The organism is Desulfurella amilsii (assembly GCF_002119425.1).
GTDB classification, from domain to species: Bacteria; Campylobacterota_A; Desulfurellia; order Desulfurellales; family Desulfurellaceae; genus Desulfurella; species Desulfurella amilsii.
On the sequence record NZ_MDSU01000018.1, the window covers coordinates 173015 to 230685 of the forward strand.

Sequence of the window (57671 nt, forward strand, 5' to 3'; positions counted from 1 at the left end):
ATATTATAGGAATCGGTGGAGGCGTAATCCTTGTTCCATTCTTTATTTTTTACTTGCACCTAAATCCTATTATTGCCAGTGGCTTAAGCCTTTTTACAATAGTAATAAGTACTGCCAGCGGCTCTTATGCTTTTTTAAGGCAAAAAGTTATTGATCGTAATTTGCTCTTATTTCTGTTAATGTTTATTTTGCCCGGAGTAATTATCGGCTCATTTATCAATAGATTTGTGAACACTCAGCAGTTTAAAAATATTTTTCCGCTATGGATTATTGTATTGGGTATAATATCATTAAAATCAACAAAAAAACAATCAGTAAATTTAGGATCTAGCGAACCTTATAGGAAGGCAATCAAAAATACAAAAACTGCTGGTTTTGTATCGCTTGGAGCGGGGTTTATATCAGGCTTTTTTGGTGTAGGCGTAGGAGGTATTATCGGCACCTATTTGTTAGGTACAGAGAAAATGCATCCAAGAGTAGCCTTATCAACGCTAATTACAACAATGACATTTACCTCTCTAATTGGTTTTTTGATACACTTTTTCAACTCTTTGCCGTATTTAAATGCTTGGCTTATATATATACTTCCTCTTGCTGTAGGTGCGGTATTTGGCTCTCAAATGGGCGCTTATGTTGCAAAAATAGTAAAACCAAAAAATCTTAGCTTATATCGAGGCTGGATAATATTATCGTTAGGTTTTGCACTAGTTTTTATAAATATGCTCACTTTAGTGTAACTGTCACAACAAAAAATCTCACAATAGATCTTCAAAATTTATAAAATTGGATTTTATTCTTATAGGTTTACGCACAGAATGCTATAAACCCCTATTATTTCGCTCTTATAACAAAGAGGCTGTTTTTGAAGTCTGGAGAGTTATGTTTAATTCGTTATTATCGATAATATTGTGCGAAGAAGCATTCAAGAACTCAACGCTTACAGGCTTGTTATCTTCTCCATAGCTTATAATAACTCCCCCTTCTTCTTCTACAGCATCTACTGGTGGCACGTCTCTTAAAATAAGTATCAATACATCGGCCTCTGGGTCATACTTAATTTTCATCTTTATCTCTCCAATACTTTTCTATCTTTGTAGTATAATAAATAGTCAATATTTTTAAAGTTTCACCCTCCTTTTTGAAAGGTACCCTAATTAACCCATTGCGTATTTTAGATTGTGCAACTAGTACGTCTAGATCACCACTAACTATTTGAGGAGGGTTTAATAAAATTTCCTCTACTAAGTTTTTATCTATATTTATTTTGTATTGCCATTGGCGCAATCGTTCTTGCGCATGTTTTGTCCATACAATTAACATTAACCCTTATTACACCACACAAAGGTTATATTTGTCAACTCTTTTGTGTAAACTTACCTTAATTACTTCTTTTTCATCAAAAGATTGATTTTGTAATTCAAATAATTTCTTGGCTACATCTCTTGCTATCTCAATTGTTTCTTCTATTGTTCTTCCTTGAGCAATTAATCCTTGAATATCATCTGGATTTGCTAAATACAATCCTTCTGGTAGCCACTCTATTTTAATTTTTATAAATTTTTCCATATTAGCTGCTATATAACATAAGCTGTCCCTTTTTTACCAACTCAAAAATTTCTGATTTTTTATTCCCCATTTACACTGCTTCCTCTATACCAGTCTTATAAACACTCATAGGTGTTTTATAGTATAGGATTGCATGAGGTTTTTTGTAATTGTAAAAGCTAGCATATTCTTCTATTCTATAATGGACCCCTAAATCATTAACAGAATTTTTGGAAAGGGATAAAATTGAAAAAAATTCTGTATTGATTTAAAATGTTAAATGTATATTGTTCGTTTGATTTCAAGCTATCCTTGACATTTTTAAGATATAATGTAATATATATGGTAACAAATGATAAACAGGAGGAAGATATGAAGTTTATTCCTTCAAGAGAATTGAGGTTGAGAACAGCCGATATTCTTAAAATATTAAAAGATGAAGGCGAAATTGTTATTACATTAAATGGCAAACCAGCTTCTATAATGATTCCTACAACCGAAGATGATTTAGAGCAAGTAATGTCTATGATTAAAAAAATGAAAGCTAAAAATGCTGTAAGAAAAATGAGAGAGAAAGCTGTCAAGAATAATATAACAGAAAATGATGTTGATGAAGAAATTAGAAAAATAAGAATGAACCAGTGATACTCGTTATTGATACCAATGTTTTTATATCTGGTTTTATTTCTCAAAATAATTACCCGTGGCGTATTTTGGATTATTTTTTAGATGGTCGTTTTACGTTGGCATTAGACGATAGAATATATCTTGAGTATGCTACTGTTTTGATGAGACCAAAATTTAATTTTGATGATAAAGACGTATCGATATTTTTAAATTTTGTTAAAGAAACAGCTTTATTCGTTACAGCTATAAAGCTAAACATAAATATGCCCGATGTGTCTGATTTAAAATTTGTTGAAGTGGCAAAAAGTTCAGGGGCTGATGCACTCATTATAGGAAATATAAAACATTTTCAAAAAGCACTAAATATAATAAAAGTCCTTACACCCAAAGAGGCATGGAAAGAACTATTTTAAGCTGTCAATATAAAAGTTAACCATATATATAATAAACACAAAACAGAGAGCTGAAAAAGGCTACTACAATTTCTATATATCCATGTAAACTATATTCATATAAACATTCTTGGACACGCTGTAATTAATACATACACGTGCTTTCCAAAAATAAATCAAATAGGGTGGGCCACTAAACTTTGTATATTTGATATAGATGTTTGTTAACATTGAAAGACATTAAAGAAAAAGCAAGAATAGCAAATGGTTTTCTAAAAAGATGAGCGAATGGGGGGGAAAGCTTGGGAGTATAATATTCTTTGTGTAAACCTCCAAGGTTTGTAAAATGAAAAAATATTTGTTGGGGGTTTTTAAAAAATATTGTTAAAAAAAGCAGGTTTACACAAAAAAGTTGACAAACCCAAAATTACTGTTTTTATGTAAGAGCATCTTGGCTTGCTTTTCTTAAAGCCTCCTGTTGTTTTATTTCTTTGCTTTTTTTATAGGTGAAATTGCGATGAACCCTGTTTCTGATTTTGTCTATTAATTCTATTAGTTTTTTTGTATCTTTAATATGTGGGTCCTTGTATTTTTGTAGTATTTTTGTAGTATTTTTATAATATCTTCTTGTGTGTAGGTTTTATTTTGTTTTTTTTGCATTGAAAATTAGTTTGTACAAGTAAATCATAAATCACCCCATAGATTTTTAAAAAAATAATTTCTAAAAATCCTATTTCCTAAAGATTTTTTGCTTATTTTTGTGGTGCGAATTTTTATATAAATAGAGCAAATTTAAGCAAAATAGAAACAAATAAAAACAAAATGAAAGGTCCATGAGAGGTATATTAGGACATATAAAAATGCTTGCCAAGCCTATTTTGATAAGGTTTTGTTTTGCTTTAAGGTAGGGCGTTTCTTAATAGGTTGGTGCGCCTGGAGGGATTCGAACCCCCAACCGACGGATCCGAAGTCCGTTGCTCTGATCCGTTGAGCTACAGGCGCATAATGCTCTAAAACTTTCAAATTCTAACAAACGCATTTGAATTTGTCAAAAAAAACTGTATAATTAAACAAAAGGAGACTGAAGATGGAGCTTTATACAATAAGCCTAAAAAACAAAATTATCAAGGTTATACTTGGCGACATAATACAAGAAGCCACAGATGCTATAGTAAATCCAGCAAACAATTATCTAAAACACGGTGGTGGTGTTGCTTACGCTATTGTATCTAAAGGTGGCTTAATCATTCAGCAAGAAAGTGATAAAATTGGCTACGTAGAAACAGGTCACTCGGCAATTACAACAGGTGGTAAACTAAAGGCAAAGTATGTTATACATACAGTTGGCCCTGTTTGGCAAGATGGAAAAAATAAAGAAGAAAAGTTGTTAAAAAACGCAGTTATTAGTGCTTTAGATCTGGCTCAAAAATATAGGCTAAACTCCATAGCATTGCCTTCTGTATCTACTGGTATCTTTGGGTTTCCAAAAGAACTAGGGGTAAAAATTATTGTAAATTCTGTAATTGAGTTCATAAAGGTGCATGATTTACCCAAAGAAATTCATTTTACAAATATTGACGAATACACAAGCAATTTGTTTGCTTCGTATTTAAAGGTTTTAAATGTCGATTAAAAAAATTGGTGTAGTAAAAAAGTCTAATGTAGAAAACTTAGATATACTAGTTAATGAAACAAAAAGTTTTTTTGCAAAAAAAGGCGCTGAAGTTATTTTTGAGCAAGATGTGGAAAGTCTAGATAACAATATTCCAACCTTACAAGAGCCTCTTGACCTGATAGTGGTTTTGGGTGGCGATGGTACCTTTTTAAGTGCAACACGCGTTGTATTAAAATCACACTACGATATACCAATAGTTGGCGTTAATCTGGGGAAAGTTGGTTTTTTGACTGAGATTTCTATTGAGACGATGTTTTACAATCTAGACAAAATTTTTAATAACGATTTTGCAATAGAAGAAAGAATGATTATAAATGTAAATTTTGAGCCAAATTCAAACAATCAGCAAAACTACAGCGTATTCAACGATGTTGTAATAAATAAAGGCGCGCTTGCAAAAATTATTGGCATTGACACATATATTGAGTACAACTCAAAAAAACAATTCGTGTCAACTTTTTTTGCCGATGGACTAATAGTTGCTACACCATCTGGCTCCACTGCGTATAATTTAGCAGCCGGTGGACCCATTGTTTATCCTGAGCTAGATTCATTTATATTAACACCAATTGCACCGCATACGCTCTCAAATAGGCCCATTGTGTTACCCGATAATGTAACTATACATTTACAGCTGCATGAAGACATAGATAGGGTTTTTTTGACGCTTGATGGTCAAATGGGCTTTAGATTAAACAAAGGTGATAAAATCACACTAAACAAATCTAGTCGAAAGATAAAACTTATCACAGATAAAAATAAAAATTATTTCGATATATTAAGAGTAAAACTGGGGTGGGAAGAGCGAAAAGTCACCGCTTTAAACTATGATAAAAAATATAAAGATTAAAAATTTTTTAACCATAAAAAACTTAGAAATTAATTTTGATAAGCACTTTAACACGATAGTGGGTGAGTCTGGTGCAGGTAAATCGCTTATCTTAAAGGCAATAAGCGAGGTTTTCTCAATTAAAAACGACACGCAAATGGTAGGAAACTTTGGCGACTCCTGTAAAATAAGCATTGATTTTGATTCGAATTTATCAAAGTATAATTTTTCCCAACGCAACTTTACGATAGTAAAAATTTTAAAAAAAAACAAATCTCAGCTTTTTCTAAATGATATACAATTAAGCAATAAAATTGCTCAAAATATAAAAAATGATATTGTAAATATCGTTTCACAGGATTATCGCTTTGAACTATTTGAAAAAGATAGATTTCTTGAGGTTTTAGATTTATTTATCGATCCAAATATAATTGAAAATTACAAAATGGCATTTACTAATTTTAATGAAGCAAAAAAAACAATTAATGAGCTTAAATCTAAAATCAAATCTATCGATAACGCTCACACTGAAATCTTAATTGAACTTATAGATAAAACAGATCCGCAAAAGGATGAATACGACGAGCTGATTAACAAAAGAAAACAAATTAAACAAGATTTGGCGCTAAAAGATTTTATACAGCAATTAAACGCACTTTTTTATGAAGGCAAAAATAATCTTTACGATACCATTATTGCATCATTTAAAAAAATAAACAATATTGAATCCGACGCTTCGCTAAAAATGCAAAATATTAGCAATTCTTTAAACAAAATTTTAGACGAACTAAATACGCTAAAACCATTATTTGAGTACAGTAAAGATGATGAAGTTTCTATAGATAATATTGAAAGAAGGCTCTTTGAACTTGAAAACTTGCAGAGAAAATTTGGAAAAACCATAAATGAAATATTAGATGAAAAACAAAAATTATCTCAATTAATTGGCAAGAAAAACTCAATGCAAGAGCAATTGTTAGAAGAGCAAGACAAACTGCAAACTCTAAAAGATAAATTAGAACAAGCAGCTTTCCAACTAACAAGTCAAAGAAAAAAACAGGCGGATCGCTTAATTGATGGCGTTATGCAAAGTATGTCTGATTTAATGCTTGAATCAGCTGATTTTGATATAGTTTTTGAGAAAGTGGAGTGTAGCGAAAACGGACAAGACAAAATAACTCTGTTTTTTTCTGCCAATAAGGATTTGCCTAAAAAAGAATTGTCAAAGATTGCATCTGGAGGAGAAAAATCTAGATTTATTTTGGCACTTTTTGAGTATATTGGACAATTAAGCCAAAATACAATTATCTTTGACGAGATAGAAGAGGGCACAGGTGGAAAAACACTTACGTCTATTGTCTCTAAACTCAAAAATCTCTCTTTACAAAACCAGCTTATTTGCATTACACATTCTTTAGAAGTACAAAATGCGGCAGATAAAATATTTACGATAGAAAAAACCTTTGAAAACTCCAATACGGTAACCTATTTATGTCAAATGTAGTTTTTGTAACAGGCGGAGGTACGGGCGGTCATTATTTTGCTGCTGAAAGCTTTGTTAATTATTTAAAAAACCATGGATATGAACCTATTTTTATAGGTAGCGAGTTTGGGATAGAAAAAAAATTGGCTCACAACCTGGGTATTGAGTATAAGCTGCTTAAAACAAAGGGTTTTGCAGGTAAAAATTTTTTAGACAAAATAAGAAGTATAGTGTATTTATTTAGTGCTAGTCTAAAATGTTTATTTTATACGTTAAAATATACGCCAACCTTTGTAATAGGTTTTGGGGGTTACACGAGCATACCTGTTTTACTAAGCGCTGTTTTGGCTCGCAAAAAAAGGATTATAGTTGAGCAAAATTCTATTCCAGGCCTTGCAAACAAAATCTTAGCTAAGTTTTGCCATATCGTTTTTGTAAATTTTGACTCAACAAAGCAATTCTTTAGAAAAAATCATGTATACTGGGTAGGAAACCCTATTAGAACAAGAAAATTCCCAAACGAAAGAAACTTTTTAAATGATTTTTTGCGTATTGGTGTAGTTGGTGGCAGCCGTGGCGCAAAAACTATAAACAACGCATTATTTGAGTTTGCCCAAATTATAGATGATGATTTAAAATCAAAAATTGAAATCATTCACCAAACAGGCATTGATGATTACAAAAAAGCGCTTCAAATATACCAAAAATACAATATAAAAGCCAAAATTTATGACTTCATATACGATATGGAAAATTTTTACCGAAATATTGACATTATTGTTTCAAGGGCAGGCTCAAGCACACTATCTGAGATTGCATGCTATGGGTTGCCATCAATATTAGTACCATACCCATACGCCATTTATAACCACCAGTATGCTAACGCACAATATTTTGAAAAACCCAATGCTGCTAAATTAATTTTGGATAAAGATTTTAATGGATATTGTCTAAAAAATTTTGTATACTATATAAAAGTGGATGAGTTGGTAAAGATGTCTAATGCAGCTTTTGGTCTGTGCAAAAAAGAAGTTTGCAATAGAATGCTAAATATTATCGAAAAAGAGTTGGTTAAAGATGGTAAAAGTAATTAGTATAACAAATCAAAAAGGTGGCGTGGGCAAAACTACAACAGCCATAAACTTAGGCACAGCTTTAGCAGTATTTTCAAAGAAAGTTTTAATTATTGATATGGATCCGCAGGCAAATGCAACAAGTGGCCTTGGTGTATTAAAAACAGACTCTATTTATCAAGCCCTCATTGGTAAAAAAACGCTAAAATCCCTCATCCAGTATACATCTGTAAAAAACCTTTATTTAGTGCCTTCTAATATTTCATCAATTGCCATAGAAAGCGAGCTCAAAGACAAAGAAGGCAAAGAATTTATTTTAAAAAAACTAATTGATCCCATTCAGGAGCAGTTTGATTATATACTTATTGATTGTCCACCATCGCTTAGTCTTTTTACTATAAATGCACTTGTAGCGTCTAATTCTGTGCTTATTCCCGTGCAATGCGAGTATTTTGCGCTTGAAGGTTTAGCACAGCTAATAAACACTATAAATCTAGCAAAAAAAACATTTAACTCAAATCTTAAGATTGAAGGAATTCTTTTAACCATGCATGATAAACGCAATAATCTTTCCAGACAGGTTGAAAATGAAATAAAACAGCATTTCTTTAAATACATGTTTAAAACGCTTATACCCAGAAATATAAAACTAGCCGAAGCACCTAGTTTTGGAAAGCCTGTTATAACATACGATATAAAATCAGCTGGCAGCGTAAATTATTTGGCACTTGCCAAAGAGGTTTTAAAGAGTGGCTGAGAAAAAAGCTTTAGGCAAAGGTTTATCTGCAATATTTAACGATTTTTCAGAAGATAGTGAAAATATTGAAAATGTTTTAATAGATGATATAAAGCCTAGCCCATATCAGCCAAGGAACTTTCAAAACGATGAAACTCTACATGAGCTTGCAGACTCAATAAAAGAAAAAGGCGTTATACAGCCTATAATAATTAGAAAAAAAGGCGATTTTTTCGAGCTTATTGCAGGTGAGCGCAGGCTTAGGGCTTCAAAATTAGCTGACCTTCAAACAATACCTGCAATCATTAAAAATTTTTCAGACGAAGAGGCAGCGCAAATTGCACTTATAGAAAATATACAAAGAGAAGATTTAAATCCGCTCGATGAAGCACTAGCATACAAAAAACTTATCGAAAACTTTAGCTACACCCAAGAAGATCTAGCCGAAAAATTGGGTAAAAACCGTGCAACAATAGCAAACACACTAAGGCTTTTAAATCTCCCAAAACAAATCATAGAACTCATCAAGACAAATAAAATTACAGCAGGACACGCAAGGGCGCTTTTATCCCTAGATAACGAATCATTTCAGATTGAGTTAGCAAACCTCATAGTAGAGAAAAAACTCAATGTTCGCGATACTGAAGCAAAAGTTAGAGAAAAAAAAGCTCAACTTGATTTTAGCCAATATGAAAAAACACTCAAAGAGTTTCTAGAAGCTCCAATCAAAATAAAGTTTACTGGCAAAAAAGGCAAAATTGAGATTACTTTTAAGTCAAAAGATGAATTGGAAAATTTATTGGCTAAGTTTTCTAAAACCTAAAAATGGCTATTCTATCAAAACCTGAATAGTCTTGCTTAATGCAAACAAGTTCACTGATTTGCTCTAAAAAAAAGCTCATGTTAGGTGCAATTTCCATCAATAAAAACTTGGCAATATTTTTTGATTGGTTGATAATGTTTTGTATTAGAAAATAATTTTGATCACACAAAAGCGCTATTTTTGGCTCGTTTTTGACCTCTTTTGATAGGCTATTAAACTCGCTTGGCAATATATATGGTGGGTTTGATACAATTATATCAAAATTGCTTTTGAATGCAGACAAAAGATTACCATTAACTAAATAAATGTTTGATTTTAGTAATTTCTTGTTTATGTTTGCCACTTTTAAAGCCTTATATGAAATATCAGAAGCGATTACTGTAGCGTGCGTAAAGTGTTCTATAGAAATTGCAATTGCGCCAGAGCCTGTACCTAAATCTAAAATATTTTTTAGACTATAATTGCGAATATAATAAATAGCTTCTTCTGCTAAGTTTTCTGTATCTGGTCTTGGGATTAAAACATTTTTATTGACATAAAATTCTAAGCCCATAAATTCTTTTTTGTGTGTTATGTAGGCGAGGGGTTCTCCATAAACTCTTCGTCTTGCATATTTGAGCATATTATAAAAAAAAGTCTGATTTATTTCTAAATCTGGGTTTGATAACACAAATAAGTCGTCTTTTTTAAGCGTATAGGCAGCTATTATGGTACTTTCTAACAAAAAATTTCCTACGTTGTGCTTTCTTAGTATGCTGCTAATTGCTTGCATTGCCTTTCTAAGTTTCATATTTTTTCAATAATTAAAAAATTTTCTTTTTTTGTAGCTTTTATGAGTTTTCTTAATACCAGGGTTTTGCCATTTTCAATAGTATTTATTAGACGATTAATATTAATAAAGCTTAATGAATAGTAAGAATTGGTAATTTTTTTAACAGCCAATTTTAAAACACGTGACTTAATTGCATAATCGCTTGAGAGGATCTTAAGGTTGATAATTGCTTTACTTGCAAAACACACTGTGGATTCTACAAAATTTTCATAAGTAAGATTATTTAAAAGCGCTGCATCATCGCTTAGCATCTCAATTTCTTTATATAAAGTAGAGATTATATTTGGGTTGTAGGTTTTAAGTGTTTCAATTAGCTCTAGTCTAACCTTGTTCCTTTTGTATTTAGTATCAAAATTGGTCGTATCTGTCCTGTATTGTAAATTATTTTCATTTAAAAAATTCAATATCTGAGATTTTTCTATTATTAACATAGGTCTAATGTAGAAATCCCTACTTGGCTTTAGCGAAGATAGACCATCTAAAGAAGAACCCCTAATCAAATTAATAAGAAAAGTTTCAACAAGGTCATTTTTGGTATGGGCAACAGCAATTTTATCTAAGTTGAAATTTTCCTTGCATCTTTTGAAAAAATCATACCTCAAAATCCTTGCTTGCTCTTCAAGTCCTTTTTTGTTATCTTGAGAGATTTTTAACACATCTTTGTTCTCTTTATACAATTCTACACTATAATATTTTGCCAAAGATTCAACAAAATGTTCATCTGCATCTGAATCCAGTCTTATCTTGTGATTAAAATGCAAAAGTAGTAAATCTAAATCAAACGCTTTTTTTATATGTTCAAAAAAATAAAACAATAATACCGAGTCACTACCTCCAGAAATAGCTATACCGATCTTTTGATTTTTGTAAAATAGTTTTTTTGCTAAAGCAAAGTCTAAAATTTCATCAAATAGCTTACTCACAAAAAAATTATACACAAATTTTAAATTTTTTGGTATATTTTAAAAAGGAGGGTCAAAAGATGCTTAAAGATAAAAAAATTGGTTTTATAGGTGTTGGCAATATGGGTAGTGCTTTTTTAAGTGGCCTTATAAGTATGGGCATACCAAAGGAAAATATTTTTGCAGCAGACAAACACAAAGGCGATGTTATCAGAGAAGAGTACGATATAGGTATATTTAATAACTTTGAGTTAGCAAGCCGTGCTGAGATTATTATTATAGCGGTAAAACCTGCGGATATCTTTGATTGTTTGTCAGATATTAAAGAAGCAGTTGACGATAAAAAACTCATAATATCCATAGCTGCTGGCATCAAAACGCAAGATATCGCAGGATTTTTGCGACAGGATGCAAAAATTGCAAGGACAATGCCAAACATAGCAGCTTTAGTAAGAGAGTCGATCACAGCGATATATTGTAATGATTATATAACAAAAGAGGAAGAAGAGATAGTTATAGCAATAATGAGTTTAATTGGTAAAACTGTTGTATTGGAAACAGAAGGTTTAATGGATGCAATAACGGGACTTTCAGGTAGCGGGCCAGCATATGCTTTTGAGATAATTGAAGCAATGGCAGATGGTGGTGTTAAAATGGGATTAAAAAGAAAAGATGCGATAAAGCTTTCCGCTCAAGTATTAAAAGGCGCAGCTGAATTAGTGCTAAAACTTAAAACACACCCAGCAGAGTTAAAAGATTTAGTTACCTCACCTGGCGGATCAACAATTTATGGTTTAAATGTTATGGAACGCGCTGGTCTTCGGGGCATTTTTATGGATGCAATATCAGCTGCGACAAAACGCTCAAAAGAATTAGGCGAATCTAAAAACCAATATTAAGCTTTAGTCCCACACCAACTTCGTCTTTTGGGATATTATTTATAATGCTATTTGGGTTTTTTTCGATATCGTTGTGTTTATACTCACCAATAAACTTCAATTGAGCGTTATTCGATAAATTAAAATTCACACTAGAATCTAATTTTAATCTATTTATGTTTGCTGGGGATTGTGATATATTAACTGGTAGAGTCTTTGAAGAAGTATAGCTTATACTTGACTCAAAACCGCCTTCATTTGATTTGCTTTCAAAATTTATTTGTGGGCCAATGAGTGTTTGTGTTATTGGCTGGTTAAAATTAGAATCAACACAACTAGAATTAAGAGAATATTCACCAGAACACAAACTCCATTTATCTATATTTGCACCAATCCCAAAACCTACAAAAGTATTGCTATTTGCCTCTATTTTTCCTAAATTAAGGTTTGTTGGCTTTGATGTATAGCCAAAAAGTGATTCTTCTGGTAATAAATTTAAACTTGAGTAATCGTATACGCTGCCAGCATATGCGCTGCCAACTATGCACAACACACATATTAAAATTAAAAAAAACCTCATACTTTAAATTTATTGCACCTTATCTAAAAAATCAATACAAAGAAGCGGCTAAAGGTTAATTTAGCCGCTTAAATTACTGCTTTAGAAATATTATTTCGTCATTCGAGACATCAACAAGATAAGAATAGTCTTTTGTAATTTCGCTATTTAGAATTTTTTTGGCGATGATATTTTCTATCTTGTTTTGAATAAAGCGTCTAAGTGGTCTTGCACCATAAATCTGATCAAAACCTTCTTGTGATATCTTTTCTAATAAGGAATCTGAAAAATTTATTTTGAAACCTTTTTGGGCAAGCTTGTTTCGTGTTTTTTCAAGCAAGAGTTTTACAATTTCCTTTATCTCATTGATGCTCAAAGGATTAAATATTATAATCTCATCAATCCTGTTTAAAAACTCGATTTTAAAAAATTTTCTCAACTCTGCGTTTATATTTTCTTTAACTTTTTCAAAGTCTTTCTTAAATTCTTGCAGATTTGTGTCTTGCCTTAGATTTATCAAGTATTGACTACCTAAATTAGATGTCATAATAATAATAGTGTTTCTAAAATCAACAGTCACACCTTTTGAATCAGTAAGCCTTCCATCGTCCAATACCTGCAGTAATATATTAAATACATCTGGATGAGCTTTTTCTATCTCATCAAGCAGTATAACAGAATATGGCTTTTTTCTTACCACCTCGGTTAACTGACCGCCTTCTTCGTAGCCTACATAGCCAGGAGGAGCGCCAATAAGCCTAGAAACGGAAAATTTTTCCATATACTCACTCATATCTATTCTAATTAAGGCACGTTCATCATCAAATAAAAATTCAGCTAACGCTTTGGATAATTCTGTTTTTCCCACTCCTGTTGGACCTAAAAACAAAAACGAAGCAATAGGTCTGTTTGGGTCCGATAAGCCTAGTTTTGATCTTCTTACCGCATCACTTACTGCCGCTACGGCTTGATCCTGCCCAACAACGCGTTTTTGTAAATTTTCTTCCATTTTAATGAGTTTTTCTTTTTCGCCTTCAAGCATCTTTTGCATAGGTATACCTGTCCAGCGAGAAATTATATTTGCAATTTCCTCTTCTGTTACTTCTTGTGTCAGAAGGCGTTCATCAAGGCCGTTTAGTTGTTTGTTCTTTTCTTCCAATTCTTTGGCTAACTTAGGTAGCTCACCGTATTTTAGGATACTTGCCTTTTCAAAATCTCCACTTCTTTCTGCTAATTCAATTTGAGATTTTGTCTTATCAATCTTTTCTTGAATAGTTTGTATTTCTTTTATGAGATTTTTCTCGAATTGCCATTTTGCATTTAACGTATTTAGTTGCTCTTTGAGTTTAGCTAATTCGTTTTCTATAACCTCAAGCCTTTTTTTGGATTCTTCGTCTCTTTCTCGCTTTAGAGCTTCTTTTTCTATCTCAAGTTGAGTAATTTTTCTACTTAAATTGTCAATAGGTTCAAATGTGCTTTCTAATTGTATTTTTAAGCTTGCCGCCGCTTCATCTATTAAATCAATCGCCTTGTCTGGAAGAAATCTGTCTGTTATATACCTGCTGGATAGTACTGCTGCTGCTATTATTGCAGAATCTTTGATCTTAACGCCATGGTGTATTTCGTATTTTTCTTTTAATCCTCTTAGAATTGATATAGTTCCTTCAACGCTTGGTTCTGCTACAAAAACTGGCTGAAAACGCCTTTGAAGTGCTGCATCCTTTTCTATATATTTTCTATACTCTTTAAGTGTGGTTGCACCTATGCATCTTAGATCGCCACGCGCTAGCATAGGCTTTAACATGTTTGATGCATCTAGACTGCCTTCGCTTGCGCCAGCACCTATAATTGTATGAAGCTCATCTATAAATAAAATAATATTGCCTTCGGCGCGTTTAATTTCATTTAAGACTGCCTTTAATCTATCCTCAAACTCACCTCGATATTTAGCGCCAGCAACTAACGCGCCCAAATCCAGTGCTATTAGCAATTTATTTTTAAGACTTTCTGGTACATCACCCTTTGTAATCCTTTGAGCCAATCCTTCTATAATGGCAGTTTTTCCCACACCAGGATCACCTATTAAAACAGGGTTATTTTTTGTGCGCCTAGACAAAATCTGAATAGTGCGTCTAATTTCTTCGTCTCTGCCAATAACCGGATCAAGTTTATTAGCCCTTGCAAGTTCTGTTATATCTTTACCGTATTTTTTTAAAGCTTCGTATTTTTCCTCAGGGTTTTGATCCGTAACTCTTACGCTACCTCTTATATCTACTAAACTTTTAAAAATCTTGTCTTTTGTAACGCCAACCACAGATAGAACAACCGCAGCATCGCACCTTTCAGTTAGAGCTAATAGAAAATGCTCTACACTAATATATTCATCTTTTAGATTATTGGCTTCTTCTTCACTTCTTTTGAATACATCGTTTAGCTCTGAAGTAATATATATCTGGTTATCTTGGATATTGCTTACCTTTGGAATTTTTTCAATACCTTTTTCTAGCTCTATATCTAATTGATTAATATTGATACCGATTTTTTTAAAAATTGTAGTGGTTATACCATCTTTATCGTTTATTATGGCTTTTAGTAAATGGAGAGAACTTACAAATTGATTATTGTAAGAGCTTGCTATTGTTTTTGCACTCTGCAACGCTTCTTGTGCTTTTATCGTTAATTTATTTATATCCATAGATTACACCTCTTTAATAAAAGAGGGGCCTTTATAACCCCTCTTTATTTTGCTTTTGTACAGCAATTTCTATTTCTTTTGGTTTTGCTTCTGATTTCTTAGGTAACTCTACTTTTAATATGCCATTTTCGTATTTGGCTTTAATTTGCTCTTTATCAATATTGTCTGGCAAAAAGAAACTTCTAATAAAGCTACCATAATTGCGTTCAATCCTGTAATAATTGTCTTTTGACTCTTTCTTTTCAAATTTTCGCTCGCCAGAAATCGTTAGAGTATTGTCCTCAATTTTAACCTTACAATCTTTTTCATTCATCCCGGGTACTTCTACTTCAATCTGAATGTTGCCATCTGTTTCATAGATATCAACGGCTGGTAACCATTTTGAGTCCTGAAGGTTAAACGATGGTAATACATCTTCAAACATTTTGTTAATCCTTTCTTGCAAAGTTGTTAACTCCTTAAAAGGTTCTAATGGCTTAAACATAACACACCTCCAATTCTTTAGTTTTTCATTTTGAAATATAATCCCTAATAAAAGATTGTCAAGTATAAAAGCCTATACTTGACATTTATTTATTAAATACTATATTAACTGCAAAAGGAGGTAAAAATGAGAGATCCTTACGAGATCTTAGGTGTAAACAAAAATGCAACAGATGAAGAAATAAAAAAAGCTTTTAGAAAATTGGCTAGAAAATACCACCCAGACCTAAATCCAAATAACAAAGAAGCAGAAAAAAAATTTAAAGAAATCAACGAAGCTTACTCTATTCTTTCCGATAAAGAAAAAAAAGCTCAGTACGATCAATTTGGGTTTAGTGGTTTTGATTCAAGTAATCAAGATCAGGGTAACTTCCGCAATTACTACAATTATTCTAATACAGACTTTGATATTGGTGATATTTTTAATAATTTATTTAGAAAAAAATCTAAAAGCTCCAGTGGTTTTGATTTTAGAGGGTCTTCTTTCTTTAATGATTTTGAAAAAGAAGATGGTGATGCCACATATAGTGTAGTATTGGATTTTAACCAGGCGCTAAAAGGAGACATTGTAACTTTAAATATTGATAATGAGCAAATCAAAGTTAAGATTCCAGAAGGCATAGTAGATGGCACAAAGTTAAAAGTAAAAGGCAAGGGCAAAAAAACACGCACAGGGAGAGGCGATTTACATTTGACAGTTAACGTCAAACCAGACCCAAACTTTTACATAAAAGATGGTAGGCTCTACACAGATATTGATATACCGCTTAAAACTGCTCTACTGGGTGGCAGTATCGATGTTAAAACACCTAAAGGCAATATAACCATAAAAATACCAAAGGGGACTCAAACGGGCACAATATTTAAAATCCCAAATAAAGGCTTAAAAAATGATGCATTGTACACCAAAGTAATTGTAAAAATACCACAAAATTTAACAAAAGAGCAAGAAGAAGTCTTAAACAAAGCATTATAGAAAGGAGAAACCCATGAGATTCAGAAAAGATGTCTATAGTATTAGTATGTTTTGCAAAATCGTTGATATTCACCCACAGACCTTAAGGGAATACGAAAAAAGCGGGATCATTAAACCTAAGCGAACAAAAGGCAACATAAGGTTTTTTACCGATGAAGATATAGAAGATGTGAGATTTATAAAAGAAATGACAAAAACTTTGGGCGTTAATCTAGCTGGCGTAGATATCATTATGAGACTCAAAAATCAAATTAGAGACCTAGAAAAACTTATTGAAGAACTATACAAGCAAATTCCAGGACTAAGTGTAAAAGAAAATTCTACCTTACCCGTTGTTAAAGAAGAACCAAAAAAACCTGACATTATTGAAATTAAGATAGAGACTTAGGAAAAAAACATCTTTAGGGCAGCAAATAAAATTGCAGCAAAAAGCAAGTACTTTACCCACACAATCTCGTTTAAAACCATGTAGCGTGCGCCAAAACTTGAGCCAATGGCGCTGCCTATAGCTAAAATAAAACCTATTTTCCAATCTACCTGGTTATGAATGGCAAAAATAATTAAAGAAACAATGGTGTATACAGCAATTATAGCAACTTTTGCAGCATTTGTCTTAACTATATCAAAACCCTCTAAAAACATTAAAGCGCTAATAAAGAAAAAACCAACACCAGCCTGCAAAAAACCACCATAAAAACCAATAAAGAAAAAAGTTAAATATGATAAAATATTGCTTTTCTTTGTTGCAATTTTATTTTTTTTCCAAATATCTTTTTTTAAGACAATAAAAGCACCCATTAATAAGATTAATACAGCGGCAATTTTTTTTAACAAACTTTCATTTATCTGGACAACCACAAGTGTGCCACAGATAGCTCCAAGTGTTGCAGGAATTGATAAAATTAAAGAGCGCTTCAAGATATGAACTTTATTTTTCTTAAAACTATAGGTAGCAGCTAAATTTTGGATTAAAATAGACACCCTGTTTGTGCCGTTTGCTACATCTATACTTAAGCCTAAAAATGTCAAAAGAGGAAGTGTAAGCATAGAACCACCGCCGGCCATAACATTCAAAAAGCCCGTTAATAAACCAACTAAAAAGATTAAAAAAATCTTTAGGATATCCACTGAACTATTATAATTATTTATTTAATAATTGTCAATGTATTAGAGTTTGCTAAATTAGTTGACATTTTAAATCGTCTTTAGTATCTTGAAGGTATTAAGGAGGAAAAGGTGAGAGATTTTGGCAAAATTATTGTTGGTATAAGAGAAAAAAAACCGCTTGTGTATAACATTACAAACCTTGTTGTTATAAATATAAGTGCCAATGCGTTACTATCAATAGGGGCAAGTCCAATAATGTCTTTTGAAAAACAAGAAGCAGCTGATTTAGTTAAAATAAGCTCAGCGCTGCTTATCAACATGGGCACACCTACGCAAGATACAATTGAAACAATGATTATTGCCGCCAAAGCTGCAAACAAAATCGGTATTCCTATTATTTTTGATCCGGTTGGAGTTGGTGCAAGCTCGTTTAGAAATGACATTGCAAATAAAATTCTTTCTGAGGCAAAAGTGGATATCCTTAAGGCAAACGCATCTGAGGTTGCAAATTTATCTGGTTTAAAAGTGCAAACAAAAGGCGTTGAGTCCTGCGAGACTATAGAAAACATTACAGATATTACAAAAAATTTAGCCAAAGAACTTGGCTGTATCGTATGCACTACCGGCAAAACAGATGTAATATCTGATGGAAACGAAGTTTATTTGTGTGAAAACGGTCATGAAGCCCTAACAAAAATTACTGGATCTGGATGCATGCTTGGCTCAATTATGGGTGCAACAGCTGGCGTATGTGGTAAGGATTATCTAATAGCAGCTCTTTGCGCTTGCTTAATAATGGGCATATCTGGAGAAATAGCCGCTTCGAAAACAAATATGCTTGGTAGTTTTCAAGTAGAATTTTTTAATGCGCTATCGATTTTTGAACCTGAAACCTTCAATAGTGCAAGATATAAAAAATTGTGAAACTTGGAATACACTTATCTATCGAACATATAATTGACGAATTGCCTATTTTGTGCACAACATACAAGCTTGATTGCTTCCAATTTTTTACAAAAAGCCCTCGCAGATGGAGCCAAAAATTAATAGATGAAAGCACAGCTATAACTTTTAAAAAAAATATGCAAAATCAAAATATAAATCCGCAAAATGCTTTTATACACTGCTCGTATCTGATAAACCCTGCAAACCCAACATCAAAAACATACAGTGAACTGGAGTATGAACTTGAAAACGCATATAGGTTGGGCATTTACAATTTAGTCTTGCATCCTGGCTCATGTAAAGATTCAGATTGTTTAGAAAAAGCTTCAAATACCATAAAACATATATTAAAACAATATCCAAATATCAATCTTTTGCTTGAAAACACTACACGCATAGGTAGTACCCTTGAAGATTTAAAAATATTAAAAGAAAAAATTGGCGAAAACGTATTTTATTGTATAGATACTTGTCATTTATTTGTAACTGGTTATATTTTAGATGTGGACATAATTGATAAAATATTAAACATTGATAATATCAAATTATGGCATTTAAATGATTCCAAGGCAGCATTTGGTTCAAAACTAGATAGACACGAAAAGTTAGGAAAGGGTCTAATCGGTTTTGAAAACATAAAAAAACTCCTACGCTTGCCAAAAATACAAAACGCTTCTTTTATACTTGAAACCCCAGGCACCAACGCAACACGCTCGAAAGAAATCCAAATATTAAGGAAATATTTATGAAGCCATGGTATTACATTTCTGTGCTGCTTATAGGGCTTAGCATTGTTTTTGTACTTTGGATGATTAGGAAGTTTAAAAAAATAAAAACCCCAGCTATCAAAAAATATACGCTGAAGGATTATTTATTATCAAAAAATGAGCGCATTGTATATGAAACGCTGCTTTTGTATTCAAAAGATTTTAATTTAGAAGTTCTGCCTAAAATGAGATTACCGGAATTTATACATGTCGACAGGAAAAATAGAAATACTTTTTTTATGATACAAAATAAATTCGTAGATTTTTTAATTGTAGACAATATAAGGATTAAACCGAAATTTGCTATAATTTTAGAAAAAAAAGCTTTAAAGGAAACAAACTTAGAGTTTTTTAGCAATATCTTTAAGGAAATAAAGTTAAAATGGGCATTGATAAAAGAAGAAGAGTTTGAAAACACGCTTGAACTTAAAGAAAAGTTAAAAAAAATTTTGGAGGAAGCTTATGCTTGATAAAGAAATACTGGATTTTATAGTGTGTCCAAAATGCAAAGGAGATTTAAAACTTGAAGGAGAGTTTTTAATTTGCCAGAATTGCCAATCAAAATACCCAATCAAAGATGATATACCTATCTTGTTGGAAGAAGAGGCGCAAAAAATAAATCAAAATATAAAAAAAGAGGAGGTCTAAAATGAAGCTCGGTTTTATTGGTCTTGGGATTATGGGAAGCGCAGTGGCAAATAATCTTCTAAAAAGCGGTTTTAGGCTAAATATATATAACCGCAGTAGAAAAAAGGTAAAAGATTTAACTTCAGATGATTATGAATTTCTAGATAACCCAAAATTAGTAGCCCAAAATAGCGATATAATTTTTATGATGCTAAGCAACGATGAGGCGTGCGAAAATGTTGTTAGCTCAAATAATGGTTTACTTGAGGGCTTATCTAGCAATAAGATAGTGGTGAATTTTAGTACTGTTTCTTCTTATTATTCTCAAAAACTATGCAATGAGGTAAACAAAAAAAATGCGTTATTTTTAGAAGCTCCGGTTGTTGGTAGTAAAATTCCTGCTCAAAATGCCGCATTGATAATACTTTGTGCAGGCGATAAAAAAGCTTACGAAGCTGCTAACCCATATTTTGAAAAACTATCAAAACGAGTCTTTTATTTGGATGCTGTGCCGAATGCTTCTTATCTAAAAATTGTGAATAATCAAGTAATGGGCATAACTATGCAGGCTTTAGCAGAAGGTTTACATTTAGCAAAAAAACTCAATTTAGATTTAAATGTTGTTTTGGATTTGCTCAACTCAGGGGCTTTTGCTAACTCAATGTTTGATTTAAAAGGTAAAAATATTTTAAACAACGATTATAATGTTCATTTTCCCTATGAACATATGCAAAAGGATTTGGGTTTTGCCGTAAAATTAGCAGAAGATAAAAAAGCTTTTTGTCCAGCACTTTCCATAGTAAACGAAATATATAAAAAAGGCTTATCTTCTTACTCAAAAGAAGATATGTGCGCAATCTTTGAAGCACTCAATAGTTAAAAATTTTCAAGTTTGATATCTTCAAACAGTTTTTCTATGGCTTTGTTTGCTTCTTGCCACATTTTAGTTGAGGGACAATTTTGAACGAGAGTGCAAACAAAGTCACCTTGTACGCAAGGTGCAAGTTTTATGCCTTCTGTAAAAATACCTATTAAATCTTTGAGTGATACGTCTGTCTTTAGTATTTTATAGCCACCATGAGGGCCTTTTTTACCTTCTACTATACCGTGCCTTTCAAGCTTTGCTGCCAGTTGCTTTAAATAGTTTTCGCTAATTTTAGTTATCTGAGAAACTTTTTTTAGACTTATAGGCTCATTGGTTTTTTTGAGTTCTATTAGAAACCTTAAACTGTACCTAACGTTCGTTGGTAAAAACATAGCTAGATTATATAATGTTTTTTTTTATTTTCAATAAAAATTTGATTTTTTTTAACAAACTTGGTAGAATTTAAAAAATGGAAGATGAAACAATAGAAAATCTTATTAAGCGTAGTTTTGAAATCGAATCTTTTGAACAGTTGGTAGGCCAAGAACATTTATTTTCCAAAGGTAAACCTCTTTATAACTTTTATTACAATAACACATATTTACCCTCCTTGATTTTGTTTGGTCCGCCAGGTTGCGGGAAAACAAGTTACGCAAAACTTATAGCAAAGAGAAAAAACTTGCACTACATCTATTTAAATGCCTCAATTGCTACACTAAAAGACATAAAGTCGGCGCTTGAAACCAAAGAGCGCATTCTTTTGGTAATAGACGAAATCCATAGACTCGACCAAAAGCAACAGGATTATTTGCTTTCTTTTCTTGAAAATAACGTTGTGTTGATTGGTACATCGTTTCATAACCCATACTTTAAGCTCAACAGAGCTTTGCGATCACGACTATTTGTGTATGAGTTTAAAAATTTAAGTGAAAAAGATCTATCGTTATTACTGGATAGAGTTGAAGCTGGTGGTATTGTTACAGAAAAAGATGCACGCTTTATACTTATCAAACAGTCAAACCACGATGCAAGAAAGTTAATGAATATATTACTTGCTCTAAATTTAGACCATATTACAAAAAAAGATATAGAAAACCTTTTCAATATAGATTTGTCATACGATAATCTACAAGAGCATTATGATTTTATTTCCGCATATATTAAAAGTATTAGAGGCTCAGACTCAGACGCAGCTATCTATTACCTTGCGCGCATGCTAGAAAGCGGGGAAGATCCAGAATTTATAGCAAGAAGGCTTTGTATATTGTCAAGTGAAGATATAGGCCTTGCCGATAAGTATGCTATAAATATTGCTGCAAGCACACTTTTTATCGTACAAAATATTGGCATGCCAGAAGCAAGGATCAATTTAGCTTTTTGTACAATTTATTTAGCTTTAGCTAAAAAGTCAAACTCAACATACTTAGCCTTAAGCAAAGCCCAATCAGATATTAAAAATGGTGTATTGCTAAATGTTCCAAAACACTTGAAAACAAATTCTAAGGATTATTTGTACCCCCATAATTACAAAGGTAGCTTTGTTAAACAAGAGTATTTAGAAAAAAAACTAAAATACTTCTACCCAAAAGAAAATGACGAGATAGATCAGTGGATACCATACAAGAATTAGGGGAATTTGCGCTTATTGAGAAGATAAAAACTCTTTTTGAGCAGCCAGCAGATGCTTTAGGTATTGGCGATGATTGTGCTGTTATACCAATTTACAATACAAATTTACTTGTAACTGTTGATACACTGATAGAAAATGTGCATTTTTTTAGTGATCATCCAATGGAAAAGCTAGCGAAAAAAGCTATAAATATAAATATTAGTGATATAGTTGCCTGTGGTGGAGTGTCAAAATGGGCATTTTTGTCTTTATCGCTAAACCCATCAATGAAAATTTCTCAAATAGAAACTTTTATTGAAAGCTTGCAAAAAAGTTGCGCTTCGCGCAATATATATTTACTTGGTGGCAACACCGCAAAGGATGATAAACTATCAATAAATATCACTTTAATAGGACAAGCGGATAAGCCTATTTTAAGATCAACCGCCAAGCCCAATCAGGATGTTTACCTTACAGGAGAAATTGGATGTTCGGCTTGCGGATTTTATGCTATTAAAAATAAATTATCCGCAAGCGATAAATGCCTTGAAAGATTTTTAGCTCCAAAGGCAAGAACAGATTTAATTGATCAAATAAAACCATACGCTACTGCTATGATAGATATAAGTGATGGACTACTTCAAGACGCTGAGCATATTTGCAGCTCAAGTAATGTAGGCATAGATATATTTTTAGAAAATATAAACATATGCGAAAATCAAAATTTAAACGACATTGATAAGATTACCTTCGGAGAAGACTACGAACTATTGTTTTGCGCAGATCAAAAAGACAGATCGTCAATACTTGCAATAAGCGATGTAAAATTAATTGGACGCACAAACAACAGTAAAAAAATCACAATTTACAATAATGGCAGAATAATTATTCCCAAAAAATATGGATTTACACATTTCTGAGTTATTTAAAATTATCCTATTTATCATAGCTTTGGGTTTAAGCGCTTTTTTATCTTCGTCCGAAACTGCTATCTTTTCACTTAAAGCTAAAGATCTTCTCCATATAAGGTATAAAAACCAAAAAGCGTATGAAATTATAACAAATCTGTTAACAAACTCTGAAAGCTTTATCACAATGCTATTAATACTAAACGAATTTACAAATATCTTTGCCTCAATTTTATTTGCAAATATATTTCAAACGTTATTTGGCAATAAATACCTTGCAATTTCAAGTGGCATTGTAGTTTTTTTGCTGCTGCTTTTTGGTGAAATTACGCCAAAAAGCCTGGCTGTTAAAAATAATGTATTAATATCAACAATCTTTGCAAGGCCCCTTTATATTTTGTTTAAACTTTCATTACCGGTAGTGCACATTTTTACTGGTATAATAAATCTATTTAAAAAAATCTTTTTCAAAAACTTACAGCAAGAAAATGTTCTAACTATAACTGAAAAAGAATTTAAAAATATCGTTGCAACTTCAAAAAATATTTTTGACTCCCAAGAACAGCAAATGATAGAAAATGTTTTTAAATTTGAAGAAAAACAAATAAAAGATATAATGGTACCGTTGAGGAAAGTATTGATGTTTGAAGCAAGTACAAAAATTGAGTCTTTTATAAAACACCTTGAAAACATAAAATACAACAGAATACCTATCTACAAGCAAAAACGCAATGATATTGTTGGCATCTTATATATAAAAGATTTAATAAAGCGCAAATGGGAGTACGGTATTGACAACAAAGAAACTGTTGCTTTTATAGCAAGAAAACCTGCGTTTATTAGTCAAAATATAAAGATAGACATGGCATTTAAATATATGATAAAGCGCAAAATTCATCTATTAGTTGTAGTAGACAACCATAAAACAAGTATTGGTGTTGTGAGCCTTCAAGATATAGTAGAAGAAATCGTAGGAGAAATCGAAAATGATACAAATTAAGCTTTTGGCTTCAATTTTGTCTTGTAATTTTTTAAAGCTTGAAGAAGAAATTAAAGATGCAGAATTAGTTGGTTGCGATATGCTCCACTTAGATATTATGGATGGCCACTTTGTGCCAAACATTACAATTGGGCCGGATATTGTAAGACAAATACATAAAGCCACAAAATTAAAGCTTGATGTGCATTTAATGGTAGAAAACCCATCTTTTTGGTCAGAAAAGTTTATAAATGCAGGAGCTTATTCTATAACTGTTCATCAGGAAGCAGACTACCACTTAAATAGGCTAATTAATTCTATCAAGGGAAAAAATACAAGGGCCCTTGTTTCTATTAATCCAGCTACATCTCCAATTTTGTTAGAATATATATTAGAATATATTGATGGTGTGCTTATAATGTCAGTAAACCCAGGATTTGGCGGTCAAGCATTTATAGAAAATTCTCTAAAAAAAATAGAGTATCTATCAAAGTTTAAATATTTGCACAACCTTGAGTTTGTAATCCAAGTTGACGGTGGTGTGAATTTAGACAATATCAAAAGCTTGATTGATGCTGGAGCAGACGAAATAATAGCTGGAAGTGCATTGTTTAAAGTAAATAAAAGCGAATTTGTAAAAAAATTTAAAGAATTGACGAGGGTTACAATATGACAAAACATTACTTAGACGACGAAGAATTAGCTTTGCTTGAAAGCAGACTAAAAAGAAAACCAAGTGAATTTGAAGAAGCTATCATTTTTTCACTATGGAGTGAGCATTGCAGCTATAAATCTTCTAAAATACACCTCAAAAAATTACCTACAAAATCCGAAAGAGTTGTTATTGGGCCAGGTGAAAATGCAGGTGTTATAGATATTGGCGATAATTTCGTAGCTATTTTCAAGATGGAGTCGCACAATCATCCATCGTATATCGATCCATACAACGGCGCTGCTACAGGCGTAGGAGGTATTTTAAGGGATGTTTTTACAATGGGTGCAAGACCTGTATTAAATATGGATGCATTATTCTTTGGCTTGCTAGATCATCCAAAAACCCCTTATTTGTTGGATGGTGTGGTCAGAGGTGTTGGTGATTATGGAAACTGCGTGGGCGTGCCAACAGCTAGCGGCCAAACTCTATTTTTAGATTGCTATAATAATAATATTTTGGTAAATGCATTTACTTTAGGTATTGCAAAAAAGGATAAAATATTTTTAGGTATAGCTAAAACAATAGGGGCAGATGTTATTTATGTTGGTTCAAAAACAGGCAGGGATGGCATACATGGTGCAACAATGGCCTCTAGCTCATTTGATGAAGAATCCATAAAAAACCGACCAACTGTTCAAATAGGGGACCCATTTACGGAAAAATTGCTCATAGAAGCGTGCCTGGAAGTAATGGACAAAAATTTGATAGAAGGCATACAGGATATGGGGGCAGCAGGTCTTACCTCAAGTGCATTTGAGATGGCTCAAAAAGGTGGGGTGGGCGTTGAATTACGCCTTGACAATGTACCATTAAGAGAAAGTTTGACGCCACTTGAGATAATGCTATCAGAAAGCCAGGAAAGAATGCTTATCATAGCACCCCCAAAAAACAGTCAAGAAATTTTGAGCATTTTTAAAAAATGGAGCCTTGATGCAAATATCATTGGTAAGGTTATAAAAGAACAAAAGGTAATTTTACGCTTTAAAAATCAAATTATTGGCGAATTTGATCTTGATATTATAGAAAGCCCAATGTATGAAAGAAAATACTCAAAACCTAGGTATTTGGACAATATCAACACTCAAATTAACCTACCAGAGCCTCACAATTACAATAAAGTGTTGTTAGACCTTCTCAGCAAGCCAAATTTAGCAGATAAGTCATCTATTTTTGAACAGTATGACTCAACTGTTCAAACAAATACACTAAAAGGACCAGAAGGCGATGCATGCGCAATAATCGTTAAACAAACAAATACAGCTATATTTGCAAGCGTATGTGTAAATCCTATATATTGCTATCTTGATCCATTTGTAGGATCACAGTTGGCTGTGCTAGAAAATTACAGAAATATTATTGCAAGCGGTGGAGATCCGGTAGCAATTACAGATTGTCTTAATTTTGGCAACCCTCAAAACCCAGAAATTATGTGGCAGTTTGTTAAATCTATTGAAGGTATAAAATATGCTTGCGAATCTTTAAATACACCTGTTGTGAGCGGAAATGTAAGCCTATATAATGAAACAATAACAGAAAATATTTTTCCAACGCCAACTATAGCTATGGTGGGCATAGGAAAGCAAGAAGATGTGCTCAAAAGTCAATTTCAGTTTGCAAACAATACGATTGTTTTGTTAAACGATATAGAACTCAATTTGGGCGCAAGTCAGTATTTGTATTATATGTACAATAAAATTGATGGTATGGTTCCGAAAGCCAAAATAAAACAACACTTAGCGTTAAAAAATTTTTTTGATATAGCCCATAAACAGCATAGATTAATTGTAAGCGCAAAAGATATCTCAATGGGAGGCATATCAGCCTGTCTTGCTTTTATGTGCAACAACATAGGGTGCGAGTTAAAGATTAATATGCCCTTGCTAAAATATGAGTTTTTGTTTAGCGAGTCTCAAGCAAATATAATAATAGAAATTAAAAATCAAGATTTTGATATGGTAGAATCTATTGCTTATGAAAGTGGTATCAATGTTTATAGACTGGGATTTACAACAGACGAAAAAAGACTTAAAATAAATGATTTGATAGACGTTTCCATTGATGATATTAAAGATGCTAAAAGTAAAGCATTTAAGAAAATTTTGTCATGAAATGCTATTTAGTTAGTTTGGGCTGCCCAAAAAATTTAGTTGATACAGAAAATATTTTGTATGAATCTTCAAAGCAACATATAGAATTTGTATATAATCCAGAAGAAGCGGATATTTTGCTTGTAAACACCTGCGCTTTTATTCAGAAAGCTATAAAAGAATCTATACATACAATTTTGGAAATAGCGCAGAACAAAAAAGAAAATCAGAAACTTGTAGTAGCAGGATGTCTTATCGGCAGGTTTAAAAACCAGATAGAATCTCAAATACCAGAAGTTGACATTTTTATAGATACCAATAGCATTGATTCTATAAGCTTAGACAAAAAGTTTAATTACTGCAATTTAGCAAGGTCGTTTAGTGTTGAAAAAAGGATTGTGACCACATATCCTTATGCATATTTGCGCATATCAGATGGTTGCAATCACAGGTGTAGTTTTTGCACAATACCGCAAATAAGAGGCTCTTATAGGGAAAAAAATAAAAAAGATATAGAAAGTGAATTTTTACAATTAATAGAAAATGGTATTAAAGAAGTTGTTCTTATAGCCCAAGACACATCTTGCTATAACAACAATAATTTATCAGCTTTATTAAAAGATTTATCTAAATTTAATGGGGATTTTTGGGTAAGGGTCCTATACTTGTACCCATCGTCAATTACAGACGATCTAATAGAAACAATTGCTTCTTCAGAAAAAATCGTGCCTTACTTTGATATACCGCTTCAGCATGTAAGCGATAAAATGCTAAAGCTCATGCGCAGAAATTACAATAAAAAATTTATATGTGAGCTATTTGATAAGCTTTTAAAATATGATGTTGCAATACGCTCAACTTTTATTGTAGGTTTTCCCTATGAGGAAGACAAAGATTTCAAAGAGTTGATGGATTTTACACACAATTACAAAATTGATCGGCTAGGTGCATTTGAGTACTCAAAAGAAGAAAACACAAAAAGCGCTTCCTATAGCACTAACGTTCCATACAATCTCAGGCGAAAGAGGAGGGCATTGTTGCTTGCTGCTCAAAAAAACTTAAGCAGAGAAAACTTAAAACGATTCGTTGGCAAAAAACTAAAAGTTCTTATTGATAGTCCCAAAAAAGCGAGAAGTTATCTTGATGCACCAGAAATCGACGGCTCTCTAAAGCTTAAATATGAAAGACCTGTTGGCGATTTTGTTGAGGTTACTGTTTCAAAATCAAGCTTTTACGATCTTTTTGAGTAAATTTTTATTGCATTGAAACTAAAAAAATGCTAACATAAAAACCAAATGAACATACACGAGTATCAAGCGAAGAAACTGCTAAAGCACTACAGCATAAACATACCAAAAGGCTTTATAGTAACCGATGCTAAACAGTTAGATAACATTTTTTTTGAAAAAGACAAATCATACATTGCAAAGGTACAGATTCACGCAGGTGCAAGAAACAAAGCAGGCGGTGTCCAGAAAATATCTACTAAACAAGAGGCTATAGGATTTTGCCAAAAATTTTTAGGAAGGCGCATAGTAACACCCCAAACCCCAAAAGGAGGAAAAGTTGTCTCTGCGATTTACATAGAAGAAGCTTTAAATGGTAACCAGGAATTATATTTGAGTATTTTTGCAGATAAAAATAAACAATGTAATATAGCACTAGCCTCAAAAGAAGGTGGCATTGATATACAAGATGCTTTTAAAAAAAGCACAAGTAATATTGTCTGCATCGATCCTTTGCTTGGGTTTGCCCAATTTTATGCAAAAAAAGCTTTGTGTGCTTTTAATTTTAAAAAAGAACAGGCAAATAAATTTATCACACTATTGTCAAACCTTTTTAGATTATACAAAGATATTGATGCCGAGCTTGTAGAAATAAACCCCCTGATTGATACAGGTTATGATTTTTTTGCACTTGATGCTAAAATTGTGATAGATGATAATGCACTATTTAGACAAGACGAGGTTTTATCATATAGGGACATACTCCAGGAAGAGCCACTTGAGTACCAAGCAAGCCAAAATAATTTAAATTATGTAAAACTAGATGGTAATATAGCTATGGTTGTAAATGGAGCTGGGCTTGCTATGGCTTGTTTGGATACAATAGAAGATTATGGCGGGAAATGTGCAAATTTTTTGGATATCAAAGGTAGTGCAACAAAGGAATCTATTATAAAAGCCTTGGAAATTATTTATCAAGACAGTAGGGTAAAAGTTGTGTTTGTTAATATTATTGGCGGTATAGTAAGGTGTGATATAGTTGCGAATGCGCTTTTAGATTTTTGTGATACTTATAACTTTAGCTTACCTATTGTAGCAAGACTTGAGGGCGCAAACAAAAACGAAGCGATTGATATGTTAAGCACCTTTAAAAAGGGTAATATTGCAATTGTAAAAACCTTAAAAGAAGGTATTGAAAAGGTCATTTTATCTGCTGGAGAAAAACTTTGAGCATATTGATTGACAAATCAACAAGGGCAATAGTCCAGGGGCTTGGTAAACAAGGTATTTTACATACAAAGATTTGCTTAGATTATGGTACAAAAATCGTAGCGGGTGTTAGTTTAGGCAAAACTCATATAGATGGCCTTGACATACCAGTTTTTGATTGCGTATGGGAAGCGTTGCAATATGTAAAAGCCGATACCAGTTTAATTTTTGTGCCAGCAAATAATGCCAAAGATGCCATACTAGAGGCTCAAGACGCAGGCATAAAGCAAACTATTGTTATTACAGAAGGTATACCATTACAGGATATGCTTATAGCAAAAGCATTTGCAACAAAAAATGGTATGAAAATCATAGGACCTAACACACCAGGTATTATATCTCCAAAACAGTGCAAGCTTGGTATTATGCCAGAAAGCATATTTGATAAAGGAAACATTGGTTTAATTTCAAGGTCTGGGACTTTAATGTACGAAATAGCTCTTTTATTAAAAGAATCCAGCTTTGGCGTATCAACAGCTTTAGGCATAGGCGGAGATCCAGTATTGGGTATGGGTTTTGCTGAAGTATTAAGTCTTTTTGAAAATGACGATCAAACTGATTGCGTTGTTATGATTGGCGAAATAGGGGGCACTTTAGAAGTGGCCGCAATTGATACGATCAAAAAAATGTCAAAAAAAGTTGTTGCCTACGTTGCAGGTAAAGCTGCCCCAAAGCAAAAAAAGATGGGGCATGCTGGCGCAATCGTTTCTTCAAAAGATGAATCAGCACAAGCTAAAATCGAAGCACTTTCGAATGTTTGTTATGTAGCACAAAACCCGCTTGAAATTGTTACTTTGATTAAAAAAATACTATCTTAAACTCTCTATATACTCACTCGCAAGGCTAGATATGGTAAAGATTTCATCTTCATTTACGGCTTCAAAACCTTCAAAACCTACATCGTTTAATAATTTTTTATCAAAATTTTCGATTGCATACAAAATTTCACTCTGATAACTGGCTAATTTTTGAGAAATACAAAATGAATGAAATGCAAAACCATCATTTGAAGCATCCAAAATATTGAGTTGATCCTTTATGATTTTGGATGATTTCTCATATACCTCGTTAAACACAAAACCAAGATCAAATTTTGATTGCAAAAGGTCCTTTATTACGCTTTGATAACTGCCGCAAAAACTAAATTTGCAGCTTTCTAAATCAATTTCGTTTTTTTCAAGTAAAAATAAACCCATCATATGCACAAATGTTTTTTTATGAGCGGAGATTATGTTGATTGGTTTTGTAAGCTGTGTATAACTTTTTATATTTTTTGAACATACAAGTACTTCGTCAAAATGATTTATAGGCTTTGCAATGGGTATAAAATCTAATTCATTCATATATACAACCCAATCAAATGGGTTTGCGTATACTATATCAATTTCACCAGAAAAACAAGCATTTCTGCACTCATCAAAATCTTTATAAGGTATGAACTTTATCTTTTCTCCAAGTTTTTTTTGTAAATATGTAGAAACCAAAAACCAACCTGGTAAATTTTTTCCGCAATAGTTAGGATCAACTGTAAATTTATACATACTTTACCTTATATTTCAAAATCAACTGGTATATCACCAAGAATTTTCAAGTGAATATCAAATGCTCTCATATATTTAACTGCTGTCATCATAGAGCCTTTGAATTTTAATTTTCTACTCATTAAAGCCATTTTACCTGATAGTCCATTGTTTACAATTTTTTTCCAGTTTTCAAGGGTTGTCCACATTTCAAAATCGCATTTTCTATCATCTTTTTTACCAGCAAAAACAATTTCGCCTGCTTGACAGACCATCATCATATGAGGTAGATTTGGCTTATCTTCAATGTAATATTCCCAGCTTGAGTTAAAATTTCTTAAATCTTGCCGAATAATTAAGTTATTTGTATTCCATTGATCTGCAACTAATTTTATCCATCCTTCACTCATAAATTTTACACTCATACTTATCCCCCATTTCCATTAATAAGTTATCTAATTATAGTATAAATCATTTATATTATCAAATTTTTTTATATATTAATTTGACTTTTAAATTAACTTTTTTATAATTTTTAATGTATGAACAAAACAAAAAACAACCTATATGAAATAGTGTATAAAAGTTATGAGATTTTAATCAAAGATTTTCAAAATATAAATTTCGATTTACTATTGGACTTAGCCTTTAATTATCTTGATGTGGAACTTGTATGGGTTGGTATATTAAGTGACGGTAATTTAAAGGTAAGTAATGCAAAAGGTGAAGCAATTGGGTATATTAATGACAAATCTCTAAGAAGTTATCAGCAAAGCTTATTAAAAAGTTATTTGGATAGTTTTTTTGTGTCAAATGACATTCTAAGGGATGAAAGACTGTTTTACCTCAAAGATAATGCTAAAATATATAATTTTAACTCTGTATTTTTCTTCTCCTTTAAAATAAATAATTCAGATTATGGCTTTATTGTATTTTATTCAAAAAATAAAGATTACTTCGACAAACGCACAGTAGAAATCCTTTCAAACTTTGCATTAGCAGTAAAAACAGTTTTGCTGCTTCAAGAAAAGGAAAAAAAACATTCTTTATTGACGGACATAGTAGAAAACAGCTATCAAGGAATCGTAATAGCAAATAACCAAAACAAGATTATTTATACAAACAAAGCATTTGCTAAAATAACAGGATATAGTTTTGAAGAAGCAAAAAACAAAAACCCTTCTATACTAAAATCCAATTACCACTCAATAGAATACTACAAAGACATGTGGTATAAAATTGTCCATGAAGGGCACTTTGAAGGCAAAATCTATAACAAGAAAAAAAATGGTGAAGTATACGAGGAAATTATTTTTATCAAAACAATAAAAGATAAAGAAGGCAAAATCCTATATTATTTCAGCTTTTTCACAGACTTAACAGAGTTAAAAAAAGCCCAAGACCAAGCAAACTATTACACATATCACGATCCCGTAACAAAGCTTATAAACCAAACAGGATTTTTTGAACAAGCGCAAGGAATAATAGAAAATAACGAATCATTTGCCTTAGTATACCTTGACTTAGATGATTTTTCTATTATCAATGTAAATTTTGGAATTGAAAAAGCAAATAGTATATTAAGGGCATTTGGTGATTTTTTAAGAAAAGAAATTGCTCGTCCAAAAGACATAGTAGGCAGGCTTGGGTCAGATGAATTTGTTATATTAAAGCGTTCTGTTATAGATCAAACGATTATAAAATTTACCCAAAACGCTGCTGAAAAAATCAGGCAAAAGGTGTTTCTCGTAGACAATCAAGAGGTTTTTTTAAAAGTAAGCGCAGGTATTGTGCTTTACCCAAAAGATTCAGACGATATAAATACACTTGTAAATTACGCTCAAGCTTCCTGCAAGAAAGCTAAGCAGTTAGGCAAAAATCAGTGCGTATTCTTTAATAATTCCATATACGAAGAGTTTATTAACAGCTTTGCGCTTACAAACGAAATACTGCATGGTATAGAATTTGAGGAATTTGAACTTTACTTTCAGCCTATCTACAATACGCACTCAAGAACAATTACAAACGCAGAGGCACTAATTAGATGGAACCACCCAAAAAGAGGTTTGCTTTCACCGTTTTCTTTTATACCTTTTGCTGAACAGTCATACATTATTGAAAAACTGGATTTTTATGTATTAGAAAAGGCTTTCCAAGCAATAAAAAGCTTTAAGCAAGAAAATCTAAATATCATTTTATCTGTAAATTTAACAGGCAGAACATTTTTAATGGATAACTTTGTTGACCAATTTAGAAAACTCTTGTCTGCATACGCAATAGACACTAGTTTTATAAAAATAGAATTAACTGAATCCATAGCCTTAAATGACGAGAATAAAGCAAGAAATCACATGGACGCTCTAAATAGCTTAGGTATTAACTTCTCTATGGATGATTTTGGCACAGGATATTCTTCTATACTCAGTTTAAAGAAATTTCCATTTTCTAATATAAAGCTTGACCAAAATTTTGTTATGGATTCTCAAAACAATAAAGATTCAGAAATTATTAACTCTAACTTGCTAAATATGCTAAATGAACTAAATTTTGAGACAACAGCAGAAGGCGTAGAAAACGAATTTCTTTTCTTTTTGTTTAATTACTTGCCATGCGATTTACTGCAAGGCTACTTTATATCAAAACCAGTTGATTATAAAAGGTTCGTAAGTTTTGTTAAAAATTTTACGCCAGATATCGCATTTATGGAATTTAAAAAAGACAATACAAGAATGCATAATCTGCAAATGGTTAAGGTTAAGTTCTATATCTACAAATACTACAAAAAGCTAAGAGAATTTATCCAAAACAAACCTACAGATCAGCAAATGAATAATTTATCAAATATTATAGAACTTGACTATAAACACTGTGACTTTGGCAAATGGTATTACTCAGTATACCCCATATACAACCAAATTGAAACATTCAAAAGCATCGAGGTATTGCATATAGATTTACACAAAACAACAGAAAAATTGCTGTTGGAAAAAGACAAGGAAAAAATCCAAGCACTAATTCTCGATCTTAAATACAAAATTATGTTGTTAAACGCCCAGTTTGAAAATTTTTACTTAGAAACTGTCAAAATATTAAAGATTTAAATATCAATCATTCGTTTTCATAAATATGCAAGTTTTTTTCAAGCAGAATATAATAGTTATCTGATAGGAATTAGTTTCGATTTTGAGGTGAAAAATGAAGTTTCTTATTAGTTTTGTTTTTTTAGTCATATTAGTTAAGTCCGCTTTTGCTGTAGATATAACTTCTATGAATGTTGCCAATCAAACAATTTTAATAAGCTCTACTTCAGAGCCTAACTATGCTACATCAAATCTTACTCTAAACAATAATCACTATTTTGTCGTATCATTTAAAAATGCTATCTTAACAAATAAAAGCGAAGTTCTATACAACAAAATACCAGGAATAGAAAATATTACGCTTGTTCAATACAGTCTAAATCCTGATATTGTAAGATGCACCATTGAAACAAACCAAAAGTCATCTTTTTTTGTCCAAACAGTTCAAATTAACTCAAAAAAATTAGTAACAATTATAAGCCCAAATGTTAGTGAACCCAAAACCCCACGCATTTGTTCAACACCAATGCAAACACAACAAGCAAGAAAACTTAAAGTTTTTATAGATGTGGGTCATGGCGGGTATGACCCAGGTGGTGTTGGACCAGCAGGATTACCAGAATCATTTGTAAATTTATCAGTTGCCCTAAAGTTGGCAAAATATCTAAGAGAAAAAGGTATATCTGTAGAACTTGATAGAACATCAAACGTATTTGTACCTTTGTATACAAGAACACAGTTGGCTAATGAAAGTGGTGCGAATCTGTTTATTGGCTTGTATTGTAATGCGTCAAGTAGCCCAAACACGCATGGTACAACCACATATTACTGGCATGAAGATTCTTATCCTTTTGCTAATTACTTAGAAAACTACATTTCCCAAAAATTAGGCTTAACAGATGATGGAACTGTCAAGGATAACCTTTACGTAATAAAATACACTACTGATATGCCAGCAGTTTTAATTGAATACGCATACATATCAAACCCATACGAGGAAAGCTTGCTTGGCTCAACAGGCTTTCGAAATATTTTGTCGCAGGATTTGGCAAATGCAATTTACAATTACTTTATACTAAAGAAAACTCAAATCGCTAGGCAATAGATTAAGGAGATTGTATGAAAGTACTTATCGTTTTATTGAGCACAATTGCTTTTTTAGCAACACTCATGGAATTGCTCGTGAAAATATTGTTTGTAAGGTTATAAAATTTAATGAAACTAACGAGGTTTAAAGTAATATTTTTTTTAATTGCTGGGTGTTTTTTTGTCGCTATTGTAAAAGTTTTTTCTATTGAAGTGCTAAATTTAGGACAATATAAACGCATTTATGCAACTCAAATTCAACCGGCTATTGTTGTGCAAGGCAAAAGAGGGCTAATATTTGATTCAAGAGGCAAGGTTTTAGCAGAAAATTCATTTTTATATGATATTTTTGTCGACCCAAAGTATTACATTGCGCATAATAATTATAAAAACATTAAATTTTTGGATTTTATTGATAATTTTTTTAAAATCAATATCAGTCAATTAATTAAAGAAAATCCACAAAAGCAATATATTAATTTGGGTATAATACCCGCTAAATACTTTTATTTTATAAAAAAACATATACCTCTTGGCTTTGGTTTAGAAAAAAAACAAGTGCGTTATTATCCCTATAAAAATGATGTATCTCATATTATAGGTTTTGTTAATGAAAATGGTAAAGGTGCGGTTAGCGTTGAAAGAAAATATAACATGTATCTTCAAGGCCAAAAATCATTTGAAAAAATTTCTCTGACACCTTATGGTACCATACAATATTCTAAAATTCCCCAAAATGGTGACAATATACATTTAACAATTAACGAAACGGTGCAAAATTACCTTCATTATTTACTTAAAGACACATTAAAAAAACATAAAGCAAAAATGGCTATGGGTATTGTTGAAAAACCAGATGGTTCAATTGTAGCTATGGATGATGTCCCTGGTTACAATAACAATAAGTATTATGATTACACGAATTACTCCCGCATAAAAGATATGCCTATTAATTTTTTATTTGAACCTGGAAGTGTATTTAAGATAGTTACAATGTCAAGTGCCCTTAATTCAGGCATTTTTAATGGTAATGAAACTCTTTGGTGTAATAACGGTTACTGGCCCGTGTTTGGCCATATCATAGAAGATGTAGAAGATAATAAATTTTTAAGATTTGACCAAGTATTTGCTTATTCAAGCAATGTGTGTTCAGCTAAAATTGCTCTTAAAGAGAAAAAGAAAATTTTCTACAAATACTTATGGCGCTTTGGTTTTGGTAAAAAAACTGGCATAGATTTACCTGGTGAAGAAAGTGGCATAGTAAAAGATTATATAAGCCTGCGGCCATTTGATTTAGCCACAATGGCCTTTGGTCAAGGAATAAGTGTTACGGATATACAGCTTGCACGTGCTTATGCAACAATTGCAAATGGTGGTTTTTTGATTACTCCACATGTTTTAAATTACATTACAAAAGATCATAAAATAACTTATAAATATAAAGAACACTCAATCAGAATACTTAAAACTCAAACTGTTAAGAAAATCAGACATATATTAGGTGATGTTGTAAAATACGGTACAGGCATTTATGCACAGTTGAAAAACTATTCTATAGGTGGGAAAACTGGTACAGCTCAAGTTGCAAACGGCAAAGGGGGTTATAGCAAAAATCACTACATTGGTTCGTTCGTAGCAATTTTTCCCCTAAATAAACCACAATTTGTAATTTTAATAACCGTTGTAGATCCAAAAGGTGTGAATTATGGTGGAATGATAGCAGCCCCTTATGTAGCTAAAATGGCATCATTCTTGGCAGCATACTATAAAATTCCTGGAAACAATTTAATAAATAATAATATAAAAAAATTTACCTGGAGGCAATAAATGTCTAAAAAATTCAAATTTCTTGCATTTGTTTTTGTTTGTTTAATATTATTAGTTTTCTTGTATTTGGGCTTTAGTGTTAATTCTAATGCAGTTGCAAATCAAAACGATAACATACCTCAAAAACAAATAAAAATGTTTTCTCAAGTGTTAAATATAGTCCAATCCAACTATGTTGATAAAGTACCAACCTCGAAACTTATAATCGATTCAATCAAAGGTATGATAAGTTCACTTGACCCACACTCTGAGTTTTTGACACCACAAGAGTACAAAGGTATGCAAACAACAATGAAAGGCCACTTTGGGGGCATCGGCATTGTAATAGACAAAAAGGATGATTTTTTAACTGTAGTATCGCCACTGCCTAATACGCCTGCATATAAAGCTGGTATTAAATCAAACGACGTAATATTAAAAATAAACAATATCTCTACATTTAGAATGAATCTTGAAAAAGCAGTTAAGCTTATGAGAGGTAAACCCGGAACCTATATTAAATTAACTATAGCAAGGAAAGGTGTGCCAACACCTCTTATATTTAACATCAAAAGGGCAATTATCCATATCAAAAACATTGACTCAAAACTTTATGGAGATATAGGCTATATTAGAATTATACAGTTTAAAGACCATACTGCAAGCGAACTAAAAAAGGCACTCTCGAAACTAGAAAAAGAACATATCAAAGGTTTAATTTTAGACTTAAGAAATAACCCAGGTGGATTATTAGATCAAGCGTCAAAAGTTTCAAATATGTTTATAAACGAAGGCGCAATTGTTTCTATAAGAGGCAGAAACAAGGATAACGACGAAATAATCTATGCCAAAGACCAACCTATTTTTAAAAAGCCGGTTGCTGTGCTAATTAATTCTGGAACGGCATCTGCAGCAGAAATAGTAACAGGTTGCCTTAAAGATCACAACAGAGCTGTTGTAATCGGTCAAAGAAGTTTTGGAAAAGGAAATGTTCAGGATGTTATACCTATGCAGGACGGTTATGCTTTAATACTAACTGTAGCTAAATATTATACGCCAAATGGTTTTAGCATTCAAGCAGAAGGTATTGTGCCAAATATTGAAATAAAAAAGAAAAACGAAGATAATTTTGTTTTGCGAGAAAGTGACCTTTTGCATCACTTAACTAGTAAAAAAGCTATATTACAAAAACCTCAAGAAATTTTGATTGACAGTAGCACCAAAGAACATAAACATTTAAAAAATGAATTCATCTTCAAAGAGGCCATAAAAGTCTTAAATGAAGAAATAAAAAAATGCCCTCAAAGTGCAAAAATGTGCTATAGTAAATTGAAAAATTGAATTTTTTAGATATATTAATTTTGTGGAATTAAAAACTAATGCAAATTTAGATCCGGTTTTACACTATAAGCTTGATCCTGGTGAGTGGGGCTCAAGCGCCCCCTCAAGCGCAGCTTTATCGATTGGAAGAGTTTCTCAATATGAAGCGGATAATATTAGCCGCTTTAAAAAAGAAGCTCTTAAAAAAGGCTGCTACGTGATACAAACTAGTGTATCTTTAAATATCAGCAAGCAAGGTGAATATTTAGCCGCAACAAGTGGTAAATCTCAAGTTATTATTTATTGTCCTAAAAAAGATCAATCAAAAAAAGACAATAATGAGCAATCAATGCTAAGTATTTACGATAAACAAATTAATCAGCTGAAAGAGCAAAAAAATATGCACAAACCCCCGATCAAAAAGACAAAATAGAACAAAAAATTAAAGCTTTAAAACTTCAAAAACTATCACTTAAAGCAATTTTGCACTACACAAAAAATCCTGCTTCCGTAAGTATGCTTGATTTAACCGCTTAAAATCAATCATTTAAAGTTATTGTATCTAAACTGTAGTTTAGTAAATCGATGCTTAAGATTTTGTTTAAAAGGTTTGACTGAAAAGAGCAAATAAGCTTAATAGTCTCCATTGCTTGCAAACTAGCAACTATACCAACTGTTTGCGGTATAATGTAGTTTTTTTGCTCGCCAAAAGAAAATATCTCTTCCAATTTTTTATCCTTGAGTGTAGCAATTTGGCCAAAATATCCAAACACACCTGCATGTACAAAATAAGTGTGATTTTGGCAGGCCAATCTGCTGAGCAAATTTTTTGAATGTTTGTTATCAAAGCAATCAACCACTACATCCACGTATGGTAACTCAAAATTCTCATCAATAAGCCCAAATGCCTCAACCTGGCAATGCGTCCCAATTGATTCTAATTTTGCTTTTGCCGTAAGATTTTTTGGTTTGCCAATGTCTTGTTCAGTGTATAAAAACTGTCTGTGAATGTTTGTTTGGCTAACTGAATCGAAATCAGCTATATAAAGCTTTTCTATTCCAACCCTCACAAGCATCTCGCTTACTATACAGCCTAAGCCTCCAACTCCACCAACAAAAACTTTTGCTTTTTCAATTTTTTCTTGACACTTATGACCCAAAATAGGAATTTGTCTATCAAAAAAACTCATCCGCCAGCAGCAGGTGGAAAAAAATCCACGCTGTCATTATTTTTCACAATTGTACCTAAACCATTTATATGCAATATGTTTTTTCCATTAACTAAAATCATTGTTCCAATTACAAGGTTATTATTATCCACTATATAGTCTTTTATACCCAACAACTCAATTAATGATTTAATATCTACTTGATCTTTATTGATTTCTACACTTTTACCAACTTTTTCTCGCAAAGTAGAATAAAATCTTATTATCATACTATTTAATATAGAAAACTTTTTAATATTTTCAAGTGTATTGAAAAGTTTTAGAATAAGCCTATATTCTAAAAAAATGGAGGTGGGTTATGAATAAGCCAAATTTTTATATCGATTTGGAAAAAGAGTTTCCAGAATTTATGAATGCGCTTGAAAATTTAGGCAAAACTGTTAAACTAACTGCTAAATTGGATGAAAAAACCACTCAATTAGTACAGCTTGCAGCATCTTGCGCGATAGGCAGTGAAGGTGCGGTGCACTCTCACACAAGAAGAGCACTTGAAGCAGGCGCTAAAAAAGAAGAGATAATCTGGGTTTGTCTTTCTTTAGTAAGCACAATTGGTTTTCCAAAAGTTGCAGCCGCAATCAGCTGGGTAAGAGATATTGTAAAATGAGAGTATTAATTACTGGCTCTACCGATGGCATAGGCAAACAAACAGCCCTGGCATTAGCTTCAAGCGGCTTTGAGGTTATTGTTCATGGAAGGGATACCAAAAAGGTTGAAGAAACTAAAAAATTAATCGGCTGTAAGGGCATTGTAGCTGACCTTTCATGCTTAAAGGAAATAGACAATATTGTTTCTATTGAGAATGAATCAATTGATATACTTATTAACAATGCAGGCGTATATAACAAAAATTATAAACTGAGCTGCGATGATTTTGAATTAACTTTTGCTGTAAATTACTTAGCTCATTTTTATTTAACGCTTAGTCTTTTGCAACAAAAAATCTATCCAAAAATAATTATAAATATTAGTTCTATGGTTCATGCAGACTATATTGATATGGATGATATAACAAGACCACACTCGTATGACCCAAATGAAGCCTACGCTGTATCAAAGCTTTGCAACATCCTCTTTAGCTATTATTTAACAAAAAGAGTTAAACACCTTGGCATCTTGGTAAATGCTATGCACCCTGGTGTAATAAATACTAAGATGCTTATTGATAACTGGGGAGCAATCGGAGAAAATGTAGAAAAAGGCGCATTAAATGTCTTGAAAACACTTGAAACTATCCAAAAAAACTCATATACAGGCATGTACTTTGTAAATGCAAACCCAACCAAGTCCAAAGCAATTTCTTATAATTCAATTATTCAAGAAAAACTATGGCAATTGAGTATGAAGCTATGTAATCTTAGTGACTTAAAACTTGACTAAATTTGTAATATATTATATACTCAGATTGAAATTTTATTAAATTTTTATACTATGACATCAAAAGAGGGGGTGTGGATGAAAAAAGTCTTGCAAGCTGTGTTGATTTCTTTTGCAATTTTTCTCTCAGGTTGCTCAAACAACAAACAAGAACCAAAAATCAATCATATACAATCAAAGCTTTTTAGAGTGGTACAGAAAGAAGTTACACATTATGTGAGATTACCAGCTACGATTGTTTCCAAAAAAGACATCAGTATTGCTTCAAGCCCCCTAAACCAATTTACATTTTATTTAGGAAGAGTGGATAAAATTTTAGTTGATGTGGGAGAACAAGTCAAAAAAGGCCAGTTGCTTGTAGTAGTTGATCCCATTCAAACACAAAACACAATTGAGCAAATGCGTCAAAGTATAAATCAAGCTCAAGCAAATTTGGATTTTGTCAAAGCAAATTATGAAAGATACGCTAACTTATACAAAGAAAATGTTATCTCAAAAGAAGAATTTGAAAAAATGCAAATGCAGTATAAAACCGTACAAGCTCAACTTGAATCAGCCAAAGCTGCCTATAGGGGTGCAAATAGCGTATTGAGTTATTTTAATATAAGAGCTCCATTTGATGGTGTTGTAGCAAGTAAACTTGTGGATGCAGGTCAGGTTGTTTCGCCTATGCAACCAATAATTAGTCTTATTGATCCAAATAATCTAGAAGTAAAATTTTATGTTGATGAAAATACCTATAAAAGTATAAAATTAGGCGAAGAAATAACTATAACTATTAATAACGCCAATTTAAACTCAACAGTAACCACAATTTCTCCAAAAGCAGATGATATTACACATACCTATTTAGTAAAAGCAAAAATTGAACCAAACCAGAATGTCCAAGCAGGAGATTATGCAGTGGCACAAATCCCAGTTGGCAAGAAAAAAGTTATTTTAATTCCAAAATCCTGCGTATTAAATCGAGCGGGAATCGAAGGCGTAATAGTTGTAAGAAACAATATTGCAAATTATCAGATGATAGAAACTGGTTATCAAAGAGGCGAGTTTATAGAAGTGCTCTCTGGTCTTGAACCAAATGATGAAATAGCTACCACTAACCTATCTTTGATTAACAACGGTGATATGATAAATGACAGATAAGCTAAATATAGCTGGTAAACTAGCAAAAAGCTTTTTAGAATCAAAAATAACGCTGCTAATTATGATAGCCATAAGCATTTTTGGTATTATGGCAATTTCTCAAACACCACGTATGTATAACCCAGAAATTGTAGTTCCATCAGCAACTATAATTATTCAAAGACCTGGATTTAACGCTCAAGAGATGAACAATCAAGTAGTAAAACCACTTGAAGCGATTGTTGCAGCTACATCTGGTGTTGAGCATACATATGGTTATGCTCAAGATAACATTGGAATGGTAACAGTACAGTTTTATGTTGGTCAAGATGAAGAAAAAAGCTTGGTTAAACTTTACAATCAAATTATGCGCAATATGGATAGGATGCCACCTGGCACACTCCAGCCACTTGTAAAGTCTATTAGTATAAATGATGTACCTATAGAGACAATCACGCTTAGCTCTAAAACTATACCTCAAGGAAAACTCAGAACCGTTGCATTGAGACTCACAGAACAATTAAGAAGTGTTCCAAATGTTGGTCTTACAAATATATACGGTGGCTTCCCAAAATCTGTTATTGTGTGGATCAATCCACAAAAGCTATCTTCATACGGTATAAGTTTAAACAAACTAATTAATATAATTGGCGCAAGTAATGTGGACGTTTCTGCTGGCGATATGATACAAAATAACAAAAATACACCGATCAAAGTCGAAAGTAAACTTACAAATACATATGATGTAGGTAATGTAGTTATAGGCGCCAAAGATGATAAGCCGATATTTTTAAAAGATGTAGCCGATATTGTGGAAGGACCAGCTCATACATACACCAATTCAATATTTTACGACGGAGTTGCCGCCAAAAAGAATATTAATATCCCTCAGTCAGCTGTAACTATAGCTTTAGCCAAAAGATCAGGTAGTAATGCTGTTGTTGTAGCACATCAGATAAACGGAAGGTTGCAAAGATTCGAAAAAGAGGCTATGCCACAACATATCAACGTTACCATTACAAAAAACGATGGTCAAAAAGCAAATAATGCTGTAAATACACTTATAGAGCACTTGGGTATATCAGTTTTGGTGGTGGTTGTCATTTTGCTATTTTTTTTGGGCTACAAAGAGGCTGGAATCGTTACCATAACGATACCATTGATAGTGTTTGTGGTGCTTGGTATTGGGTGGCTTATAGGTCAAAGTATTAACCGTATAACTTTATTCGCTTTGATATTATCACTAGGGTTACTTGTTGATGCAGCTATTGTTGTCATAGAAAACATACACAGGCACATAAGCTGCTGCCCTGTAAAAAACTTTAAAGAATCTCTAATACTTGCTACAAACGAAATAGGAAATCCTACAAATATTGCCACAATTGCTGTTATATTGGCATTCATACCAATGGCTTTTGTAAGCGGCATGATGGGCCCTTTCATGAGACCAATTCCAATAAATGTGCCTGTAGCAATGGTAACTTCTTTAATTGTGTCATACATTGTTGTGCCGTGGGCTTCAAATATTTTTTTAAAAAAAGAAGCTAGCTTATCAAAAGCAACAGAACATAAAAATTTCCTCCACAAAGCCTATGTAAAAACAATTACACCGCTAATTACATCAAGAACAAAGAGAAATGTTTTTTTAGCTATCGTCTTAGTAGCATTGTTTATTAGCCTGATTTTGCCCGTATGGCAGTTTATTCGACCACAAGGCTTAAATGGTCCGTTGAGCACTTTTGGGGTGGGCGTTAAAATGCTTCCAAACGATAACACAAATACATTTTTAATCGAAGTTGATGCCAAAGGTGGCTCTGCCATAGCATATACTCAAAAAATTGCCCAAAGAGTTTGTGATAAGCTAGCAAAAAATCAATACATCACAAATTATCAGGTTTTTTTGGGAGAAAGCTCACCACCTGATTTTGCCGCTTTAGTAAGAAATGATTTGTTTAAAAAAGCCAGTAACCTAGCACAAATAAGGGTAAATTTGGTATCAAAAGAAGACCGTCATAAAACCTCGCACGAGATAGCCCAAGCTGTATACAAACAGATTGAACCACTAGAAAAACAATACCCAGGCACAAGGGTTAAGCTTTTTGAAGAGCCACCCGGGCCACCAGTACAAGCACAAGTATTAGCGGAACTCTACGGACCAGATTACAATGTAGCAAGACAAAGCGCCCATTTCATCAAAGAGGATTTTAAGAAAATTTATGGTATATCAAATGTTGATGATTCTGTTGGCCAAAATGTCTTAGAGTACAAAATTGTTTTAGATAAAAAGAAAATTGCCCTTATGGGTTTAAATAACAATTTGATTGCAAGCGAAGTTAGTGCTTTATTAAACGGTTTAGATGTAACGAGCCTTCACTCAAATACCGCTTACGAACCACAAAATATTATAATTAGATTAAAAAAATCCGATAGGTCAAGTCTGCTACAAATTATGGATTTACAAATTACGCTTCCAAATGGCCAAAGTGTACCCTTATCAAGCATTGCATCTGTTGAAAAAACTTTCGCTAATAAACCAATTTTTACCAAAGATCAGCATAATGTTGTATATATCGAAGGCGATTTATTAAAATCAAGTCCTATATATGCTGTTTTAACTCTTAACAAATGGCTTGACAATCATACACTACAAAATGGAGTGAAACTAACGACAGCTAATTTAGGCTTTCAACAATCTCAAGCGCATGATATAAGTCACTATCAAATATTATGGGGCGGTGAGATGCGTCTCACATTGGATGTGTTTAGAGACTTAGGTGGTGCATTTATTGTAGCATTGCTATTTATTTACTTAATTTTGGTTGCGTATTATAAATCATTTATGATGCCATTTATCATTATGATACCCATTCCTTTAACTCTAATTGGTGTTTTTTGGGGACACTGGCTTCTTCATCAATCCTTTACCGCAACATCTATGATTGGTGTGATTGCTCTAGCTGGCATTGTTGTGCGAAACTCGCTGCTTTTAATTGATTTTATGCTAGATTATATGGCCAAAGGTAATTCACTAGAAGACTCGCTTATTGAAGCAGGTGCTGTTAGGTTTAGGCCAATATTGCTTACGGCACTGGCCATTGTTTTTGGCTCTGCCATAATGGTTACAGATCCTGTGTTTGGAGGACTTGCCATATCGCTTATATTTGGCACGTTTATATCGACCGCCTTGACGCTGATTGTTATTCCGTTAATTTATTACATTTGGCAAATAAGATTTGTAGTAAAAATAACCAAAAGTAAAAGTACTTGACTAATAAAATTAAGATTGTAAATTATAACTAAAATGGAGGTATTTATGAGCTTAAAGGAATTATTTGAAAATACAAAGGGGACGGGGATACTTGCAACAGCTGATTCAACTGGAAATGTTGATATAGCGCTTTATGCAAAACCATTTGTAATTAATGAAAAAACAATTGCTTTTATTATGCTGAACAAACTTAGCTATAGTAATCTTCAATCAAACCCAAAAGCCGCATATATGTTTTTGCAAGAAGGTTATCAAGGCAAAAGACTATACCTAAAAAAAGTCAAAGAAGAAAAAGACCAGTCAAAAATCAACGAAATGCTCAGGCACAAGTACGATGATCCAGAGGTTTTAGAAAAAGAAAAAGCTCTTGTGTATTTTGAAGTTGAAAAAGAAGTTCCTATTGCGGTAAAGTAGTGATTATCCATGAATATATTAATTACAGGCGGTAGTGGCCTTATAGGAAAGAAACTCTCTCGAATTCTAGCGGAAAAAGGGCATAATGTTGCAATACTTAGCAGAAAGCAAGAAACTTCTAATTATAAGGTTTATACATGGAATATTGAGCAAAATCAGATAGATTTAAAAGCCATAGAAGAATCCGATTGCATTGTGCATCTAGCTGGTGCTAATATTGGCGAAAAACCTTGGAGTAGTAGCCAAAAAGAGCTTATCTTAAAAAGCCGAATTGATTCTGCAAATCTTTTATTTGAAACGGCAAAGAAGATAAGCAAGAGTTTTAAATGTGTAGTTAGCGCTTCTGCTGTTGGCTGTTATGGAGCTGTAACTTCTAATCATGTCTTTAAAGAAACAGACCCTTATGGAAATGATTTTTTAGGCAGTGTTTGCAAAAACTGGGAAGCAGCTATTGAGCAATTTCAATCATTAGACACAAGGGTGGTGAAACTAAGAACCGCAATGGTTTTGGATAAAGATGGTGGGGCACTAACAAAAATAATAAAACCAGTAAAATTAGGGCTTGCAAGTGCACTTGGAAGTGGTAGGCAATATGTAACATGGATACATATAGATGATTTAGTAAACATTTATGTAAAAGCAATTGAAGATCAAAACTTAAAAGGGGCATACAATTGCGCAAGTATGGATCAAAAAGCAAACAAAGAATTTATGCAAACCCTGGCAAAAACATTTCATAAACCGTTCTGGCCATTTAATGCACCATCTTTAGTTTTAAAGAGCCTATATGGAGAAATGGCAGACATCTTATTGGAAGGTAGCCGTGTAGATATCAGTAAAATCTTATCGACTGGTTTCAAATTCCAGTACAATTATTTAGAAGATGCTCTAAAATCACTCTACATAAATGTTTGATATAGATATACTAAAAAACATAAAAAGAAAAAATGTCAAAGTAAGTGGTGTTGAATCAAGCGTATTGGTACCATTTTACAAAAAGGATGAGTGGGAAATATATTTTATAAAACGTGTGTGCGATGGCTCTATACATTCTGCCCAAGTTGCATTCCCGGGTGGCAAAAAAGAACCTCAAGATAAAAATGCCCAACTCACAGCAATAAGAGAAACTTTCGAAGAAATAGGTATAAAGCAAGAATACATAGAAATTGTAAGTAGCCTTGAACCAACAGTTACACTGAGTTCGAATTTTATCGTATACCCATTTGTAGGCATTTTAAAAAGCAATAAATTTTGCATAAACAAAAGCGAGGTTCAATATATCTTTAGTGTACCATTGGAATTTTTAATTAAACAATTTCCCTTAAAGCTTCAACAATTTGAATTTAAAGGTAGAATTTTTAACACATATTTGATAGAATACGACTCTGAAATTATTTGGGGAGCTACAGCAAGGATATTAAATAATTTGCTAGAACACATAGCAAGAGGGGACTAAATTGAGTGGTATTTTTGTTATAGGCCATAAAAATCCAGATACTGATAGCGTGTGTGCCGCTTATGCTTATGCATATCTAAAAAATAAAATTGACAAGCAATACAACTACATATGTGCAAGGTGTGGAAATTTAAACAAACAGACAGCATTTGTCTTTAAACATTTAAATTTGACGCCACCTGTGCTAATAAAGGATATATACCCAAAAGTAAAAGATGTAATGACAAAAAATGTTGTAAGTATTAATGAGAATGTGCCGCTTTTTGAAGTAATGGATAGTATTAAAAATAAAAATATCAGAGTATTGCCCGTTGTTGATAATGAAAATAATTTTAAAGGCATAGTAAGTGTTTTTGAAATTTCAAACTTTTTCATGAATACAATTAACCAAAAGCCAATATACACGCTGAATATAGAAAACTTTGAAAAAGTTTTACCTGGATATTTGTTAAAAGAAGGCAATCGAAAGCAAATAGAAGCACAAATCGTAGTTGGCGCAATGCCGTTTGAGGTATTTAAAAATTATGTAGCTAGTTTGGATTTTTCAAAGGTAGTTTTAATTGTCGGGAAAAGAGAGAAAATATTAAAATACGCCATAGAAAACCAAGCGCATACCATTGTAATTACTGGTATAAAAGATAAAACAGAGTTAAACAGTATTGATTTTTCTAACTTTGGTGGTAATGTATATATCAGTCTTCTTGATACATCCGAAACACTTCATAAAATTACTCTATCTGTCCCCGTATACTCACTTGTAAGCAGAAAAGCTCAATGTATTAATTCAAATGAATATATAGATAAAGCAAAAAGTTTACTGTTAGAAAGTACAAATAGAGCTTTAAGTGTGGTAGATGATAATAAATTGCAAGGCATTATTACAAGGTCAGATGTAATAAAAAAATTTTCAAATAAAGTTATATTGGTTGATCATAACGAGCAAAATCAAGCTATAGATGGCATTGAAACGGCTCAAATATTAGAAATTATCGACCACCATAGACTATCGCCAATTAAGACAACCTACCCGATATTTTTTTATGCAAAGCCTGTAGGTTCAACATGCACTTTAGTAACTGAGCTTTATAAATTTTACAATATTGAAATTTCACAAGAAATAGCCCATATATTGCTTTCTGGGATTTTGTCAGATACTGTGGGGGCAAAATCGCCTACTACAACTTCGCTTGATACAGATGCCATTAAACAACTTTCAAAAATTGCAAATATTGATGCTGTTGAGTATACAAAAATGCTTTTTGCCCAATCAGACGACATCACAGCAAGAAACCCAAAAGACATTTTAGAGAGTGACTTTAAACCTTATGAGGAATTTGGTATCAAATTTGGAATTGCTCAAGTAGAAACGACAAACCTTAATGCGGTTAACCAGATAAAAGAAAACTTAATTAATGAAATACAACAACAAAAGCAGCAAAAAAAGTTAGATTGGCTAATGCTACTAGTTAGTGATATTATTACTGGAGATAGTATACTCATTACTTCAGATCACCTGTTGGAGAAAAATTTTTCTTATAAAAAACTTGAAAAAAATATTTACTATTTACATGGTGTGCTATCAAGGAAAAAACAACTTTTGCCAGAAATACTAAATCTTCTCGAATCCGAGGTTAAATGAGTATGTTTGATGGGAAAAAAATACTATTGGGCGTAAGCGCATCTGTGTCGATATACAAATCGTGCGAGCTCATAAGGCAATTAAGAAAAGAGGGCTTTGAAGTTAAAGTTGCGCTAACTAAAGAGGCTCAAAGCTTTATATCCCCATTGCTGTTTGAATCTCTAAGCTCAAATAAAGTATATACAGATGTATTAGAAGAAAATAGCTACATGGGTGTATCGCATATTGAGCTTGCCAAATGGGCTGATGTGATTGCTATAGTGCCAGCTACTGCTCATATTATAGCAAAATTGGCACATGGTTTTGCAGATTGCCCTGTTAGTTTAGCTACACTTGCAAGCGATAAGCCTAAAATTATTGCGCCTGCTATGAATTCAAAAATGTATGAGAATATAGCTACCCAAGACAACATAGCATTACTTAAAAAACGTGGGTTTGTTTTTGTAGAACCTATGGTAGGTGAACTGGCTTGCAATAGTGTTGGTGTTGGCCATATTGCAGAGGTCGAAGATATAAAAGAAGCGATTGAATCTTTATTCTTTGAAAAATCTCTTGTTGGAAAAACGATTATTACCACAGCATCTTCTACACAGGAAGAAATTGACCCTGTACGTTACATAAGTAACCATTCAAGTGGGAAAATGGGTTTTGCAATAGCTCAAATGGCTTTTAATATGGGAGCAAACTCAATATTGATAAGTGGTCCATCAAACCTAAAAGCCCCTTATGGTGTTAATCGCATTAATGTAAAATCGGCTCTGGAGATGCTAAAAGCCATTGAAAATCAAATTCGGCTATGCAGTAAAAACGATATTTACTTAATAATGGCAGCTGCTGTTTCTGATTTCAAACCAAAACAACCAAGCGCTCAGAAAATTAAAAGGCAAAGCAAAGACATGCTGATTTTAGAACTTGAACAAAACCCAGATATATCAAAAAGTATAAAAGAAAAGTATCCACACATTAAGCTCATTGGTTTTGCTGCAGAAACAAATGACTTAATAGGAAATGCAACAATAAAAATAGAAAAAAAAGGTTTGGAGTTTATCGTGCTGAATGATGTTTCAAGAAAGGATATTGGCTTTGACAGCCCAAACAACGAAGTAACTATAATTTTTAAAGACGGAAAAACAAAAAATTTACCACTTATGAGCAAAAAAGAAGTTGCCTATAACATTTTAAAACACCTATAGGAGAAAAAATGAACTATTTAGAAATAAAAACACACAATGATTTAGATAAATTAAAACTATATTTAGCAAAAAATCAGTACGATGAGCAAGAAAATACTGTTAGAAAAATTATAAAAGACATTAGAGAAAAAAAAGATGAGGCTTTATTTGAATACTGTCATAAGTTTGATAATTTTAAAGCCAACAAAGACAATATAAATGTTAGCAACACAGAATTCGAGCAAGCGCTAAGCCAAGTAACACTTGAACAAAAAGAAACTATTCTCTACGCCAAAGAAAAAATAGAAAACTTTCATAGGGCTTTTTTGCCAAAAAGTTGCATTATCGAACAAAACGGCGCAATTTTGGGCACCAGGGTAACAAGCGTTAAAAAAGCTGGTCTATATATACCTGGAGGCAAGGCTTTTTATCCCTCTACTGCACTTATGACAATAATTCCTGCATATGTTGCAGGCGTAGATGAAATATATATATGCACACCAGCTCAGAATAGCTATATAAACCCGTTGCTGCTGTATATTGCTAAACTATACAATATTGAAAATGTATTCAAAGTGGGCGGAGCGCAAGCTATAGCAGCGCTTGCTTATGGGACTCAAAGTATACCTAAAGTTGATGTTATAGCAGGTCCTGGTAATATATATGTAGCCTTTGCAAAAAAATTAGTTTATGGTGATGTTGGCATAGATTCCGTTGCTGGACCATCTGAGGTTATGGTTGTTTCCGATAATTGCGAAAAATTATACGCTGCGTATGATTTGCTATCTCAAGCAGAGCACGACGCAAACGCAAAGGTTTACTATGTAGGTTTTAATAAAGAGTGCATAAATAAAATTAGCGACAAGTTTTTTGAACTTGCAAAAACTGCCAAACGCAGTGAAATAACTTTAAAATCCAGTCAAAATGCGTTATTTATTCAAACCACAAGGGAACTTGCCGGGCAAATAATTGATGAAATTGCGCCAGAACATTTAGAGCTTCAACTGAATGATCCTTATAGTTTTATGAACTCATTTAAAAATGCAGGTGCGATATTTATTGGAGAATACTCATGCGAAACATTAGGTGACTATGTAGCTGGACCAAACCACACTTTGCCAACATCTCAAACAGCTCGATTCTCAAGTGTGTTATCAACAGAAACCTTTTTGAAAAAAAGTAGTATAATTCATTATACTCATAAAGCTTTACAACAAGATGCACCATATGCCATTAAGTTTGCCGAATACGAAGGTTTGTTTGCACACGCTGAAGCTCTTAAGGTAAGGCTATGATTGAAATTGTAAAGCCAACGATTTTAGATTGCGAACAAATGAAAACGCTTATTGATAAATTTGCCAAAACACAAGTAGTACTGCCAAGACCTATTGAAGACGTAGCTGAGCGTATAAGAGAATTTTATATTGCAAAAGATGGTACAAAAGTAATAGCAACAAGCAGTTTGCGTATATTTCATCCAAACTTAGCCGAAATTCGCACAATTACAATCGATGAAAACTACCAAAAGCAAGGCCTCGGTAGAAAGCTGATAGAAAAAGAATTAGGAGAAGCAAAAGCGCTGGGCATAACAAGAGTATTTGCCCTGACAATGCAAGTCGAATTTTTTAAAAAAATGAGATTTGCATTTATTGACAAAAAAAATCTGCCTCTTAAAAAAATATGGGAAGATTGCATAAAGTGTCCGTTATTCCCAGATTGTAATGAAGAAGCACTAATTATTGATTTATAATTTTAACTCTTTGATTTTATTTAGTACCTCTTGGGTATGATTTGCTACCTTAACGTTGCGCCATATATAGCGTATAGTAAGATTTTTGTCTATTAAAAATGTAGTTCGCTTAGCCGAACCCCTTTTACTATCAGCTTTTACAACATCAAAAGAAGAAACTAACTGTTTATCAGAATCGCTAATTAAAGGAAATTTTAAACCATAATTTTCTATAAATTTTTTGTGTGAATCGATAGAGTCTATGCTTACACCAATCACAACAGTATCTAATGCTTCAAATGCGCCTAGATGGGCATTAAAATCCATTGCTTGTCTTGTACAGCCTGGTGTGTTGTCTTTTGGGTAAAAATATAAAACAATATTTTTCTTTCCTTTAAAATCATTTAAATTAACAACATAACCGATGCTTTGTCCAATTACATTTTCAACTTTATCGTTTACATCCACAAACCAACTCCAAAAAAGATAGAGGGGTTTTAAAACCCCTCCTCATTAGCTAGCTTTTTTGAATAGTTACAAATAGCGTAGATTCGCCGCGCTTTAACAACATACTTATAACATTTTCATTAGGCTTTTGCTTAAGTATATTTTTAAACTGCTCTATAGAGTACACATTTTCATTATCGAGTTTAATTATCATATCGCCTGGTTTTATACCCGCTAGGGCCGCAAATGAATTCGGATTTACAGACGTTATTACAACACCTTTATGTTCTTTTAAATTATAAATTTTGGCTAAATTAGCATTAATAGGGGCAGCACTAAAACCGTATGGTGTATTAAAAGAGCTACTTTGCGTTGAAGGTTGGGCTGTTTCTAATTGTTGTTGATTTTCTTTCTGTGGTCGCTCACCTAACAAAACTGTTTTAGTAGTCTCTTTTCCATCTCTTATAATACCTAAGACTACCTTGGTACCTGGTTTTGTAAAAGCTATATCGTATGGTAAATCTGGTGCATAAATACTTTTGCCATTCATTGAAACTATAACATCACCTGGCTCTATACCCGCTTTTGCAGCAGGTGAATTCTTGAATACTTCATTTATAACAGCACCATTTAAGCTTTTTAGCTTCAACAAATCTGCTACTTCTGGTGTTAGAAGCTGTATGCCTACACCCAGCCATCCTCTCTTTGGTACTTCACCTTTCATTAAGTATGGCAACTCGTCTTTTATGGTATCTGATGGTATGGCAAAACCAATACCTTGACCTGAAGCAATGATAGCTGTATTCATAGCTATTACCTGACCATCCATATTTACAAGAGGACCACCAGAGTTGCCTGGGTTAATTGCAGCATTTGTTTGTATAAAATGGTCAAATGGACCTTCGCCAATTACTCTACCTTTTGCGCTAATTATACCAGAGGTTACTGTGCCACTTAGCCCAAATGGGTTTCCAACTGCCAAAACCCACTGGCCTATTTCCATTTTGTTTGAGTCACCCAACTGTAAAGTTGGCAAAGGTCTTTTAGGGTTAATCTTTAAAAGAGCAATATCCACTTCTGGGTCATAGCCCACAATTTTAGCTTTGTAAATCTCATTTGTGTTTAAGGTTACATTAATGTCTGTAGCTTGCTTAACCACATGATAGTTAGTTAAAATATAACCATTGCTGGAAATAATAAAACCAGAGCCTAAAAAGTGGGCTTTATAGTTTTGAGTGTAGCCCTGGAAAAAATGCTTAAAGAAATCACTAAAAGGCGAGTTGGAAAACATTTCTCCAAACGGATTTACGCTGCCTTTAACTACTTGAGTAGTACTGATGTTGACCACAGCTGGCAAAACTTTTTCCGCAATAGGTGTAAAACTTGGCAGTGCAATGTTTTGAGCATTGGCATTCACGCTTAAAAATACTAAAAATACAAATAATAGCGACAACTTTTTATAAAGCTTCATTAAAAACCTCCAATACAATATTTGTTTTATTTTTAAAAACTATTATTTTTTACCCAATCCTTGGCAAAGTAGGTAATTATAATATCACAACCAGCTCTTTTTATTGAAGTAAGTACTTCATCAACGATTTTTTGCTCATCTACCCAACCCAACTGTGAAGCCGCTTTTATAAATGAGTACTCTCCGCTAACGCTATAGCCCGCAAGTGGCATAAATGGATAGTGATCTTTTGCCATTTTTATAATATCCAAATAGCTCAACGCAGGCTTAATCATAATAATATCTGCGCCTTCTTCAATATCAAGCTCGATTTCTTTCAATGCCTCATTTGCGTTTGCATAATCCATCTGGTAGGATTTTCTATCTCCAAATGCAGGCGTAGATCCTGCCGCTTCTCTAAATGGGCCATAGAAGTTAGATGCGTATTTTGCTGAGTATGCCATTATTATAGTGTCTTTAAAATTATTTTCATCAAGAGCATTTCTTATTGCACTAACCATACCGTCTATCATGCCCGATGGCGCAATTATATCTGCTCCCGCTTTTGCATACACACAAGCTTCCTTTTTTAAAAGCTCGAGTGTCTCATCATTAAGCAAATAACCATTTTTATCAATTATACCGCAGTGACCATGGCTTGTATACTCGCAAAAGCATGCATCTGCAGCCACCACAAGGTCTGGCAAATAATCTTTAATTTCCCTTATAGCTTTGACAATTATGCCATTTTCATCATATGCACAGCTTCCTAGCTCATCCTTTTTGCTTGGTATACCAAATAATATAATGGATTTTATTCCTAAGCTATAGACTTCTTTTGCCTCTTTTTTTGCTTCTTCTAAAGGTAATTGAAAAATTCCAGGCATAGACAAGATAGGTTTCTTTTGGTTTTCATACGTAACAAAAATCGGATACATAAAATCATTAACATTAAGGCAAGTTTGTCTGACTATGTCACGTATATGTTGATTTTTTCTGAGTCTTCTTGGACGCGTTTTTGGAAAATTCATAATACCTCCAATTCATTTTTAAATTTACATACAAAAGCATGATTTGTCAAATCCTGAAGTGCAGATAAATTATCATTGCCATTGAAAAAAAAGTTATTTAAGGCAAAACCGCGTAAATTTAAGCCTCTTGTTTTGCAATAGTATAAATTAAGCAATGTATCATTAATGCATCCAAGTTTGTTTGGCACAACTATAATAGTTTCTAAATTAAGCAACTCCGCTAAATCGGCAAATGTATGTGATTTATCCAATGGCACGAGCAATCCTCCAGACCCTTCAATTATATTCACATCAGCCTTACTTTTATTTATCTTATCTATTACAAAATCAATAGGAAATGTTTCATATAAAAAATACGGAGCGACAGGTGGTTCACCAAACAGCAATGTCTGAATTTCAACTTTGCTAGCCTCAAATACAGCTTTTGCATCGTCATCTTTTGGATAGCCTGTTTGGATGATCTTGGTATAGATTACACTTTTATTCATATTTTTGTAATATTCAGACAGCAAAGCGCAAAAGTACGTTTTCCCCACATTTGTATTGCTGCCACTAACAAATATTTTCATCCATCACCTCTTTTGTAGCAAAATACGCACTTTTAACAAGCTTTTCTATCTCTGATTCGTTAATTACATATGGGGGCAAAAAGTACATCAAATCACCCAAATTTCGGAGTAGTACACCTTTTTCAAGCGCTTTTCTATAAATTTTAAAGCCAAACCTCAGCGACGCATCAAATGGCTCTTTTGTATATCTATCTTTAACAAACTCAATGGCGCTAATAAAACCCGCACTTCTAATTTCTCCCACACAATCAAGATCTTTAAAGTATTTTTCAATTAATTGCTTCGTTAGGGTGTATTTTTTTTTATTATTTTCAAGTACATTTTCATCGGCAAATATGTTCAGCGTTTCACATGCGGCTGCGCATGCAAGAGCATTGCCATCATAGCTGTGCGAGTGCAAAAAACTTTTTTGCTTTTCGTAATCATCATAAAATGCATAGTATACCTCATCGGTTGTAAGCGTCAAAGACAAAGGCAAGTATCCGCTTGTTAGACCTTTTGATAAACACAGAAAATCTGGCTTAATACAGGCTTGCTCAAGCGCAAACATTGTGCCTGTTCTTCCAAAACCTGTTGCTATCTCATCAAGGATTAAATGTATGTTGAGTTTTTTTGTAAGCTCTCTTAGTTTTGATAAATATTTAGCCGGGTACATCTTAAAGCCACCCGCAAACTGCACTAAAGGCTCGACAATAACAGCGGCAACTTCTTCAACGTGTTGTTCGAGTGTTTTTTTCATAAATTCAAAACATTCAACGTTGCAGTTTTCTCTTGTTTTGCCAAAAGGACAGCGGTAGCAATTTGGAAACTCAACCATTATGTTTTTTATCAAAATATCATCATAGGCTTTCTTATAAAGTGGCTCCCCCATTACAGACAAAGCGCCAAATGTTTCCCCATGGTAGCCATTTTCTAGATAAACAAACTTTTTTTTGCTTTTTAAGCCAATATTTTTAAAATAATGGTAGCTCATTTTTAAAGCAATCTCAACAGCCGATGAACCAATTTCTGCAAAAAATATTTTTTTTAGATTTTTAGGAACAAGCTTGATAAGTTTATCACTTAACTCAAGCGCTTTGTCATGAGTAAAGCCTGCAAAAATGACTTGTTCTAATACTTCCAATTGATTTTTAATTGCGTTATTTATGCGCTCATTTGAATGCCCAAACAAATTTACCCACCATGACGATATGCCATCAATATATGAGTTGCCTTTCTCATCAAAAAGGTACACACCTTTTGCTTTTTTAACGCGGATTATGGGGTTTTTTTCATAATCTTTCATTTGAGAACAGGGATGCCAGATAATACTTTCCATAAATAGCCTCCAAAAAACTTGACATTGTTATAATACTAGTGTAAAAGAATTAATTGTCAATATGTTAATTTGCTAAACTTAACAATTTAAAAATGAGTTTTTTAGATTTGCTTAAAAAAAACCTAGATCAAATAAAAATTAATCAGTTATACCGCAGTATACCATCAATCAGCGCTCATGCAAAAAAATACATAAGCTTAAACGGCTCAGTGTATCTTAATTTGTCATCAAACAACTATTTAGGCTTAGCAGATAATGAGCATTTAAAAAAAGCCGCAATTTTCGCAATCGAAAAGTTTGGTTGTTCATCAACTGCTTCTAGATTAGTTAGTGGCAATTTTGATATTTACAATAAGCTAGAATCTACGATTGCTCAATTCAAACATACTCAAAAAGCCCTTGTTTTAAACACTGGCTATGTTGCAAACCTAACACTACTTCAATCGTTGGCAAAAGATGCCGTTGTGTTTAGCGACAGGCTTAACCACGCAAGTATTGTAGATGGAATATTGCTGTCTGGTGCAAAATTTCATAGATATGCTCACTGCGACATAGAAATGCTAGAAAAGCTTTTAAAAAAGGAAACTTCAAATAAAATTATTGTAACGGACACCATATTTAGTATGGATGGTGATGCAGCGCCATTAAAAGAAATTGTAAAGCTAGCAAAGCAGTATGAAGCATTTGTTATTGTAGATGAAGCACACGCTACTGGCATTTTTGGAGAGGGTAGGGGATATGCTTACCAGGAGTGTGTATCTAGTGATATTGATTGTCACATGGGAACATTTTCTAAAGCGTTAGGCAGTTTTGGGGCATATATTGCTTCAAGTGAACTTGTAATAGATTATCTTATAAACAACGCAAGAGGTTTTATATTTTCAACTGCGCTGCCTCCTGCTGTCATTGCAGCAAATCTCGCGAGCATTAACTATGTTAGAAAAAACCCACAATTGGGCAAAAATTTACTTTCAATCTCAGATAATATTAGGCAATTTCTAAAAAAACTTGGCTTTGATGTAGGAA

General features: G+C 32.7%; 61 protein-coding genes and 1 tRNA gene (2 of these 62 running past the window's edge). 42 read left to right on the plus strand and 20 right to left on the minus strand.

The annotated features are described in order from the left end of the window. Window positions 1-737, plus strand: the 3' portion of a protein-coding gene (locus DESAMIL20_RS04295) for a sulfite exporter TauE/SafE family protein (RefSeq protein ID WP_086033583.1). The gene continues 64 nt to the left of window position 1, outside the view; 737 of the gene's 801 nt are visible here — the last part of the coding sequence; the start codon falls outside the window, past its left edge; it ends in the stop codon at window positions 735-737. A gap of 105 nt (window positions 738-842) precedes the next feature. On the opposite strand, the gene DESAMIL20_RS04300 is transcribed toward DESAMIL20_RS04295, so the two are convergent. The 3 genes from DESAMIL20_RS04300 to DESAMIL20_RS04310 are packed head-to-tail and all read right to left on the minus strand — an operon-like array spanning window position 843 to window position 1566. After that, window positions 843-1064, minus strand: a complete 222-nt coding sequence (locus DESAMIL20_RS04300) for a DUF2283 domain-containing protein (RefSeq protein WP_086033584.1) — start codon at window positions 1062-1064, stop codon at window positions 843-845. Further along, complete coding sequence (locus DESAMIL20_RS04305) at window positions 1054-1320, minus strand: DUF4258 domain-containing protein (RefSeq protein WP_086033585.1); 267 nt, start codon at window positions 1318-1320, stop codon at window positions 1054-1056. Before DESAMIL20_RS04305 ends, DESAMIL20_RS04300 begins: the two co-directional genes overlap by 11 nt. Window positions 1321-1329: 9 nt before the next feature. Next, window positions 1330-1566: a type II toxin-antitoxin system HicB family antitoxin gene (locus tag DESAMIL20_RS04310; protein WP_086033586.1), complete on the minus strand. Its 237-nt coding sequence runs from the start codon at window positions 1564-1566 to the stop codon at window positions 1330-1332. Window positions 1567-1917: 351 nt separating this feature from the next. On the opposite strand from DESAMIL20_RS04310, the gene DESAMIL20_RS04315 reads away from it, so the two are divergent. Together DESAMIL20_RS04315 and DESAMIL20_RS04320 are read left to right on the plus strand one after the other, a co-directional pair. Next, window positions 1918-2190, plus strand: a complete 273-nt coding sequence (locus DESAMIL20_RS04315; protein WP_158090516.1) for a type II toxin-antitoxin system Phd/YefM family antitoxin — start codon at window positions 1918-1920, stop codon at window positions 2188-2190. Next, window positions 2187-2585, plus strand: a complete 399-nt coding sequence (locus DESAMIL20_RS04320; protein ID WP_086033588.1) for a putative toxin-antitoxin system toxin component, PIN family — start codon at window positions 2187-2189, stop codon at window positions 2583-2585. The genes DESAMIL20_RS04315 and DESAMIL20_RS04320 overlap by 4 nt, the downstream gene beginning before the upstream one ends. Before the next feature lie 904 nt (window positions 2586-3489). On the opposite strand, the gene DESAMIL20_RS04325 is transcribed toward DESAMIL20_RS04320, so the two are convergent. After that, window positions 3490-3566: transfer RNA gene (locus DESAMIL20_RS04325), tRNA-Arg, on the minus strand. An 85-nt stretch (window positions 3567-3651) separates the two neighbouring features. Here DESAMIL20_RS04325 and DESAMIL20_RS04330 point away from each other — a divergent pair. From DESAMIL20_RS04330 to DESAMIL20_RS04355, 6 genes are read left to right on the plus strand one after another with little or no spacing between them, the layout of a single operon-like run. Beyond that, the gene (locus tag DESAMIL20_RS04330) at window positions 3652-4197 is read left to right on the plus strand and encodes a macro domain-containing protein (RefSeq protein ID WP_086033589.1); all 546 of its coding nucleotides are present in this window, start codon (window positions 3652-3654) and stop codon (window positions 4195-4197) included. Next, entirely contained in the window at window positions 4187-5089 is a 903-nt protein-coding gene (locus DESAMIL20_RS04335) for an NAD(+)/NADH kinase (RefSeq protein WP_086033590.1), read from the plus strand. The genes DESAMIL20_RS04330 and DESAMIL20_RS04335 overlap by 11 nt, the downstream gene beginning before the upstream one ends. Then, window positions 5067-6572, plus strand: a complete 1506-nt coding sequence (locus DESAMIL20_RS04340; RefSeq protein WP_086033591.1) for an AAA family ATPase — start codon at window positions 5067-5069, stop codon at window positions 6570-6572. Before DESAMIL20_RS04335 ends, DESAMIL20_RS04340 begins: the two co-directional genes overlap by 23 nt. Then, the gene (murG, locus tag DESAMIL20_RS04345) at window positions 6560-7645 is read left to right on the plus strand and encodes an undecaprenyldiphospho-muramoylpentapeptide beta-N-acetylglucosaminyltransferase (RefSeq protein WP_086033592.1); all 1086 of its coding nucleotides are present in this window, start codon (window positions 6560-6562) and stop codon (window positions 7643-7645) included. The genes DESAMIL20_RS04340 and murG overlap by 13 nt, the downstream gene beginning before the upstream one ends. Continuing rightward, window positions 7629-8381: a ParA family protein gene (locus DESAMIL20_RS04350; protein WP_086033593.1), complete on the plus strand. Its 753-nt coding sequence runs from the start codon at window positions 7629-7631 to the stop codon at window positions 8379-8381. Before murG ends, DESAMIL20_RS04350 begins: the two co-directional genes overlap by 17 nt. Next, window positions 8374-9183: a ParB/RepB/Spo0J family partition protein gene (locus DESAMIL20_RS04355; RefSeq protein WP_086033594.1), complete on the plus strand. Its 810-nt coding sequence runs from the start codon at window positions 8374-8376 to the stop codon at window positions 9181-9183. The genes DESAMIL20_RS04350 and DESAMIL20_RS04355 overlap by 8 nt, the downstream gene beginning before the upstream one ends. Here DESAMIL20_RS04355 and DESAMIL20_RS04360 read toward each other — a convergent pair. Both DESAMIL20_RS04360 and tilS read right to left on the minus strand, forming a co-directional pair. Beyond that, window positions 9173-9973, minus strand: a complete 801-nt coding sequence (locus tag DESAMIL20_RS04360; protein ID WP_086033595.1) for a N5-glutamine methyltransferase family protein — start codon at window positions 9971-9973, stop codon at window positions 9173-9175. The genes DESAMIL20_RS04355 and DESAMIL20_RS04360 overlap by 11 nt on opposite strands. Further along, on the minus strand, window positions 9970-10938 hold the full coding sequence (tilS, locus tag DESAMIL20_RS04365; protein WP_158090517.1) for a tRNA lysidine(34) synthetase TilS: 969 nt from the start codon (window positions 10936-10938) through the stop codon (window positions 9970-9972). Before tilS ends, DESAMIL20_RS04360 begins: the two co-directional genes overlap by 4 nt. A 59-nt stretch (window positions 10939-10997) precedes the next feature. On the opposite strand from tilS, the gene proC reads away from it, so the two are divergent. After that, complete coding sequence (proC, locus tag DESAMIL20_RS04370; protein WP_086033597.1) at window positions 10998-11816, plus strand: pyrroline-5-carboxylate reductase; 819 nt, start codon at window positions 10998-11000, stop codon at window positions 11814-11816. Here proC and DESAMIL20_RS04375 read toward each other — a convergent pair. The 3 genes from DESAMIL20_RS04375 to DESAMIL20_RS04385 form a co-directional block, all read right to left on the minus strand. Beyond that, the gene (locus DESAMIL20_RS04375) at window positions 11800-12375 is read right to left on the minus strand and encodes a hypothetical protein (RefSeq protein ID WP_143340246.1); all 576 of its coding nucleotides are present in this window, start codon (window positions 12373-12375) and stop codon (window positions 11800-11802) included. The genes proC and DESAMIL20_RS04375 overlap by 17 nt on opposite strands. A 73-nt stretch (window positions 12376-12448) precedes the next feature. Next, complete coding sequence (gene clpB, locus DESAMIL20_RS04380) at window positions 12449-15049, minus strand: ATP-dependent chaperone ClpB (protein WP_086033599.1); 2601 nt, start codon at window positions 15047-15049, stop codon at window positions 12449-12451. A gap of 31 nt (window positions 15050-15080) precedes the next feature. After that, a complete protein-coding gene (locus DESAMIL20_RS04385) occupies window positions 15081-15533 on the minus strand; it encodes an Hsp20/alpha crystallin family protein (RefSeq protein ID WP_086033600.1) in 453 nt (150 codons plus the stop codon). Between the two features lie 126 nt (window positions 15534-15659). On the opposite strand from DESAMIL20_RS04385, the gene DESAMIL20_RS04390 reads away from it, so the two are divergent. Together DESAMIL20_RS04390 and DESAMIL20_RS04395 are read left to right on the plus strand one after the other, a co-directional pair. After that, on the plus strand, window positions 15660-16508 hold the full coding sequence (locus DESAMIL20_RS04390; protein WP_086033601.1) for a DnaJ C-terminal domain-containing protein: 849 nt from the start codon (window positions 15660-15662) through the stop codon (window positions 16506-16508). A 13-nt stretch (window positions 16509-16521) separates the two neighbouring features. Next, the gene (locus DESAMIL20_RS04395; protein ID WP_086033602.1) at window positions 16522-16896 is read left to right on the plus strand and encodes a MerR family transcriptional regulator; all 375 of its coding nucleotides are present in this window, start codon (window positions 16522-16524) and stop codon (window positions 16894-16896) included. Here DESAMIL20_RS04395 and DESAMIL20_RS04400 read toward each other — a convergent pair. Further along, window positions 16893-17636: a sulfite exporter TauE/SafE family protein gene (locus tag DESAMIL20_RS04400; RefSeq protein ID WP_086033603.1), complete on the minus strand. Its 744-nt coding sequence runs from the start codon at window positions 17634-17636 to the stop codon at window positions 16893-16895. The genes DESAMIL20_RS04395 and DESAMIL20_RS04400 overlap by 4 nt on opposite strands. 108 nt (window positions 17637-17744) lie before the next feature. Here DESAMIL20_RS04400 and thiM point away from each other — a divergent pair, with 108 nt between their 5' ends. From thiM to DESAMIL20_RS04425, 5 genes are read left to right on the plus strand one after another with little or no spacing between them, the layout of a single operon-like run. After that, window positions 17745-18539: a hydroxyethylthiazole kinase gene (gene thiM, locus DESAMIL20_RS04405; protein ID WP_158090518.1), complete on the plus strand. Its 795-nt coding sequence runs from the start codon at window positions 17745-17747 to the stop codon at window positions 18537-18539. Then, complete coding sequence (locus DESAMIL20_RS04410) at window positions 18536-19309, plus strand: deoxyribonuclease IV (protein ID WP_158090519.1); 774 nt, start codon at window positions 18536-18538, stop codon at window positions 19307-19309. The genes thiM and DESAMIL20_RS04410 overlap by 4 nt, the downstream gene beginning before the upstream one ends. After that, on the plus strand, window positions 19306-19797 hold the full coding sequence (locus tag DESAMIL20_RS04415) for a DUF2726 domain-containing protein (protein ID WP_086033606.1): 492 nt from the start codon (window positions 19306-19308) through the stop codon (window positions 19795-19797). The genes DESAMIL20_RS04410 and DESAMIL20_RS04415 overlap by 4 nt, the downstream gene beginning before the upstream one ends. Next, window positions 19790-19975, plus strand: coding sequence for a Trm112 family protein (locus DESAMIL20_RS04420; protein WP_086033607.1), 186 nt, complete (start codon window positions 19790-19792; stop codon window positions 19973-19975). Before DESAMIL20_RS04415 ends, DESAMIL20_RS04420 begins: the two co-directional genes overlap by 8 nt. 1 nt (window position 19976) lies before the next feature. After that, window positions 19977-20834, plus strand: a complete 858-nt coding sequence (locus tag DESAMIL20_RS04425; RefSeq protein ID WP_086033608.1) for an NAD(P)-dependent oxidoreductase — start codon at window positions 19977-19979, stop codon at window positions 20832-20834. Here the strand turns inward: DESAMIL20_RS04425 and DESAMIL20_RS04430 are convergent. Continuing rightward, window positions 20831-21211 carry an RrF2 family transcriptional regulator gene (locus DESAMIL20_RS04430; protein ID WP_086033609.1) on the minus strand — a complete coding sequence of 127 codons (381 nt, stop codon included), beginning with the start codon at window positions 21209-21211 and terminating at the stop codon, window positions 20831-20833. The genes DESAMIL20_RS04425 and DESAMIL20_RS04430 overlap by 4 nt on opposite strands. A gap of 77 nt (window positions 21212-21288) precedes the next feature. Between DESAMIL20_RS04430 and DESAMIL20_RS04435 the strand changes: the two genes are divergently transcribed. The 8 genes from DESAMIL20_RS04435 to sucD are packed head-to-tail and all read left to right on the plus strand — an operon-like array spanning window position 21289 to window position 30430. Next, the gene (locus DESAMIL20_RS04435; protein WP_086033610.1) at window positions 21289-22449 is read left to right on the plus strand and encodes a replication-associated recombination protein A; all 1161 of its coding nucleotides are present in this window, start codon (window positions 21289-21291) and stop codon (window positions 22447-22449) included. Continuing rightward, window positions 22428-23348 carry a thiamine-phosphate kinase gene (gene thiL, locus DESAMIL20_RS04440; RefSeq protein ID WP_086033611.1) on the plus strand — a complete coding sequence of 307 codons (921 nt, stop codon included), beginning with the start codon at window positions 22428-22430 and terminating at the stop codon, window positions 23346-23348. The genes DESAMIL20_RS04435 and thiL overlap by 22 nt, the downstream gene beginning before the upstream one ends. Then, window positions 23329-24336 carry a hemolysin family protein gene (locus tag DESAMIL20_RS04445; RefSeq protein ID WP_086033612.1) on the plus strand — a complete coding sequence of 336 codons (1008 nt, stop codon included), beginning with the start codon at window positions 23329-23331 and terminating at the stop codon, window positions 24334-24336. Before thiL ends, DESAMIL20_RS04445 begins: the two co-directional genes overlap by 20 nt. Then, complete coding sequence (rpe, locus tag DESAMIL20_RS04450; protein WP_086034720.1) at window positions 24332-24988, plus strand: ribulose-phosphate 3-epimerase; 657 nt, start codon at window positions 24332-24334, stop codon at window positions 24986-24988. Before DESAMIL20_RS04445 ends, rpe begins: the two co-directional genes overlap by 5 nt. Further along, a complete protein-coding gene (gene purL, locus DESAMIL20_RS04455) occupies window positions 24985-27138 on the plus strand; it encodes a phosphoribosylformylglycinamidine synthase subunit PurL (RefSeq protein WP_086033613.1) in 2154 nt (717 codons plus the stop codon). Before rpe ends, purL begins: the two co-directional genes overlap by 4 nt. Then, window positions 27135-28367 carry a 30S ribosomal protein S12 methylthiotransferase RimO gene (gene rimO / locus DESAMIL20_RS04460; protein WP_086033614.1) on the plus strand — a complete coding sequence of 411 codons (1233 nt, stop codon included), beginning with the start codon at window positions 27135-27137 and terminating at the stop codon, window positions 28365-28367. The genes purL and rimO overlap by 4 nt, the downstream gene beginning before the upstream one ends. 45 nt (window positions 28368-28412) lie before the next feature. Continuing rightward, window positions 28413-29573, plus strand: coding sequence for an ADP-forming succinate--CoA ligase subunit beta (gene sucC / locus DESAMIL20_RS04465; RefSeq protein ID WP_086033615.1), 1161 nt, complete (start codon window positions 28413-28415; stop codon window positions 29571-29573). Then, entirely contained in the window at window positions 29570-30430 is an 861-nt protein-coding gene (sucD, locus tag DESAMIL20_RS04470) for a succinate--CoA ligase subunit alpha (RefSeq protein ID WP_086033616.1), read from the plus strand. The genes sucC and sucD overlap by 4 nt, the downstream gene beginning before the upstream one ends. On the opposite strand, the gene DESAMIL20_RS04475 is transcribed toward sucD, so the two are convergent. Beyond that, window positions 30422-31153: a PhnD/SsuA/transferrin family substrate-binding protein gene (locus tag DESAMIL20_RS04475; RefSeq protein WP_086033617.1), complete on the minus strand. Its 732-nt coding sequence runs from the start codon at window positions 31151-31153 to the stop codon at window positions 30422-30424. The two genes, sucD and DESAMIL20_RS04475, sit on opposite strands and share 9 nt — an antisense overlap. 8 nt (window positions 31154-31161) lie before the next feature. After that, entirely contained in the window at window positions 31162-31557 is a 396-nt protein-coding gene (locus DESAMIL20_RS04480; protein ID WP_086033618.1) for an SCP2 sterol-binding domain-containing protein, read from the minus strand. A 117-nt stretch (window positions 31558-31674) separates the two neighbouring features. On the opposite strand from DESAMIL20_RS04480, the gene DESAMIL20_RS04485 reads away from it, so the two are divergent. The 5 genes from DESAMIL20_RS04485 (at window position 31675) to DESAMIL20_RS04505 (ending at window position 38857) form a co-directional block, all read left to right on the plus strand. Beyond that, window positions 31675-34233, plus strand: coding sequence for an EAL domain-containing protein (locus DESAMIL20_RS04485; protein WP_086033619.1), 2559 nt, complete (start codon window positions 31675-31677; stop codon window positions 34231-34233). 94 nt (window positions 34234-34327) lie between these two features. Then, window positions 34328-35317, plus strand: coding sequence for an N-acetylmuramoyl-L-alanine amidase (locus DESAMIL20_RS04490; protein WP_086033620.1), 990 nt, complete (start codon window positions 34328-34330; stop codon window positions 35315-35317). 110 nt (window positions 35318-35427) lie between these two features. Continuing rightward, window positions 35428-37125, plus strand: a complete 1698-nt coding sequence (locus DESAMIL20_RS04495) for a peptidoglycan D,D-transpeptidase FtsI family protein (RefSeq protein ID WP_086033621.1) — start codon at window positions 35428-35430, stop codon at window positions 37123-37125. Then, window positions 37126-38445 carry a S41 family peptidase gene (locus tag DESAMIL20_RS04500; protein ID WP_086033622.1) on the plus strand — a complete coding sequence of 440 codons (1320 nt, stop codon included), beginning with the start codon at window positions 37126-37128 and terminating at the stop codon, window positions 38443-38445. It abuts the gene before it with no gap. A gap of 22 nt (window positions 38446-38467) precedes the next feature. Continuing rightward, on the plus strand, window positions 38468-38857 hold the full coding sequence (locus DESAMIL20_RS04505; protein ID WP_086033623.1) for a hypothetical protein: 390 nt from the start codon (window positions 38468-38470) through the stop codon (window positions 38855-38857). Between the two features lie 106 nt (window positions 38858-38963). Here the strand turns inward: DESAMIL20_RS04505 and DESAMIL20_RS04510 are convergent, their stop codons facing one another. Further along, window positions 38964-39614, minus strand: coding sequence for a HesA/MoeB/ThiF family protein (locus DESAMIL20_RS04510; protein WP_086033624.1), 651 nt, complete (start codon window positions 39612-39614; stop codon window positions 38964-38966). After that, a complete protein-coding gene (locus tag DESAMIL20_RS04515; RefSeq protein ID WP_086033625.1) occupies window positions 39611-39862 on the minus strand; it encodes a MoaD/ThiS family protein in 252 nt (83 codons plus the stop codon). Before DESAMIL20_RS04515 ends, DESAMIL20_RS04510 begins: the two co-directional genes overlap by 4 nt. Before the next feature lie 89 nt (window positions 39863-39951). Between DESAMIL20_RS04515 and DESAMIL20_RS04520 the strand changes: the two genes are divergently transcribed. From DESAMIL20_RS04520 to DESAMIL20_RS04570, 11 genes are all read left to right on the plus strand, one after another. Further along, complete coding sequence (locus tag DESAMIL20_RS04520) at window positions 39952-40257, plus strand: carboxymuconolactone decarboxylase family protein (protein ID WP_086033626.1); 306 nt, start codon at window positions 39952-39954, stop codon at window positions 40255-40257. Beyond that, window positions 40254-41030, plus strand: coding sequence for an SDR family NAD(P)-dependent oxidoreductase (locus DESAMIL20_RS04525; RefSeq protein ID WP_086033627.1), 777 nt, complete (start codon window positions 40254-40256; stop codon window positions 41028-41030). Before DESAMIL20_RS04520 ends, DESAMIL20_RS04525 begins: the two co-directional genes overlap by 4 nt. 75 nt (window positions 41031-41105) lie before the next feature. Further along, entirely contained in the window at window positions 41106-42173 is a 1068-nt protein-coding gene (locus DESAMIL20_RS04530) for an efflux RND transporter periplasmic adaptor subunit (protein ID WP_158090520.1), read from the plus strand. Next, window positions 42163-45420: an efflux RND transporter permease subunit gene (locus DESAMIL20_RS04535; protein ID WP_086033629.1), complete on the plus strand. Its 3258-nt coding sequence runs from the start codon at window positions 42163-42165 to the stop codon at window positions 45418-45420. Before DESAMIL20_RS04530 ends, DESAMIL20_RS04535 begins: the two co-directional genes overlap by 11 nt. A 45-nt stretch (window positions 45421-45465) precedes the next feature. After that, entirely contained in the window at window positions 45466-45834 is a 369-nt protein-coding gene (locus tag DESAMIL20_RS04540) for a pyridoxamine 5'-phosphate oxidase family protein (protein WP_086033630.1), read from the plus strand. Window positions 45835-45843: 9 nt separating this feature from the next. After that, window positions 45844-46749: a TIGR01777 family oxidoreductase gene (locus DESAMIL20_RS04545; RefSeq protein ID WP_086033631.1), complete on the plus strand. Its 906-nt coding sequence runs from the start codon at window positions 45844-45846 to the stop codon at window positions 46747-46749. Next, on the plus strand, window positions 46742-47290 hold the full coding sequence (locus tag DESAMIL20_RS04550; protein WP_086033632.1) for an NUDIX hydrolase: 549 nt from the start codon (window positions 46742-46744) through the stop codon (window positions 47288-47290). The genes DESAMIL20_RS04545 and DESAMIL20_RS04550 overlap by 8 nt, the downstream gene beginning before the upstream one ends. A 1-nt stretch (window position 47291) precedes the next feature. After that, window positions 47292-48929 (plus strand): putative manganese-dependent inorganic diphosphatase, encoded by a 1638-nt coding sequence (locus tag DESAMIL20_RS04555; protein ID WP_086033633.1) that lies wholly within the window; start codon window positions 47292-47294, stop codon window positions 48927-48929. Further along, entirely contained in the window at window positions 48926-50122 is a 1197-nt protein-coding gene (coaBC, locus tag DESAMIL20_RS04560) for a bifunctional phosphopantothenoylcysteine decarboxylase/phosphopantothenate--cysteine ligase CoaBC (RefSeq protein WP_086033634.1), read from the plus strand. Before DESAMIL20_RS04555 ends, coaBC begins: the two co-directional genes overlap by 4 nt. A gap of 8 nt (window positions 50123-50130) precedes the next feature. Further along, a complete protein-coding gene (gene hisD, locus DESAMIL20_RS04565) occupies window positions 50131-51396 on the plus strand; it encodes a histidinol dehydrogenase (RefSeq protein WP_086033635.1) in 1266 nt (421 codons plus the stop codon). After that, entirely contained in the window at window positions 51393-51851 is a 459-nt protein-coding gene (locus DESAMIL20_RS04570; RefSeq protein WP_086033636.1) for an N-acetyltransferase, read from the plus strand. Before hisD ends, DESAMIL20_RS04570 begins: the two co-directional genes overlap by 4 nt. Here DESAMIL20_RS04570 and DESAMIL20_RS04575 read toward each other — a convergent pair. The 5 genes from DESAMIL20_RS04575 to bioA are packed head-to-tail and all read right to left on the minus strand — an operon-like array spanning window position 51846 to window position 56645. Then, window positions 51846-52298 carry a peroxiredoxin gene (locus DESAMIL20_RS04575; RefSeq protein ID WP_204218563.1) on the minus strand — a complete coding sequence of 151 codons (453 nt, stop codon included), beginning with the start codon at window positions 52296-52298 and terminating at the stop codon, window positions 51846-51848. The genes DESAMIL20_RS04570 and DESAMIL20_RS04575 overlap by 6 nt on opposite strands. A 49-nt stretch (window positions 52299-52347) precedes the next feature. Beyond that, window positions 52348-53748: a DegQ family serine endoprotease gene (locus DESAMIL20_RS04580; protein WP_086033637.1), complete on the minus strand. Its 1401-nt coding sequence runs from the start codon at window positions 53746-53748 to the stop codon at window positions 52348-52350. A 32-nt stretch (window positions 53749-53780) separates the two neighbouring features. Then, entirely contained in the window at window positions 53781-54758 is a 978-nt protein-coding gene (gene hemB / locus DESAMIL20_RS04585) for a porphobilinogen synthase (RefSeq protein WP_086033638.1), read from the minus strand. Beyond that, window positions 54755-55327, minus strand: a complete 573-nt coding sequence (bioD, locus tag DESAMIL20_RS04590; RefSeq protein WP_086033639.1) for a dethiobiotin synthase — start codon at window positions 55325-55327, stop codon at window positions 54755-54757. Before bioD ends, hemB begins: the two co-directional genes overlap by 4 nt. Further along, a complete protein-coding gene (gene bioA / locus DESAMIL20_RS04595) occupies window positions 55311-56645 on the minus strand; it encodes an adenosylmethionine--8-amino-7-oxononanoate transaminase (protein WP_086033640.1) in 1335 nt (444 codons plus the stop codon). The genes bioD and bioA overlap by 17 nt, the downstream gene beginning before the upstream one ends. Window positions 56646-56737: 92 nt before the next feature. Here bioA and bioF point away from each other — a divergent pair, with 92 nt between their 5' ends. Beyond that, on the plus strand, window positions 56738-57671 hold the 5' portion of the coding sequence (gene bioF, locus DESAMIL20_RS04600) for an 8-amino-7-oxononanoate synthase (protein WP_086033641.1). The gene runs 221 nt beyond the window's last position; 934 of the gene's 1155 nt are visible here — the first part of the coding sequence; its start codon is at window positions 56738-56740; its stop codon lies off the right edge, out of view.

Bases quoted from the DNA above. Each gene is read 5' to 3' on its own strand.
- sucC (WP_086033615.1), top strand. From the start codon at position 28,413: ATGAACATACACGAGTATCAAGCGAAGAAACTGCTAAAGCACTACAGC.
- DESAMIL20_RS04580 (WP_086033637.1), bottom strand. From the start codon at position 53,748: ATGAAGCTTTATAAAAAGTTGTCGCTATTATTTGTATTTTTAGTATTT.
- purL (WP_086033613.1), top strand. From the start codon at position 24,985: ATGACAAAACATTACTTAGACGACGAAGAATTAGCTTTGCTTGAAAGC.
- DESAMIL20_RS04360 (WP_086033595.1), bottom strand. From the start codon at position 9,973: ATGAAACTTAGAAAGGCAATGCAAGCAATTAGCAGCATACTAAGAAAG.
- DESAMIL20_RS04545 (WP_086033631.1), top strand. From the start codon at position 45,844: ATGAATATATTAATTACAGGCGGTAGTGGCCTTATAGGAAAGAAACTC.
- DESAMIL20_RS04500 (WP_086033622.1), top strand. From the start codon at position 37,126: ATGTCTAAAAAATTCAAATTTCTTGCATTTGTTTTTGTTTGTTTAATA.
- DESAMIL20_RS04340 (WP_086033591.1), top strand. From the start codon at position 5,067: ATGATAAAAAATATAAAGATTAAAAATTTTTTAACCATAAAAAACTTA.
- clpB (WP_086033599.1), bottom strand. From the start codon at position 15,049: ATGGATATAAATAAATTAACGATAAAAGCACAAGAAGCGTTGCAGAGT.
- hemB (WP_086033638.1), bottom strand. From the start codon at position 54,758: ATGAATTTTCCAAAAACGCGTCCAAGAAGACTCAGAAAAAATCAACAT.
- DESAMIL20_RS04315 (WP_158090516.1), top strand. From the start codon at position 1,918: ATGAAGTTTATTCCTTCAAGAGAATTGAGGTTGAGAACAGCCGATATT.
- DESAMIL20_RS04335 (WP_086033590.1), top strand. From the start codon at position 4,187: ATGTCGATTAAAAAAATTGGTGTAGTAAAAAAGTCTAATGTAGAAAAC.
- DESAMIL20_RS04570 (WP_086033636.1), top strand. From the start codon at position 51,393: ATGATTGAAATTGTAAAGCCAACGATTTTAGATTGCGAACAAATGAAA.
- DESAMIL20_RS04300 (WP_086033584.1), bottom strand. From the start codon at position 1,064: ATGAAAATTAAGTATGACCCAGAGGCCGATGTATTGATACTTATTTTA.
- DESAMIL20_RS04350 (WP_086033593.1), top strand. From the start codon at position 7,629: ATGGTAAAAGTAATTAGTATAACAAATCAAAAAGGTGGCGTGGGCAAA.
- DESAMIL20_RS04495 (WP_086033621.1), top strand. From the start codon at position 35,428: ATGAAACTAACGAGGTTTAAAGTAATATTTTTTTTAATTGCTGGGTGT.
- DESAMIL20_RS04415 (WP_086033606.1), top strand. From the start codon at position 19,306: ATGAAGCCATGGTATTACATTTCTGTGCTGCTTATAGGGCTTAGCATT.
- DESAMIL20_RS04330 (WP_086033589.1), top strand. From the start codon at position 3,652: ATGGAGCTTTATACAATAAGCCTAAAAAACAAAATTATCAAGGTTATA.
- DESAMIL20_RS04480 (WP_086033618.1), bottom strand. From the start codon at position 31,557: ATGAGTGTAAAATTTATGAGTGAAGGATGGATAAAATTAGTTGCAGAT.
- DESAMIL20_RS04445 (WP_086033612.1), top strand. From the start codon at position 23,329: ATGGATTTACACATTTCTGAGTTATTTAAAATTATCCTATTTATCATA.
- rimO (WP_086033614.1), top strand. From the start codon at position 27,135: ATGAAATGCTATTTAGTTAGTTTGGGCTGCCCAAAAAATTTAGTTGAT.
- DESAMIL20_RS04510 (WP_086033624.1), bottom strand. From the start codon at position 39,614: ATGAGTTTTTTTGATAGACAAATTCCTATTTTGGGTCATAAGTGTCAA.
- DESAMIL20_RS04395 (WP_086033602.1), top strand. From the start codon at position 16,522: ATGAGATTCAGAAAAGATGTCTATAGTATTAGTATGTTTTGCAAAATC.
- DESAMIL20_RS04540 (WP_086033630.1), top strand. From the start codon at position 45,466: ATGAGCTTAAAGGAATTATTTGAAAATACAAAGGGGACGGGGATACTT.
- DESAMIL20_RS04475 (WP_086033617.1), bottom strand. From the start codon at position 31,153: ATGTATAAATTTACAGTTGATCCTAACTATTGCGGAAAAAATTTACCA.
- DESAMIL20_RS04375 (WP_143340246.1), bottom strand. From the start codon at position 12,375: ATGAGGTTTTTTTTAATTTTAATATGTGTGTTGTGCATAGTTGGCAGC.
- DESAMIL20_RS04485 (WP_086033619.1), top strand. From the start codon at position 31,675: ATGAACAAAACAAAAAACAACCTATATGAAATAGTGTATAAAAGTTAT.
- DESAMIL20_RS04520 (WP_086033626.1), top strand. From the start codon at position 39,952: ATGAATAAGCCAAATTTTTATATCGATTTGGAAAAAGAGTTTCCAGAA.
- DESAMIL20_RS04305 (WP_086033585.1), bottom strand. From the start codon at position 1,320: ATGTTAATTGTATGGACAAAACATGCGCAAGAACGATTGCGCCAATGG.
- DESAMIL20_RS04535 (WP_086033629.1), top strand. From the start codon at position 42,163: ATGACAGATAAGCTAAATATAGCTGGTAAACTAGCAAAAAGCTTTTTA.
- DESAMIL20_RS04515 (WP_086033625.1), bottom strand. From the start codon at position 39,862: ATGATAATAAGATTTTATTCTACTTTGCGAGAAAAAGTTGGTAAAAGT.
- DESAMIL20_RS04420 (WP_086033607.1), top strand. From the start codon at position 19,790: ATGCTTGATAAAGAAATACTGGATTTTATAGTGTGTCCAAAATGCAAA.
- DESAMIL20_RS04435 (WP_086033610.1), top strand. From the start codon at position 21,289: ATGGAAGATGAAACAATAGAAAATCTTATTAAGCGTAGTTTTGAAATC.
- DESAMIL20_RS04525 (WP_086033627.1), top strand. From the start codon at position 40,254: ATGAGAGTATTAATTACTGGCTCTACCGATGGCATAGGCAAACAAACA.
- DESAMIL20_RS04550 (WP_086033632.1), top strand. From the start codon at position 46,742: ATGTTTGATATAGATATACTAAAAAACATAAAAAGAAAAAATGTCAAA.
- DESAMIL20_RS04530 (WP_158090520.1), top strand. From the start codon at position 41,106: ATGAAAAAAGTCTTGCAAGCTGTGTTGATTTCTTTTGCAATTTTTCTC.
- DESAMIL20_RS04490 (WP_086033620.1), top strand. From the start codon at position 34,328: ATGAAGTTTCTTATTAGTTTTGTTTTTTTAGTCATATTAGTTAAGTCC.
- coaBC (WP_086033634.1), top strand. From the start codon at position 48,926: ATGAGTATGTTTGATGGGAAAAAAATACTATTGGGCGTAAGCGCATCT.
- DESAMIL20_RS04425 (WP_086033608.1), top strand. From the start codon at position 19,977: ATGAAGCTCGGTTTTATTGGTCTTGGGATTATGGGAAGCGCAGTGGCA.
- proC (WP_086033597.1), top strand. From the start codon at position 10,998: ATGCTTAAAGATAAAAAAATTGGTTTTATAGGTGTTGGCAATATGGGT.
- DESAMIL20_RS04310 (WP_086033586.1), bottom strand. From the start codon at position 1,566: ATGGAAAAATTTATAAAAATTAAAATAGAGTGGCTACCAGAAGGATTG.
- DESAMIL20_RS04390 (WP_086033601.1), top strand. From the start codon at position 15,660: ATGAGAGATCCTTACGAGATCTTAGGTGTAAACAAAAATGCAACAGAT.
- DESAMIL20_RS04385 (WP_086033600.1), bottom strand. From the start codon at position 15,533: ATGTTTAAGCCATTAGAACCTTTTAAGGAGTTAACAACTTTGCAAGAA.
- murG (WP_086033592.1), top strand. From the start codon at position 6,560: ATGTCAAATGTAGTTTTTGTAACAGGCGGAGGTACGGGCGGTCATTAT.
- hisD (WP_086033635.1), top strand. From the start codon at position 50,131: ATGAACTATTTAGAAATAAAAACACACAATGATTTAGATAAATTAAAA.
- DESAMIL20_RS04430 (WP_086033609.1), bottom strand. From the start codon at position 21,211: ATGTTTTTACCAACGAACGTTAGGTACAGTTTAAGGTTTCTAATAGAA.
- bioD (WP_086033639.1), bottom strand. From the start codon at position 55,327: ATGAAAATATTTGTTAGTGGCAGCAATACAAATGTGGGGAAAACGTAC.
- bioA (WP_086033640.1), bottom strand. From the start codon at position 56,645: ATGGAAAGTATTATCTGGCATCCCTGTTCTCAAATGAAAGATTATGAA.